General features: G+C 63.6%; 50 protein-coding genes (1 of these 50 only partly in view). 33 read left to right on the top strand and 17 right to left on the bottom strand.

Features of this window, described 5'->3' with window-relative positions:
• Both RFM68_RS03925 and RFM68_RS03920 read left to right on the top strand, forming a co-directional pair.
• Positions 1–691, top strand: partial view of a nucleotidyltransferase family protein gene (locus tag RFM68_RS03925; protein ID WP_320231346.1) — the 3' portion only. It extends 116 nt beyond the left edge of the window; the window shows 691 of its 807 coding nt (coding positions 117–807); its start codon lies off the left edge, out of view; its stop codon occupies positions 689–691.
• Positions 684–1,436 (top strand): metallophosphoesterase family protein, encoded by a 753-nt coding sequence (locus RFM68_RS03920; protein ID WP_320231345.1) that lies wholly within the window; start codon positions 684–686, stop codon positions 1,434–1,436. Before RFM68_RS03925 ends, RFM68_RS03920 begins: the two co-directional genes overlap by 8 nt.
• Before the next feature lie 27 nt (positions 1,437–1,463).
• Here the strand turns inward: RFM68_RS03920 and RFM68_RS03915 are convergent, their stop codons facing one another.
• The 4 genes from RFM68_RS03915 to RFM68_RS03905 all read right to left on the bottom strand — a co-directional run bounded on the left by RFM68_RS03915 (position 1,464) and on the right by RFM68_RS03905 (position 3,500).
• Positions 1,464–1,742 carry a hypothetical protein gene (locus RFM68_RS03915; RefSeq protein WP_320231344.1) on the bottom strand — a complete coding sequence of 93 codons (279 nt, stop codon included), beginning with the start codon at positions 1,740–1,742 and terminating at the stop codon, positions 1,464–1,466.
• A gap of 74 nt (positions 1,743–1,816) precedes the next feature.
• Entirely contained in the window at positions 1,817–2,830 is a 1,014-nt protein-coding gene (locus RFM68_RS03910; RefSeq protein WP_320231343.1) for an ATP-dependent DNA ligase, read from the bottom strand.
• Entirely contained in the window at positions 2,824–3,009 is a 186-nt protein-coding gene (locus tag RFM68_RS33800) for a GFA family protein (RefSeq protein WP_441338882.1), read from the bottom strand. Before RFM68_RS33800 ends, RFM68_RS03910 begins: the two co-directional genes overlap by 7 nt.
• A gap of 47 nt (positions 3,010–3,056) precedes the next feature.
• Positions 3,057–3,500 (bottom strand): PPC domain-containing DNA-binding protein, encoded by a 444-nt coding sequence (locus RFM68_RS03905; RefSeq protein WP_320231342.1) that lies wholly within the window; start codon positions 3,498–3,500, stop codon positions 3,057–3,059.
• A 203-nt stretch (positions 3,501–3,703) separates the two neighbouring features.
• On the opposite strand from RFM68_RS03905, the gene RFM68_RS03900 reads away from it, so the two are divergent.
• The 6 genes from RFM68_RS03900 to RFM68_RS03875 all read left to right on the top strand — a co-directional run bounded on the left by RFM68_RS03900 (position 3,704) and on the right by RFM68_RS03875 (position 10,693).
• Positions 3,704–4,318 (top strand): (2Fe-2S)-binding protein, encoded by a 615-nt coding sequence (locus tag RFM68_RS03900; RefSeq protein ID WP_320231341.1) that lies wholly within the window; start codon positions 3,704–3,706, stop codon positions 4,316–4,318.
• A 1-nt stretch (position 4,319) separates the two neighbouring features.
• On the top strand, positions 4,320–5,342 hold the full coding sequence (locus tag RFM68_RS03895; RefSeq protein ID WP_320231340.1) for an FAD binding domain-containing protein: 1,023 nt from the start codon (positions 4,320–4,322) through the stop codon (positions 5,340–5,342).
• A 2-nt stretch (positions 5,343–5,344) separates the two neighbouring features.
• The gene (locus RFM68_RS03890) at positions 5,345–7,624 is read left to right on the top strand and encodes a xanthine dehydrogenase family protein molybdopterin-binding subunit (RefSeq protein ID WP_320231339.1); all 2,280 of its coding nucleotides are present in this window, start codon (positions 5,345–5,347) and stop codon (positions 7,622–7,624) included.
• A 281-nt stretch (positions 7,625–7,905) separates the two neighbouring features.
• Positions 7,906–8,889, top strand: a complete 984-nt coding sequence (locus RFM68_RS03885; protein WP_320231338.1) for an ABC transporter substrate-binding protein — start codon at positions 7,906–7,908, stop codon at positions 8,887–8,889.
• A gap of 125 nt (positions 8,890–9,014) precedes the next feature.
• Positions 9,015–9,818 carry an ABC transporter permease gene (locus RFM68_RS03880; protein ID WP_320231337.1) on the top strand — a complete coding sequence of 268 codons (804 nt, stop codon included), beginning with the start codon at positions 9,015–9,017 and terminating at the stop codon, positions 9,816–9,818.
• Between the two features lie 116 nt (positions 9,819–9,934).
• Positions 9,935–10,693 carry an ABC transporter ATP-binding protein gene (locus tag RFM68_RS03875; protein WP_320231468.1) on the top strand — a complete coding sequence of 253 codons (759 nt, stop codon included), beginning with the start codon at positions 9,935–9,937 and terminating at the stop codon, positions 10,691–10,693.
• Positions 10,694–11,034: 341 nt separating this feature from the next.
• Here the strand turns inward: RFM68_RS03875 and RFM68_RS03870 are convergent, their stop codons facing one another.
• Positions 11,035–12,654, bottom strand: a complete 1,620-nt coding sequence (locus tag RFM68_RS03870; RefSeq protein ID WP_430694817.1) for a GMC family oxidoreductase — start codon at positions 12,652–12,654, stop codon at positions 11,035–11,037.
• A 350-nt stretch (positions 12,655–13,004) separates the two neighbouring features.
• Between RFM68_RS03870 and RFM68_RS03865 the strand changes: the two genes are divergently transcribed.
• From RFM68_RS03865 to RFM68_RS03845, 5 genes are all read left to right on the top strand, one after another.
• Positions 13,005–14,279 carry a flavin-containing monooxygenase gene (locus tag RFM68_RS03865; RefSeq protein ID WP_320231335.1) on the top strand — a complete coding sequence of 425 codons (1,275 nt, stop codon included), beginning with the start codon at positions 13,005–13,007 and terminating at the stop codon, positions 14,277–14,279.
• Positions 14,280–14,426: 147 nt separating this feature from the next.
• Complete coding sequence (locus tag RFM68_RS03860) at positions 14,427–14,843, top strand: RidA family protein (RefSeq protein WP_320231334.1); 417 nt, start codon at positions 14,427–14,429, stop codon at positions 14,841–14,843.
• Between the two features lie 5 nt (positions 14,844–14,848).
• Positions 14,849–15,523, top strand: a complete 675-nt coding sequence (locus RFM68_RS03855) for a DUF1028 domain-containing protein (protein WP_320231333.1) — start codon at positions 14,849–14,851, stop codon at positions 15,521–15,523.
• Positions 15,524–15,545: 22 nt separating this feature from the next.
• Positions 15,546–17,036 (top strand): aldehyde dehydrogenase, encoded by a 1,491-nt coding sequence (locus RFM68_RS03850; RefSeq protein WP_320231332.1) that lies wholly within the window; start codon positions 15,546–15,548, stop codon positions 17,034–17,036.
• 48 nt (positions 17,037–17,084) lie between these two features.
• Positions 17,085–18,020, top strand: a complete 936-nt coding sequence (locus tag RFM68_RS03845; protein ID WP_320231331.1) for a LysR family transcriptional regulator — start codon at positions 17,085–17,087, stop codon at positions 18,018–18,020.
• A 15-nt stretch (positions 18,021–18,035) separates the two neighbouring features.
• Here the strand turns inward: RFM68_RS03845 and argE are convergent, their stop codons facing one another.
• Positions 18,036–19,193 carry an acetylornithine deacetylase gene (gene argE / locus RFM68_RS03840; RefSeq protein WP_320231330.1) on the bottom strand — a complete coding sequence of 386 codons (1,158 nt, stop codon included), beginning with the start codon at positions 19,191–19,193 and terminating at the stop codon, positions 18,036–18,038.
• A gap of 215 nt (positions 19,194–19,408) precedes the next feature.
• Here argE and RFM68_RS03835 point away from each other — a divergent pair, with 215 nt between their 5' ends.
• Positions 19,409–21,478 carry an oxidoreductase gene (locus RFM68_RS03835; RefSeq protein ID WP_320231329.1) on the top strand — a complete coding sequence of 690 codons (2,070 nt, stop codon included), beginning with the start codon at positions 19,409–19,411 and terminating at the stop codon, positions 21,476–21,478.
• An 86-nt stretch (positions 21,479–21,564) separates the two neighbouring features.
• On the opposite strand, the gene RFM68_RS03830 is transcribed toward RFM68_RS03835, so the two are convergent.
• Complete coding sequence (locus RFM68_RS03830) at positions 21,565–22,608, bottom strand: helix-turn-helix transcriptional regulator (RefSeq protein ID WP_320231328.1); 1,044 nt, start codon at positions 22,606–22,608, stop codon at positions 21,565–21,567.
• 193 nt (positions 22,609–22,801) lie between these two features.
• Between RFM68_RS03830 and RFM68_RS03825 the strand changes: the two genes are divergently transcribed.
• The 6 genes from RFM68_RS03825 to RFM68_RS03800 all read left to right on the top strand — a co-directional run bounded on the left by RFM68_RS03825 (position 22,802) and on the right by RFM68_RS03800 (position 31,906).
• On the top strand, positions 22,802–25,168 hold the full coding sequence (locus RFM68_RS03825; protein WP_320231327.1) for a beta-glucosidase family protein: 2,367 nt from the start codon (positions 22,802–22,804) through the stop codon (positions 25,166–25,168).
• 101 nt (positions 25,169–25,269) lie between these two features.
• Positions 25,270–26,505, top strand: coding sequence for an ABC transporter substrate-binding protein (locus tag RFM68_RS03820; protein ID WP_320231326.1), 1,236 nt, complete (start codon positions 25,270–25,272; stop codon positions 26,503–26,505).
• 123 nt (positions 26,506–26,628) lie between these two features.
• Entirely contained in the window at positions 26,629–27,504 is an 876-nt protein-coding gene (locus RFM68_RS03815) for a carbohydrate ABC transporter permease (RefSeq protein ID WP_320231325.1), read from the top strand.
• The gene (locus RFM68_RS03810; protein ID WP_320231324.1) at positions 27,501–28,385 is read left to right on the top strand and encodes a carbohydrate ABC transporter permease; all 885 of its coding nucleotides are present in this window, start codon (positions 27,501–27,503) and stop codon (positions 28,383–28,385) included. The genes RFM68_RS03815 and RFM68_RS03810 overlap by 4 nt, the downstream gene beginning before the upstream one ends.
• Before the next feature lie 2 nt (positions 28,386–28,387).
• Positions 28,388–29,458, top strand: coding sequence for an ABC transporter ATP-binding protein (locus tag RFM68_RS03805; protein WP_320231323.1), 1,071 nt, complete (start codon positions 28,388–28,390; stop codon positions 29,456–29,458).
• 75 nt (positions 29,459–29,533) lie between these two features.
• Entirely contained in the window at positions 29,534–31,906 is a 2,373-nt protein-coding gene (locus RFM68_RS03800; RefSeq protein WP_320231322.1) for a beta-glucosidase family protein, read from the top strand.
• Between the two features lie 333 nt (positions 31,907–32,239).
• On the opposite strand, the gene RFM68_RS03795 is transcribed toward RFM68_RS03800, so the two are convergent.
• From RFM68_RS03795 to RFM68_RS03775, 5 genes are read right to left on the bottom strand one after another with little or no spacing between them, the layout of a single operon-like run.
• On the bottom strand, positions 32,240–33,346 hold the full coding sequence (locus tag RFM68_RS03795; RefSeq protein ID WP_320231321.1) for a class I SAM-dependent methyltransferase: 1,107 nt from the start codon (positions 33,344–33,346) through the stop codon (positions 32,240–32,242).
• 13 nt (positions 33,347–33,359) lie between these two features.
• Entirely contained in the window at positions 33,360–33,938 is a 579-nt protein-coding gene (locus RFM68_RS03790) for a DUF3726 domain-containing protein (RefSeq protein WP_320231320.1), read from the bottom strand.
• Entirely contained in the window at positions 33,935–35,590 is a 1,656-nt protein-coding gene (locus tag RFM68_RS03785) for a hypothetical protein (RefSeq protein WP_320231319.1), read from the bottom strand. Before RFM68_RS03785 ends, RFM68_RS03790 begins: the two co-directional genes overlap by 4 nt.
• Positions 35,587–36,591: an Ldh family oxidoreductase gene (locus RFM68_RS03780; RefSeq protein ID WP_320231318.1), complete on the bottom strand. Its 1,005-nt coding sequence runs from the start codon at positions 36,589–36,591 to the stop codon at positions 35,587–35,589. The genes RFM68_RS03785 and RFM68_RS03780 overlap by 4 nt, the downstream gene beginning before the upstream one ends.
• A gap of 15 nt (positions 36,592–36,606) precedes the next feature.
• Positions 36,607–37,515 (bottom strand): LysR family transcriptional regulator, encoded by a 909-nt coding sequence (locus tag RFM68_RS03775; RefSeq protein WP_320231317.1) that lies wholly within the window; start codon positions 37,513–37,515, stop codon positions 36,607–36,609.
• 69 nt (positions 37,516–37,584) lie between these two features.
• Here RFM68_RS03775 and RFM68_RS03770 point away from each other — a divergent pair, with 69 nt between their 5' ends.
• Together RFM68_RS03770 and RFM68_RS03765 are read left to right on the top strand one after the other, a co-directional pair.
• On the top strand, positions 37,585–39,063 hold the full coding sequence (locus RFM68_RS03770) for an aldehyde dehydrogenase family protein (protein WP_320231316.1): 1,479 nt from the start codon (positions 37,585–37,587) through the stop codon (positions 39,061–39,063).
• Positions 39,060–40,043 carry a membrane dipeptidase gene (locus RFM68_RS03765; RefSeq protein ID WP_320231315.1) on the top strand — a complete coding sequence of 328 codons (984 nt, stop codon included), beginning with the start codon at positions 39,060–39,062 and terminating at the stop codon, positions 40,041–40,043. The genes RFM68_RS03770 and RFM68_RS03765 overlap by 4 nt, the downstream gene beginning before the upstream one ends.
• A gap of 190 nt (positions 40,044–40,233) precedes the next feature.
• Here RFM68_RS03765 and RFM68_RS03760 read toward each other — a convergent pair whose 3' ends face one another.
• Positions 40,234–41,193 (bottom strand): dihydrodipicolinate synthase family protein, encoded by a 960-nt coding sequence (locus RFM68_RS03760; RefSeq protein WP_320231314.1) that lies wholly within the window; start codon positions 41,191–41,193, stop codon positions 40,234–40,236.
• Positions 41,194–41,287: 94 nt separating this feature from the next.
• On the opposite strand from RFM68_RS03760, the gene RFM68_RS03755 reads away from it, so the two are divergent.
• From RFM68_RS03755 to RFM68_RS03735, 5 genes are all read left to right on the top strand, one after another.
• Positions 41,288–42,328 carry a proline racemase family protein gene (locus RFM68_RS03755; protein WP_320231313.1) on the top strand — a complete coding sequence of 347 codons (1,041 nt, stop codon included), beginning with the start codon at positions 41,288–41,290 and terminating at the stop codon, positions 42,326–42,328.
• 198 nt (positions 42,329–42,526) lie between these two features.
• A complete protein-coding gene (gene ftsZ / locus RFM68_RS03750) occupies positions 42,527–43,519 on the top strand; it encodes a cell division protein FtsZ (protein ID WP_320231312.1) in 993 nt (330 codons plus the stop codon).
• 264 nt (positions 43,520–43,783) lie between these two features.
• Positions 43,784–44,071, top strand: coding sequence for a YciI family protein (locus RFM68_RS03745; protein ID WP_320231311.1), 288 nt, complete (start codon positions 43,784–43,786; stop codon positions 44,069–44,071).
• Between the two features lie 11 nt (positions 44,072–44,082).
• Positions 44,083–45,144: a maleylacetate reductase gene (locus RFM68_RS03740; RefSeq protein ID WP_320231310.1), complete on the top strand. Its 1,062-nt coding sequence runs from the start codon at positions 44,083–44,085 to the stop codon at positions 45,142–45,144.
• A 31-nt stretch (positions 45,145–45,175) separates the two neighbouring features.
• Positions 45,176–46,081, top strand: a complete 906-nt coding sequence (locus tag RFM68_RS03735; protein WP_320231309.1) for an intradiol ring-cleavage dioxygenase — start codon at positions 45,176–45,178, stop codon at positions 46,079–46,081.
• 53 nt (positions 46,082–46,134) lie between these two features.
• Here the strand turns inward: RFM68_RS03735 and RFM68_RS03730 are convergent, their stop codons facing one another.
• Together RFM68_RS03730 and RFM68_RS03725 are read right to left on the bottom strand one after the other, a co-directional pair.
• Positions 46,135–47,631, bottom strand: a complete 1,497-nt coding sequence (locus tag RFM68_RS03730; protein WP_320231308.1) for an aldehyde dehydrogenase family protein — start codon at positions 47,629–47,631, stop codon at positions 46,135–46,137.
• A 113-nt stretch (positions 47,632–47,744) separates the two neighbouring features.
• A complete protein-coding gene (locus RFM68_RS03725) occupies positions 47,745–48,293 on the bottom strand; it encodes a carboxymuconolactone decarboxylase family protein (RefSeq protein ID WP_320231307.1) in 549 nt (182 codons plus the stop codon).
• A 148-nt stretch (positions 48,294–48,441) separates the two neighbouring features.
• Here RFM68_RS03725 and RFM68_RS03720 point away from each other — a divergent pair, with 148 nt between their 5' ends.
• Both RFM68_RS03720 and fghA read left to right on the top strand, forming a co-directional pair.
• The gene (locus RFM68_RS03720) at positions 48,442–49,434 is read left to right on the top strand and encodes a GlxA family transcriptional regulator (RefSeq protein ID WP_320231306.1); all 993 of its coding nucleotides are present in this window, start codon (positions 48,442–48,444) and stop codon (positions 49,432–49,434) included.
• Between the two features lie 195 nt (positions 49,435–49,629).
• Entirely contained in the window at positions 49,630–50,463 is an 834-nt protein-coding gene (fghA, locus tag RFM68_RS03715; RefSeq protein WP_320231305.1) for an S-formylglutathione hydrolase, read from the top strand.
• On the opposite strand, the gene RFM68_RS03710 is transcribed toward fghA, so the two are convergent.
• On the bottom strand, positions 50,420–51,577 hold the full coding sequence (locus RFM68_RS03710) for an NAD(P)/FAD-dependent oxidoreductase (protein ID WP_320231304.1): 1,158 nt from the start codon (positions 51,575–51,577) through the stop codon (positions 50,420–50,422). The two genes, fghA and RFM68_RS03710, sit on opposite strands and share 44 nt — an antisense overlap.
• A 205-nt stretch (positions 51,578–51,782) precedes the next feature.
• On the opposite strand from RFM68_RS03710, the gene RFM68_RS03705 reads away from it, so the two are divergent.
• From RFM68_RS03705 to RFM68_RS03695, 3 genes are all read left to right on the top strand, one after another.
• Positions 51,783–53,159 carry an aspartate aminotransferase family protein gene (locus tag RFM68_RS03705; protein ID WP_320231467.1) on the top strand — a complete coding sequence of 459 codons (1,377 nt, stop codon included), beginning with the start codon at positions 51,783–51,785 and terminating at the stop codon, positions 53,157–53,159.
• A gap of 150 nt (positions 53,160–53,309) precedes the next feature.
• Entirely contained in the window at positions 53,310–53,762 is a 453-nt protein-coding gene (locus RFM68_RS03700) for a DUF2231 domain-containing protein (protein ID WP_320231303.1), read from the top strand.
• On the top strand, positions 53,749–55,095 hold the full coding sequence (locus RFM68_RS03695) for a PQQ-dependent sugar dehydrogenase (protein ID WP_320231302.1): 1,347 nt from the start codon (positions 53,749–53,751) through the stop codon (positions 55,093–55,095). The genes RFM68_RS03700 and RFM68_RS03695 overlap by 14 nt, the downstream gene beginning before the upstream one ends.
• A 9-nt stretch (positions 55,096–55,104) precedes the next feature.
• Here the strand turns inward: RFM68_RS03695 and RFM68_RS03690 are convergent, their stop codons facing one another.
• Entirely contained in the window at positions 55,105–55,974 is an 870-nt protein-coding gene (locus tag RFM68_RS03690; RefSeq protein ID WP_320231301.1) for a LysR substrate-binding domain-containing protein, read from the bottom strand.
• 149 nt (positions 55,975–56,123) lie between these two features.
• On the opposite strand from RFM68_RS03690, the gene RFM68_RS03685 reads away from it, so the two are divergent.
• Positions 56,124–57,326: a 2-aminoethylphosphonate--pyruvate transaminase gene (locus tag RFM68_RS03685; protein WP_320231300.1), complete on the top strand. Its 1,203-nt coding sequence runs from the start codon at positions 56,124–56,126 to the stop codon at positions 57,324–57,326.
• Positions 57,327–57,333: the final 7 nt, after the last annotated feature.

Here is a 57,333-nt window from a genome sequence, read left to right as displayed (position 1 = left end):
ACTTGCGGCCACCGACATTCCCTTTCTCGTGGCGGGAACCTATGCCGTGAGCGCTTACACGGGCGTCGTGCGCCAGACCAAAGACCTCGACATCTTCTGCAAGGCTGGCGACTGCCCGCGCATCCTCGCCCATTTCAAGGATATCGGCTACGCGGTCGAGATCGAGGACGACCGCTGGCTGGGAAAAGTCTTCGAAGGTCCGCATTTCTTCGATGTGATCTTCGCCTCAGCCAACGGTACGATGCTGGTCGAGGATCAATGGCTGGAGCATGCCCGCCAGGTCGAGTTGCTCGGCAGCCGGGTCAGGATTATCGGGCCGACCGAGCTCATCTGGTCGAAATGCTTCATCCAGGACAGGGGTCGGCACGACGGCGCCGATATCGCCCACACCATCCTCAAGGCGCACGACCAGATCGACTGGCACAGGCTGCTTTCCTATCTCGATGTGCACTGGGAAGTGCTTCTGATGCAGATGCTCAACTTTCGCTGGATCTATCCGAGCGAGCGCGATCTCGTCCCCGACTGGCTGCTCGACGATCTGCTCAGACGGCTGGCCACGCAACGGCAGCTGCCGTCCCCCAGAATGAAGATCTGCCGCGGCCGGCTGCTGTCGCAGATCGACTATGAGATCGACGTTACCGAATGGGGATTCGCTGGCGTCGGCGGTGTCGGGAAGCTCCGCGATGACTGAAAGCACCAAGACGCAAGCCGCAAAAACGAGTGCCAGCCGAAAGATCAAGGTGGCCGCCGTCGGCGATCTGCACGTTCAGGAGGATGCGCAGACCTCCTATCGCGATCTGTTCGGCGAAGTCTCGCGCGAAGCGGACGTCCTGGTTCTCGCCGGCGATCTCACCAATCTGGGCAAACCCAAAGAGGCGGCACAGCTGGCCGAGGATTTGCGCGCATGTTCCATCCCGGTGGTGGGTGTGCTCGGCAATCACGACCACGAGTCCGGAGCGGTCGACGAGATCTCGGCGACGCTGCGCCAGGCGGGCATGCATCTGCTCGACGGACAGGCGATCGAACTGAGGGATGTCGGCTTTGTCGGGGTGAAAGGCTTCGTCGGCGGATTCGGGCCGAGGATGCTCGGCTCGTTCGGCGAGCCGGCGATCAAGGCGATGGTCGCCGAAAGCGTGGGCGAGGCGATGCGGCTGGAAAACGCCATGCGGCAGGTGCGCGCCAAGCGCACGCTCGTCATTTTGCATTATGCGCCGATCCTTGAAACCGTCATCGGCGAGCCGCTGGAAATCTATCCGTTTCTAGGATCGTCGCGGCTGGCCGAAACGATCGATCGTTTCAAGGTCAGCGCCGTCGTGCATGGCCACGCGCATCGCGGCTCCTTCGAGGGTCGCACGCCGGGTGGCGCCCAGGTCTACAATGTCGCCATGCATATCGAAAAACCGGGCGGCCGCCCCTACGCGCTGCTCGAAATCTGACGGGCACGATCACTTCGCTGTTGTCGGCTACACTTCGTCGAAGCGGCTGCTTTCCTTGGAAGGGTCGCGCGACAGCACGCGTTCCTCCTCATCGTCGGGCAGAGCCTCGTCGCTCTCCTGATCGGGATTGTCGTCGTCCTCCTCGGGCAGGGTCCCCTCGGTCTCGCGCAGGTCAGGGCCGTTCTCCGTGACGACGCTGTCGGGGAGCACTTTGTTGCCCTCGAAGGAATCCCAGTCCTGTTGCTCGATGGTCGGCGCTTCGGCTTCATCCTGCTTTTCGGATCGCTGCTTGTTGCGGGGGTCCATGTCGTTCTCCAATACGCGAATGACTGCTCCTTTCTGGAACCGCCCTGGCGCTCGATTGTTCCGGCAAGGCGCCGCTAAGCGATCTGCTCGAATGTGCACTGGCGCGGCGCCTTGTCGGGGCGCCAGCGCAAGAGCCTGGTGCCGTGTCGGAAACGCCCGCCGGTGACGTGGTCGAAACGGACTTCGACGACCAGTTCCGGCCGCACCGGCTCCCATTCTCCGCTCCGCTCGGTGCTCCATCGGCTCGGCCCGCCCGGAGCCTTGCCGGTGAATCCCAGCCCGCCTCGCAATCTTTCGAGCCTCTCGGTAAGCGCGGCGCGTTCGTCATTGGCGATGGTCGAGGTGAAGCCGACATGATCGAGCTGCCCGTTGTCATTGTAGAGGCCCAGCAGCAGCGATCCGACCTGCCGCCCGGCGTTCAGATAGCGGAAACCGCCGACCACGCAGTCGGCCGTGCGGAGCCGCTTGACCTTGATCATGGCGCGCTCGCCGGGCCGATACGGTTCGTCCAGTGCTTTGGCGACGACACCGTCGGTCGAACCGTGGCCGGCGCCTCGCAGCCATTGCTCGGCAGTCACAAGCCTTGTGGTGGAGGGCGAGAGGCGCAGCGCAGCATTGGCGGAGCCAGACACTAGCTTCTCCAATTCCGCGCGCCGGTCGGCCAAGGGCATTTCGAGCATGGTCTTGCCGCCCGGCGCGACAAGCATGTCGAAAAGGATCAGCCGTGCCGGCGTTTCCATGCTCAGCTTGCGGATACGGCTTTCTGCAGGGTGGAGCCGCATCTGCAGCACGTCGAAGGAGGCGCGGCCGTCGATCTCAATCACGATCTCGCCGTCGACGACGAAGTCCTTGGCGTTGAGGCTTTGCAACATGGCGATCAGCTCGGGAAAGTAACGGCCAAGCGGCTTGCCGGATTTCGCCCTGAGCTCGATGGCTTTTCTGCCCATGAAGGCAAGGCAGCGAAAACCATCCCATTTCGGTTCATATTGCCAAGGACCATTTGCCTCCGGCAAGATTTCCGCAGTTCGGGCTTCCATCGGCGGCGTATCCAATGGCAACGGGAAGTCGTCGCTTCGCGCCGTCACCATCGTTCTTCCGCGTCGCGGTGCGGCAGCTCGAAAGCACTGCCGGTTGCGCGTCGGCACATATCGCAATGACAGTAATGCACGCGCGGTTCGACGGTCAGGCGATAACGGATGCTGCCGCACAGGCAGCCGCCATATCGCTCAAAATCCGCGTCTTGCGTGGAAGCTTCCGGTTCTCCCATCAAGCTTGAACGCTCGATCACAGATACGGTTTCGGCAGCGCCGGATATCAGGCGTCAAGATCGATAAGGGCGATGCCAAGGCCCGATCGTTTCGTGCGGCGCAAGTGGACAGGCGACTCGGCCACCGTGACTTCAAGTGTTGGCTGGACGATGCCTTCGAGCAGATGGCCGCCGCGTGTCGACCCATTGCGTAGGCCGAGTACGGCGTGAAGGTGCAGGCTTGGCTTGCCGCTGTCGTCGACAGCAATGTCGCCGATCGCGCTCAGCACCTCGCATTGCTCTTCCACGGGAATCTTCCGGTAAGATTTTGAACCAGAATCGAACCAGCCGACCGTCGCCCTCTCGAAGGCGCCGATGGCCGTCAGCGAGGCGCCGGTAATTCCCTTCTGACCGGCGAAAGCGGTAAGGGACGCGAAGGCTTCCTCGCCCGGATCAAGCACGACCACGAATATTCTTTGCCCAGAGGTTTCGGCGACCAGTTTCGATTTCATGATGCCCTGCGGATGTGTCGATAGTTCTCGGGCCGAACTCATGGCCGGCATGCATGTTCCAGCCTGTTGCGAGATCCAGGCGCGATTCGGTCATGAATGGCGGCCTCACGGTTGAGTGAGGCGCCGCGGCTGGGCGTGAAGAATTTGGAACATTGGCTCGGTTGAGAGGTTAGCGCAGGGACCTAGCCAGCCAGGAGCGAGCCATGTCCCAGCCTCCACCCAACAATGCTCTCAGCCGAAGAAAGTTCATGGCAGGCACCGTGTCGGCAGCCGCAGCCGCGCCGCTGCTGGCTTCGCGTGCAAAGGCCGAAACGCCGATCGGAGCTCAGCCAAAACTGAGGCAGCCGGTCGTCACGTCGTTGCGGATCAACAAGCAGGCCTATGAGCTTTCTCTCGACACCAGAACCAGCCTGCTCGACGCCTTGCGGGATCACATCGGGCTCACCGGCACGAAGAAGGGCTGTGACCACGGCCAGTGCGGCGCGTGCACGGTACTGGTCGATGGCAAGCGCGTGCTGTCTTGCCTGAGCTTCGCCGTGATGAACGATGGCAAGGAGGTGACGACGATCGAAGGTTTGTCATCGCCCGACGGCAAGCTGCACCCGATGCAGCAGGCCTTTATCGATCACGATGGCTTCCAGTGCGGCTACTGCACGCCGGGCCAGATCATGTCGGCGATCGGCTGCGTCAATGAAGGTCACGCCGGGTCCGAGGACGACATCCGCGAATATATGAGCGGCAATATCTGCCGCTGCGCAGCCTATCCCAACATTGTTGCCGCCGTTCTGCAGGCGCGCGGCGAGACGAGGGGGGCATGAGATGCGGCCCTTCGTCTACGAACAGCCGACCGCAATTTCCGCGGCGGTCGCGATAGCGTCCCGCTTTACAACCCATGACGACCAGCCGACGCGGGCCAATGCGCAGTTCATCGCCGGCGGCACCAATCTCGCCGACTATATGAAGCTCGGGGTTGCTGAGCCGAACCGTCTGCTCGACCTCAACCAGCTCAAGGAGCAGGAGCTCAGGCAGATCCGGGTCACGGAAGATGGCATCCGGTTCGGTGCCCTGGTGCGGATGGGAGAAGCTGCGGATCATCGCGAGGTCAAGCAGCGCTATCCGGTCATCGCCGATAGCCTGCGCCTGGCGGCAAGCGGCCAGATCCGCAACATGGCAAGCCTTGCCGGCAATGTGCTGCAACGCACGCGCTGCGAATATTTTCGCGAGACATCCTGGCACTGCAACAAACGCGTGCCGGGATCCGGCTGCGCCGCGATGGAGGGTTTCAACCGGCAGCATGCGGTGCTGGGCGCCAGCGACGCGTGTATCGCCACCTATCACGGCGACTTCGCCCAGGCGCTGATCGCGCTCGATGCCGTCATTCACGCCGAGGGCTCGCGCGGCGCGCGCAAAATCCCGTTCGCCAAGCTGCATCGGCAGCCCGGCGATACGCCGCATATCGAGACCGATCTCGCTGCCGACGAGATCATCACCGCCATCGAAGTGCCCGCCATCCCGTGGGCCCGGCGCTCGCTTTACCTGAAGATCCGCGACCGCGAATCCTACGCCTTTGCGCTGGCCTCGGCGGCCGTTGCGCTCGATCTGGAAGGCGACAGCGTTCGCGAGGCGCGGATCGCCCTCGGCGGGGTGGCGACGGTGCCTTGGCGCGCCAAAGAGGGCGAAGAGGCCTTGCGCGGCAAACGGCTGGACGAAGCTTCGGCCTCGGCGGCCGCGGACGCCGCTTTTGCCGGCGCCGAACCGCGCCGGCACAACGCATTCAAGATCGACCTCGGCAAGCGAACGCTGGTGCGGGCGCTGCTCGAAACACGAGACATGAAGGTGTGACCATGGACCCAGCCGCTCCGAAACCCAAGGAAAACATGGGTGAACCGCTGCCGCGCGTCGATGCGCAGCTGAAAGTCACCGGACAGGCGCATTATCCGGCCGACCTGCCGACGGCCAACATCGCCTATGGCGCGCTGGCCACCAGCAGCATCGCCAGGGGTAAGGTGACGAAGCTTCATCTCGACGAAGCCCGCGCGGTGCCTGGGCTGCTCGACATCGTCACCTATGGCGCCATGGATCAGGTCGAGAAGCCGAAATTCGGCAATTCCGGCGCCACATCGATCGGTCCGCTGCACGACCGGACGATCTTCCATGACGGGCAGATCATCGCTCTCGCCGTTGCCGAGACTTTCGAGGCGGCCGAGGAGGCGGCGCAGTTGATCCGCGCTGAATATGAGGAAGACAAGCCGACCGCCGGCTTCGACAGTCCAGGCACGAAGACGGTTCCGGCGGCCGGCAAGAGCCCGTTGTTCAAGGAGGACGTGAAAGCCGGCGACTTCGACGCCGCCTATGCCGCGGCGGCGGTCAAGATCGACCAGCGCTATTCCACGCCGACCCAACATCACAACCCGATCGAGCTGTTTTCCACGACCGCGTTCTGGCAGGGCGACCAGCTCGTCGTGAATGAGCCTTCGCAGAACGTGACCGGCTGGAAGGTGGAGCTTGCCAGGCAATTGAAGATCGATCCTGCCAAGGTCCGCATCGTCAGCCCGTTCATCGGCGGCGCCTTCGGCTCGAAGGGACCGATGACGCCCCGCACAGCGATCGTGGCGGTGGCCGCAAAGCGCCTCGGGCGTCCGGTGCGTTGCGTTACAAGCCGCATGCAGGCTTTCGGCACCCAGACCTATCGGGCCGAAACCCGGCACCGCATCAGGATCGGCGCCGGCAAGGACGGCCGCATCACCGCCTTCGCGCATGAAGGCTGGGAGGTGACCTCGCGCCCGGACCTCTATGTCGTCGGTGGCACTTCGGCGACCGGCCGCATGTACGACTACGGCTCGGTGCTGACCCATGTCTCGCTGGTGCAGGCGGACCGCAACACGCCGGGCTACATGCGCTCCCCGCCGGAGACGCCTTACGTCTACGCATTGGAAAATGCCATGGATGAGATGGCGGTGGCGCTCGGCATGGATCCGGTCGAGTTCCGTCGGATCAACGAACCCAAGACGGAACCGATCGGCAAAAGGCCGTTTTCCAGCCGCTCGCTGATCCAGTGTTATGACCAGGCTGCAGAGGCTTTTGGGTGGGCCAAGCGGGATGCCAAGGTCGGTGCGATGCGCGACGGCGACTGGCTGGTCGGCATGGGCTGCGCCACGGCCATCTATCCGACAGCCGTGGCGCCCTGCGCGGCGCGCGTGCGCCTGACCGCCGACGGCGATGTGCGGGTCCAATGCGGTTCGCATGAAATCGGCACGGGCGTCCGCACCGTGGCCGGTCAGATGGCTTCCGAGCGGCTTGGCGTCAGCATCGAAAAGATCAGCGTCGAAATGGGCGACAGCAGCCTGCCTCCGGCTCCGGTCTCCGGCGGCTCGATCTCCACGGCAAGCGTCTGTTCGGCGGTGCTGAAGGCCTGCGATGCAATCCGAACCAAGCTCTACGCCGCAGCCACGGGTGAGGGCGGTCCGCTTCCCGGCTCACGCAACGAGGAACTCGACCTTGCCGACGGGAAGATCGTGGCGAAAGGCGGCGCCTCGGCGAAGGTCGAGGGTCTCTTCAAGGCCATGCAAGTCGGCGCGATCGAGGAATATGTCGAGTTCGCGCCCAAGGGCGCCACGCCTCAGGCGCTGAAGAAGCTCTATGCCGGCACGCCGGAATTCCACGGCGGCGAGCAGGACGAGGACTCGGTGAAATACGCCTTCGGCGCCGAGTTCGTCGAAGTCCGCATCAACCGCTACACCAGGGAAATCCGGGTGCCGCGCATCGTCGGCGCATTCGCGGCCGGCCGCATCATGAACACGCGCACCGCGCGCAGTCAGCTGATGGGCGGCATGATCTGGGGCATCGGCCAGGCGCTGCATGAGGCGACCGAGGTCGACAGGCGCTATGCCCGCTACGTGAACCGCGATCTGCAGGACTACCTTGTGCCGGTCAATGCCGACATCAAGGACTTGCAGGTGATCCTGGTTCCGGAGGTCGACCACGCGGTCAACCCTGCCGGCGTGAAAGGCCTCGGCGAACTCGGCAATGTCGGCACTGCCGCCGCCGTGGCCAGCGCGGTCTATCACGCAACAGGCAAGCGCATCCGCGATCTGCCGATCAGGATCGAGCAGCTTCTCGCCTGATAAACCTGTTACTCCCTTAGACCGGCGACGCGTTTGAGACGGGCGCCGTCAATTCAAGCTCGTCAACGAAGGAGGGCCTGCCGCTTCGGTTTCGGCGAAGCAAAGGACAGAAAAAGACTTCTTTTGGCGATCTGGCCCGGATGCTCTGGTGCGGGGCCTGGAACACGCAAGGCCCGCCTGGGAGGCGACGCATACCAAGAGAGCGGCTGCCCAAACACAGCTTGGCATACGTCGCTTGAATAAGGCCGATGCCGGCATCAGCCATAAGGGGAACCACGACAATGAAGACATTCCGAAATTGCCTGATCACCGCGGTCAGCGCAGGCCTTCTGGGCTTGGGGCTTGCCGCTCCCGCCAACGCCGGCGCCATTCGCCTCGGCATGACAACCTGGGTGGGCTATGGGCCGCTGTTTCTTGCCCGCGACCTCGGTTATTTCAAAGAGGCCGGCGTCGATGTCGACCTGAAGGTCATCGAGGAATCAGCGCTTTACATGGCGGCGGTCGCAGGCGGCGATCTCGATGGCGCGGCCTCCACCGTCGATGAGCTGATGAAGTACCGCTCGGACGAGCTCTGCTTCAAATATGTGCTGGCGCTCGACGACAGCCACGGCGGCGACGGCGTGGTCACGCAGGCCGACGTCACGTCTCTCAAGGATTTGAAGGGTCAGCAAGTGGCTCTGAACGAGGGTTCCATATCCGAATTCTGGTTCAACGTGCTCCTGAAAAAGGAAGGCATGACCGAGGATGACGTCACCATCACCAACATGACCGCCGATGATGCGGCGACCGCGTTCATCGCCGGCCAGGTTCCGGCCGCCGTGACCTGGGAGCCGCATCTCACCGAAGTCCGCAAGGGGGGAAAGGGCAAGGTGCTGATCGATTCCACCATCACGCCTGGCCTGATCGTCGATGTGATCGCCCTCAAATGCGATCTGATCGAGAAGCATCCCGAGGATGTGAAGGCGCTCGTCAAGGGCTATTACAAGGCGGTCGAATACATCAAGACCAACCCGGACAAGGCCTATGAGATCATGGCCAAGGGGATTGGCGGCTATCTCGAAAAGCCCGAGGATTTCGCCGCCGGCGCCAAGGGCGTGCGCTATTACGACCGCGATCGCAACCTGGATTTCTTCGGCACGCCGCAGAAGAGCGAGGCGTCCGACCTGGTGAACTTCGCGCAGGACATCTGGGGCAAGGCCGGCAAGCTCAAGATGACGATCGACGCCAAAACCATCCTCGACACCGATTTCATCAAGGAACAGTGAGCCTTCGGGAATCGTCGGGGCCGGCCTCTCGGGGCCGGCACCGTTTTCCGAAAGTCAGAGTTGGTCGGCCCCTCGGGGCCGACCCCGTTTCCAGCGTTTCGCGCTTAAATCAACGGAGCTATCTTATGGCACAGAGGCGGACGGCGTGGACACGCCTGACGACCCCATTCGCCAACATTCCCGCCGGCACGGCAACCACGCTCGCGCTGGCGATGTGGGTTGTCGTGATCGGCGGTTGGGCCTTGTTGTCCTATGGCCGTGTCGTGCCGAACATGTTCCTGCCGACACCTGGAACGGTGCTGCAGACGACCTATCGCATGTCTGTGGACGGCAGCCTTTTCTACCACACTTTGACCAGCGCCAAGGTGGTTCTCCTCGGCTTCATCGTATCCTCGCTGATCTCGGTGCCGCTGGGGCTGTGGATGGGGACCTACCGGGTGGTGCAGGCGCCGCTGGAGCCCTTGGTCAACTTCATCCGCTACCTGCCTGTGACCTCCTTCGTGCCCCTGTTCATCCTTTGGATCGGCATCGGTATCGAACAACGCATAGCAGTCATCTTCTTCGGCACCTTCTTCCAGCAGCTCGTGATGATTTCCGACTGTGCGCGCAGCGTATCCAGGGATCTGGTCAACGCCTCCTACACTTTGGGCACCAAGCGCAGCGAGGCGGTGTGGCACGTCATTTTCCCTGCCGCGCTTCCCGCGATCCTCGACACGCTTCGCGTCACCATGGGCTGGGCCTGGACATATCTGGTCGTAGCGGAACTCGTCGCGGCGTCGAGCGGCCTTGGCTACATCAGCCTCAAGGCGATGCGCGGCTTCCAGGTCGATGTGATCTTCATGGCGATCGCCGCGATCGGACTTCTCGGCCTCATCACCGACACCGCATTCCGCATCATCCGGGCGAGGGTCGCGCCATGGGCTCCCTGATTTTGAACGCATCCTCGCAAACCGCAGTCGGATCAAGGATAGCAATGACCGAATCCATCGAGGCGAACGATCCGGCCGGCCATGCGGCCGGCGATCAGCGCTTGGCCGGCACCACGATGGCCATCGAAGATGTGACGCTGCGCTACGGCGACGTCAATGGCGTGCTGGCGCTGGACCATGTGTCGCTGAAGGTGACCAAAAACGAATTCTGCGTCATCGTCGGCCCTTCGGGATGCGGTAAATCCAGCCTGCTCTATCTCGCCGCCGGCCTCAATGACGCGACCTCGGGCAGCATCAAGGTCGATGGCACGGAAGTGATCGAACCCGGCGCAGACAGAGGCATGGTGTTCCAGAGCTACACCTTGTTTCCCTGGCTCACGGTGCGCGCCAACATCGAATATGGACCCAAGCGCAAGGGCCTGCCCGCCGGGCAGCGCAAGCAGATCGTCGATCAGTATCTCAACGAGGTCGGCCTCGCGCCTTTTGCGGACCATTACCCCGCCCAACTCTCAGGCGGCATGAAGCAGCGCGTGGCGATCGCGCGCGCCCTTGCCAACGATCCGGCCGTCCTCTTGATGGACGAACCTTTCGGCGCTCTCGACAGCCAGACCCGCGGCACCATGCAGAAGCTGCTCTTGCGCGTCTGGGAGCGGCAGCAGAAGACGGTGCTCTTCGTCACGCACGATATCGACGAGGCGCTGGTGCTCGGCGATCGCGTTCTGGTGATGACGGCCCGACCCGGCAAGATCAAGGCCGAGATCAAGGTCGATATCCCCCGGCCGCGCTCGATGGATGTGATCCTCGAACCCGACTTCATCGCGCTCAAGCGCCGCATCCTCGGTCTTTTGCACGACGAGATCGACGAGGATCACTAAACTAGTCTCTCGACACAGGTTTCTGAAAAGGCTGCAGGCTTGTCGGTGGCAAGATTTTCATTTCCGTGAAATCAGCGCTGACGCTGGGGATTGGTCGAAGCCTCTCAGCTTCGTCATCCACGGGCGAAGCGGACGCGGAGACTCGAGGATCCATTCCGTGACCTTGGCCGAGGGATGCAGCGGTGCAGAATTCTTCACCGCGGCGACGCCTCGGCGTCAGGGCATGGATTCTAGGGTCTGCGCGCGTCGCTGCGCTCCTTGCTCCGCCCTAGAATGACGACTTTGGAGAGGTTTCAGTCAATTCCGGGACGTTCGCGATGACTCGCCGAAACAGCGGCGACCTATTTGCCGCCGCGATGCGCCGAGTCAAGGATCATCTCCGAAGCCTTCTGGCCGATCATCATGCTTGGCGCGTTCGTGTTACCGCCGATCAGCTTCGGCATGACCGAGGCATCCGCGACCCGAAGCCCATCCACGCCCCGAACTTTCAGCGTTGCCGGGTCAACCACCGCCATGTCGTCCGTTCCCATCTTGCAGGTTCCAACCGGGTGATAGACGGTCAGCGCTTCGGCACGCAGATAGGCGAGAATCTCGCCATCTGTTCCGATATCCTTGCCCGGAAGCATCTCCTTGCCCCGCACCTCATCGAACTCGGATGCGGCAAGGATCTTGCGTGCGATCTTGATGCCTTCGACCAGCACCATCGCGTCCTCTTCATTGGCGAAGAAGCGGTGGTCGATGAGGACGTCGCGGCGAGAACTGTCGCGCGACAGCCTGATCTCGCCCACGCTTTTCGGTCTGAGCACGCAGGTATGAATGGCGTAGCCATGGCCGTATTCGATCAGCCTGCCGCGATGGCTGCGATAGCCCGGCACGAAGTGGAACTGAATGTCGGGAGGCCCGTTCGCATGCCTGGTTTTGGCAAAGCCGCCGGCCTCGACATAGTTGGTGGTGAGCATGCCCTTGCGGCGCGCGAAATATTGCAAGGGCGCGGCCGCGATACGAGGCAGGTTGGCAATCGACAGGCCGAGCGTCCTGGTGCTCCTGGAGCGCACGGTGATCATGCCGTCGACATGGTCCTGCAGGTTCTTGCCGACGCCCGGCAGGTCGAGAACCGGTGTGATGCCGATTTGCTGCAGCTCGTTTGCAGGTCCGATGCCGGACGCCATCAGGATCTCGGGCGAGTTGATGGCGCCGGCCGACAGCACGATTTCGCGGCTGGCCGAAAGCAGCTTCTGCTGGCCCTCATGCCGCACGCGCATTCCAGTCGCGCGCCCCTCTGCAATGACAAGGTCGATCACCTCGCATTCGCTGAGCAGCGTCAGGTTCTTGCGATCGAGCACCGGACGCATGAAGGCGCTGAAGCTGCTGAAGCGCTGACCCCGGTCCTGCGTGACGTTGTAGATCCCGAGGCCGAACTGGCTTTCGGCATTGAAATCCTTGTTGGCGGGCAGGCCGGCATTTTTCCCGGCCTTGACGAACATGCCGGAAAGCACGTTCGGATCGCGCGGATTGTCGACAAGCAGCTCGCCGTCGGTGCCGTGATAGCGCGGGTCCTGGGCGATCAGGTTGCGCTCCAGCTTCCTGAACACCGGCAGCACATCGTAATATGCCCAGCCGGCGCAGCCGAGCCCGGCCCACTCGTCATAGTCTTCGGCGGCGCCGCGAATATAGACCATCGAGTTGATCGAGCTCGATCCGCCCAGCGCCTTGCCGCGGTTGACCGGAATCCTTCGGTTGTTGAGCTTGGGCTGCGGCACGCCGACGAAACAATAGTCGTAGTCCGGGTTGCCGTAGAGCGACAGGATGCCTGCTGGCACTTTGATCCGCAGGCTGTTGTCGCTGCCGCCTGCCTCGATCAGGCATACCCTGACGGATGGATCGGTGCTCAACCGATTGGCGACCACGCAACCTGCCGAACCCGCGCCGACGACGATGTAGTCAAAGCTTTCAGTCTTCATGCGCAGCCCCTCGATAATGCCGGCGCTCGAGGCATGGCGGAACGGGTCGCCTCCCTGTTCCGGAACCAGTTTCCGTGCCGACACGGTTCGGCTTCGCCTGCCGCCTCATGCGGCGGTGCCGATCCGACCGCTGGAACTCTAGGTGCGTCCATAGGCGCGAGAAATTCGGAAATGGTTACGCGTGACTTCGGAGATTCGTTATGGGCGCCCGCCGGCACCTGCTGCTACTTGTGAGCGCCGGTGGAGAAGCGGTCGGACGGCGCAGCCTTGGCTCCCATCCACCAACTGTCCGAGATCGGTTTTCATCCCGCGCAGCGGAAGCTGCCCGGATGGTCAGAAAAGGACTGAGCATGTCGGTTGAGACGATAGACACGCTTGTCGTTGGCGGCGGCCAGGCGGGGGTGGCTATGAGCGAGCACCTGAGCAAATGCGGGGTGCCTCATCTGGTCCTCGAACGCGGCCGGATTGCCGAGCGCTGGCGCTCGCAGCGATGGGACTCCTTGGTTGCCAACGGTCCGGCCTGGCATGACCGGTTCCCGGGCATGGAGTTTTCGCGGACGGGCCCCGATGGCTTTCCCTCCAAGGAGGAGGTCGCCGACTATTTCGTCGCCTATGCAAAGCAGATCAATGCGCCGCTCCGCTGCGGCGTGGAGGTCAGGCTTGTGCAAAGAAACATCGGTCGGCCCGGATTTCGCGTCGAGACGTCGAATGGCGTGATCGAAGCCAACAGCGTCGTCGCCGCGACCGGACCTTTCCAGGTCCCCGTCATCCCGCCTGTCGTTCCCGCGGATGCCGAGGTCCTGCAAATCCATTCCAGCGCGTATCGCAACCCGGCGCAGCTGCCAAAAGGCGCGGTGCTGGTGGTCGGCGCGGGATCCTCGGGCGTGCAGATTGCCGACGAGCTCCAGCGCGCCGGCAAGCGCGTCTATCTTTCGGTCGGCCCACATGATCGGCCGCCGCGTGCCTATCGCGGCCGCGACTTCTGCTGGTGGCTGGGCGTTCTCGGCAAATGGGACCTCGAAACTCCCGGACCCGGCACAGAACATGTGACGATCGCGGTCAGCGGCGCGCGCGGCGGCGAAACGATCGATTTCCGTCGGCTGGCTGCGCAGGGACTTACGCTCGTCGGCATGACAAAGACGTACCAGGACGGTGTCATGACCTTCGCGCCTGATCTTGCGAAAAACATTGCCCGCGGCGACGCCAACCTGATGTCGCTGCTGGACGAAGCCGACGCCTACGTCGCGCGCAACGGTCTCGACCTTCCGGAAGAGCCGGTGGCCCGCCGGATCGATCCGGATCCGGAATGCGTGACCAATCCGATCCGCGAGCTCAACATGGCCGAGGCCGAAGTGGCGGCGATCATCTGGGCGACGGGCTTTGCCGTCGATTACAGCTGGCTGAAGGTCGATGCTTTCGACGGGAAGGGCCGGCCAAGGCACCATCGCGGCGTCTCGACCGAGCCCGGGATCTATTTCCTGGGGCTGCCCTGGCAGTCGCGCAGGGGGTCGAGTTTCATCTGGGGCGTCTGGCATGATGCCAAGCATGTGGCCGACCGTATTTCGACGCAGCGCAAATATCTCGCCTATCACGCAGCCGCGAAGCGCGAGCCCGTGGACGCCTGACCAGAGCGAAGTATGTCACCCAAAAGTGCGCAGCGGTTTTGGGAGAACGACATGAATCAAAACAAAGACTTAAAGCGTGTCGCCTGAATCCCTTTCTGCGCGACACGCTTTAGGGACAGCTGCGAGCCCGACCTGATGGAGACCAAGATGGCGCATACGCGAATTCGCACCTTCAACACCAAGGATACCTATCCCGAGCAGAAGCTCGACAACGATCTCTGCCAGGCGGTCGTCACGCGCGGCGGCCGGACCGTCTATCTGCGCGGCCAGTGCCCGCAGGATCTCGACACCGCCAAGACCATCGACAGCCACGATCCTGTCGAGCAGACCCACAAGGTCATGCAGAACATCAAGCAGCTCATCGATGAATGCGGCGGCACGATGGAGCATCTGGTGAAGGTGGTGGTCTACATCACCGATGTCCGCCATCGGGAGGCCGTCTACCGGACGATGGGCGAATATATCAAAGGCATGCACCCGGTTTCGACCGGCCTTGTCGTGTCGGCCTTGGCGCGGCCAGAATGGCTGGTCGAGATCGACGGTACAGCCGTCATCCCGGACTGAACGCCATGACCTTCTCCATTGTCGCGCGTTGCCGGCGCACGGGCATGTTCGGGGTGGCGGTGTCCTCGTCGTCTCCAGCGGTCGCGGCCCGCTGCGCCTATGCGCAGGCAGGTGTCGGTGCGGTCGCCAGCCAGAACGTCACCGACCCGACGCTCGGGCCGCGCGCATTGGAGCTGATGGCGCGCGGCGCCTCCGCCAATGAGGCCGTCGCGATCCTGAAGCGCACGGCCGCCTTCAGCGAATACCGGCAGGTCCTGGCGGTCGACGCGGCAGGCGGCAGCGCAATCCACTCGGGACCGAAAGCGCTCGGCATCTGGGCCGAGGCGCGCGGCGAGGACGTCGCCTGCGGCGGCAACCTGCTTGCCAACGACAAAGTTCCGCAAGCCATGGTCGACGCCTTTCTTGCCTCCGAAGGCGACCTTGGTGACCGGCTAATCGCCACCATGCGCGCCGCGCTCAAAGCCGGCGGCGAGGCCGGGTCTGTCCGCTCCGCCGGCATGAAGCTGGTGCGCGACGTGTCTTGGCCGGTGGCCGATCTGCGTTGCGACTGGACCGAGGAGTGTCCGATCGAGCAGTTGGCAACGCTGTGGGACATCTACAAGCCTCAGCTCGATGCCTATGTCACCCGCGCCCTCAACCCGTCCGATGCGCCGAGCTATGGCGTCCCCGGTGACGAATAGGCCCGACAAGTCTGGAGCCAGCATGAGCGAACTCAGCCATCAGGACTGGATCGACAAGGCGTCCGCGATCCGCTTTCGCGACAAGGCCTTCATCGACGGCAAGGCGATGCCCGCGCGCTCCGGCCGGACTTTCGCCAGCGTCAATCCGGCCACCGGAGCGACGCTCGCCGAGGTGGCCTCCTGCGGCGAAGAGGACATCGACCTTGCTATTGCCGCGGCGCGCCGCAGCTTCGAAGCCGGCGTCTGGTCGCGAACCAGCCCTCAGCACCGCAAAGAGGTCCTGCTGCGGCTGGCGGAATTGCTGCGCCAGAATCTCCAGGAGCTCGCGCTGCTGGAATCGCTGGATATGGGCAAACTGGTCAGGGATGCAGCCACCATCGATGTGCCCGGCTCGGCGGCGATCTTCCAGTGGTACGCCGAAGCGATAGACAAGGTCTATGACGAAGTGGCGCCGACGGGCCAAGGTGACCTCGCACTGGTGCGGCGGGAGCCGCTTGGGGTCGTGGGCGCCGTCGTGCCGTGGAATTTCCCGCTCGACATGGCGACCTGGAAATGCGCGCCCGCGCTGGCGGCGGGCAATTCGGTGGTGCTGAAGCCGGCCGAGCAGTCGCCTTTTTCCGCGCTCAGGCTGGCGGAGCTGGCCATGGAAGCGGGCTTGCCCGCCGGCGTGCTCAATGTCGTGCCGGGCCTGGGCGAGACGGCCGGCCAGGCGCTTGGCCGGCATATGGATGTGGATTGCCTCGCCTTCACCGGGTCGACCGCGGTCGGCAAACTGTTCCTGCAATATTCCGGCCAGTCGAATATGAAGCAGGTCTGGCTGGAGACGGGCGGCAAGAGCCCCAATCTGGTGTTCGCGGATTGCGAGGATCTCGATGCCGCGGCCGACATGGCTGCCATCGGCATCTTCTTCAATCAGGGACAAGTGTGCTCGGCCAATTCCCGGCTTCTGGTGGAGCGCGGCATCAAGGATGCGCTGGTGGAGAGACTGGCGGAGCGCGCGTCAGCGACGCAACCCGGCGACCCGCTCGACCCGGCATCGAGGATGGGCGCGATGGTGGATGCGCGACACGCCGCGACGGTGATGCGTTTCATCGATAGCGGCAAGAAGTCGGCCCGGTTGGTGACCGGCGGTGGCCGGGTCGCGGTCGACGGGCGCGGCAGCTTCGTGCAGCCTACGATCTTCGACAACGTCTCGCCCGACGATCCGCTTGCCCGCGACGAGATATTCGGTCCGGTGCTGTCGGTCATCGGCTTCGACACCGAAGACGAGGCGCTCCGGATTGCCAATGACAGCGTCTACGGCCTGGCCGCATCGCTGTGGACCGACAGCCTGTCGCGCGCCCATCGTGTCGCCGAGCGACTGCGCGTGGGCACGGTTTCCGTGAACACCGTCGATGCGCTGAGCCCTATGACGCCCTTCGGCGGCTTCAAGCAGTCCGGTTTCGGGCGCGACCTGTCGCTGCACGCGCTCGACAAATACACCGCGCTGAAGACCACCTGGATCAAGTACTGAGGAGCGGCCGCGACTTGATCACAGGCTGCAAACCGGCAACATAGGACCATGCCGCTCCGCTTTACGCTCAGACAGCTCGAGTACTTCGTCGCCGTTGGCGAAGCGGGTTCGATCGCCAAGGCGGCCGAGCAGGTGAATGTCTCGCCGCCGTCGATCTCGGCGTCGATCGCTCAGCTCGAAGCGGAGTTCGGCGTCCAACTCTTCGTGCGCAAGCATTCGCATGCCTTGGCGCTGACCGCGGGCGGCCGCCTGTTCCTCAAGGAAGCCGCGCGCCTGCTCAACGATGCCGACGCGCTGCACGATATTGCCGGCGATATCGCCGAAAAGGTGCGCGGACCGCTGGCGATCGGCTGCCTGCTCACTTTCGCGCAGATCGTGCTGCCGGCGCTGCGCAAGAAATTCGAGGATGCCTATCCCGATGTGCGCGTCAGGCAATTCGAGCGCAACCAGGGACAATTGTTCGAGATGCTGCAGCGTGGCGAAATAGACGCAGCACTCACCTACGATCTCGAATTGTCGCAGGACATGACGTTCGAGCCGTTGATGCAGTTGCCGGCCTACGTGATGCTGCCTGCCGCGCATCATCTGGCAACAAAGGCAGGCATCACGCCCGAGGAGCTGGTCGACGAGCCGATGGTGCTGCTCGATCTGCCTTACAGCCGCGAATATTTCCTGTCGGCTTTCCAGCCCAGGGGCCTGCGGCCGAAGATCGCCGAGCGCACCGGCGACATCGCCGTGATGCGTTCGATGGTGGCCAATGGCTTCGGCTACGGCATCGCCAATATGCGGCCGCTCAACACCATGTCGCCGGACGGCAAATTGTTGGTCTTCGTGCCTTTGCTGGGTGACCTCAGGCCGCTGACCATGGGAATTGCCTTGCCCAACGCCGAGCATCGCACGCTGACGGTGCAGGCCTTCATCGACCATTGCCGCCGCTTCGTCGTCGAGCAAGGCGTCTTCGGCACCGAGCGGATCGTGAAGTGAGGGCTGCCGTGCGGATCACGGCCAGCCGTCGGTGAGCCGTTCCAGCAATCTGTTCAGCATCTCGTCGCAACGCCGCAGCTGTTCGACGCTGACAAATTCGTCCGGCTTGTGTCCCTGCACCATGGAACCCGGACCGCAGACGACAGCCGGCGTGCCGAGATCGCGGCTGAACAATCCGCCTTCCGTGCCATAGGCGACTTTCACAGTGTCGTTGGCTCCGGTCAGCGATTTGACGAAGGCGACCGCTTCCGAAGCTGCTGGCGTGTCGAGGCCCGGATAGGTGTTGGTGATGTCGATATCGATCGCGGCCTCGGCCGCGATCGAAGCGGCATCCTCGGCAATGCGCGCAGCATCGCCGCGCAGCCTGTCGAGAATGCCCGCGGCGTCGTCGGCGGCAATGTTGCGGATCTCGAAATCGACATAGCAGAGGTTGGGCACGATGTTGAGCGCGACGCCGGCATTGATCTTGCCCACATGCACGGTCGTGTAGGGAATGTCGTAGTCGCCGTCGCGGGCGCCGTCGCGGGCCAGCCGTTCCTGTTCGTCACGAAGCGCGCGCACGAAATCGCAACCGAGATGGATGGCGTTGAGCGCCAGCGGGGCGAGAGCGGAATGGCCCTGGCGTCCCCTGCAGACGGCGCGAGCCGCGAGCTTGCCCTTGTGCCCGGTCGCCACCTGCATGCTGGTCGGTTCGCCGACGATGCATAGCAGCGGGCGTTGCGGCGCTGCGCTCAGCATCTCGATCAGGTCGCGCACGCCCAGGCAGCCGACCTCCTCGTCGTAAGAGAGCGCCAGATGCAGGGGCGTGCGGAGCGCCATCTTCGATGCCTTGAGGCACGCAGCAAGAGCGCAGGCCACAAAACCCTTCATGTCCGCCGCGCCGCGTCCGTAAAGCTTGCCGTCGCGCTCGGTCATTTCGAACGGAGGCAGCGTCCAGTTCTGGCCGTCAACGGGCACCACGTCGGTATGGCCGGACAGCATGATGCCGGGCCTGTCGGCCGGTCCGATGGTGACAAAGAGATTGGCCTTATGGCCATCCGCGCTGTGGATGATCCGGCAGGCGATGCCGCTCGCTCCGAGCAGGTCCGCCGCATAGCTGATCAGGTCGAGGTTCGAGTCGCGGCTCACCGTCGGGAATGCGATCAGCCGTTCGAGAATCCTGATGCTGCCCATGTCTCTTGTCCCGTTGCTGCAACCGGCTGTCTACATCGTGCGCTCGCAGCCCTGAAGTCGCATTTGGCTCTGCGCCGGTTTATCGCAGACTAATCCACCCAATGTGCGATTAGGCGCGTCCTAATCCGCACAGAAGAAATCCGTAGTTGTCCCGCGCCGGCGCCAACTTATGAGTAGTTTCGGCGGCAGCGCCAAGCCGACGGGAAGGAAGCTATATGCGCGACCCACGCTACGACATCCTGTTCGAGCCGATGAGGATAGGTCCGGCGACGGCCAAGAACCGCTTCTATCAGGTTCCCCATTGCAATGGCGGCGGCTATCGCGATCCGTCGGCCGCGGCCGAGATGCGCCGCATCAAGTCGGAAGGCGGATGGGGCGTGATCTTCACCGAGCAGACGGAAATGCATCACACCTCCGAGATCACGCCGTTCATCGAGCTCAGGCTATGGGACGATGCCGATATCCCGGCCCTGGCCAAGATGGCGAGAGCCATGCACGAGCACGGGGCGCTCGCCGGCATCCAGCTTGCCTATTCCGGCATCAACGGTCCCAATCTCTACACCAAGGAGGTGCCGCGCGGACCGTCGGCTCTGCCGATCCGCACCTTCACCAACGATCCGGTGCAGGCGCGCGCCATGGACAAGCAGGATATCCGCGACCTGCGCCGCTGGCACCGCAATGCCTTCAAGCGCGCCAGGCAGGCGGGTTTCGACCTGGTGTGCCTCTACGGCGCGCATGGCTTCGGCATCATCCAGCATTTCCTGTCGACGGCCACAAACCAGCGCAGCGACGAATATGGGGGCTCGCTGGAGAACCGCTCGCGGCTGATGCGCGAGCTGATCGAGGAAGGGCGCGACGCGATCGGCGACACATGCGGCCTGACGCTCAGGCTGTCGCTGGACGAGATGATCGGCGACCTCGGCTTCGCCAACTCAGAGGTCCGCGACATGATCGAGATGCATGCCGAACTGCCGGATCTGTGGGATCTCGCCCACGGCGCCTGGGAGGATTGCTCGGGGCCGTCGCGCTTCAAGGAAGAAGCGGCGCAGGAGAGCCTGGTCTCCGGCATCAAGAAGCTGACCTCGAAGCCGGTCGTCGGCGTCGGCCGCTTCACTTCGCCCGACGTGATGGTCAGGATGATCAAATCGGGCACGCTCGACTTCATCGGCTGCGCCCGGCCGTCGATCGCTGATCCCTTCCTGCCCAGGAAGGTCGAGGAAGGCCGCATCGAGGACATCCGCGAGTGCATCGGCTGCAATATCTGCATCACCGGCGACATGACGATGTCGATCTCGCGCTGCACGCAGAATCCGACCTTCATGGAGGAATGGCGCAAGGGCTGGCATCCTGAGCGCATGCAGGCCAAGGGCGACAGCGACAGCGTGCTGATCGTCGGCGCCGGACCCGCCGGACTGGAGGCAGCGCGCGCGCTCGGCCTGCGCGGCTATCAGGTGGCCATCGCGGAAGCGGGCACCGAGCTCGGCGGGCGCGTGGCGCGCGAGAGCCTGCTTCCTGGCCTCTCGGCCTGGGGCCGTGTGCGCGACTATCGCCAGTACCAGCTCGGACAGATGCCGAACGTCGACATCTATTTCGAAAGCCGGCTGTCGGCGGACGACATCCTGTCGTTCGGCTTCCAGAATGTCGCCGTCGCCACTGGATCGACCTGGCGGCGGGACGGCGTGGCCCGTGCCCATGTCGTGCCGATGCCGATCGAGGCCGCCATGCCGCTCTACACGCCCGACGATCTGATGGACGGCAAGGTTCCGTCCGGCAACGTCGTGCTGTTCGACGACGATCACTATTACATGGGTGGCGTTCTCGCCGAGCTGATGGCGCGTCAGGGAGCCAAGGTGACCTTGGTGACCCCGTCAGCCTACGTTTCCGACTGGACCCGCAACACGCTGGAGCAGGGCGCCATCCACCGCCGCCTGGTGGAGCTGGGTGTCGATATCGTCCTCAACAGGACCGTCACGAATATCGCTTCGGGCGGCGTCGTCACGGCATGCGTCTATACCGGCGCGCGCCACGAGCTGGCGGCCGATGCCGTGGTTCTGGTCACGTCGCGCAATCAGGACGACGCCGTTTGGCGCGAGCTGAAAGCACGGGAACACGAGTGGGCCGACAATGGCATCCGCTCGATCAAGGTCGTCGGCGATGCCGAAGCGCCGGGGCCGATCGCCTGGGCAACCTATGCCGGTCACCGCTTCGCCCGCGAGCTGGACGAACCCGGCATCGGCGATGCCTTGCCCTTTCGGCGGGAAGTGACCGCGCTGGCGGCGGACTAGCCGTGTTCGTTCAACCGCTGTGGCGGAATGGTCGTCGAATCCCGACCCGGACGGACATGCTGGCAGCACGCATTGTGCGAAGGGTTTCAGCGCGAACTTGCATTATAGGGAGCACGCAGGGTGACCTGCCGGCGCCCGATCGCGTTGATCCCGAGGGAAACTTCCGCGGCCTTGCCAATCTCCGCGGCATGGCGCGTGAGTAGCCTCAATGTCTCGGCCGCGTCCTCCTCGGTCAATTTGCTTTTGGCGCCGCGCAGCCCCTGTCCGCGCCGATATTCCGCAGGGCTGCAGCCGAAGCGGGCTCTGAATTTGTTGTAGAAGACCGCCGGGTTGCCGAAGCTGTTGCGCTCCATGATCACGCTGATCGTATGATCGGTGATCCGAAGCTCATGCGCGGCGGCGTCCAGCCGCTGGTTCAGGCAATAATCGCGATAGCCTATTCCCAAGTGACGTTTGAACAGGCGCGACAGGTGGCTGAGGGTCAGGCCCTCGGCATCCGCGATCTCGCTCAGGGTTTGGTTGTCTTGCTGTCCTTGGACAGCGTCCATGATCTTGAGTATGCGATTGCGGCTGGCGGAGCGGAGCTGGGCCGCCGCCCCATCGGACTCGTCATAGGGGATCGCGCGGTAGACGAAGCAGGCCAGCAGATTGGCAACGGTATCTCGAACCATCATCTCCTCGGGATGCCCCGCCTGGTCGAGGATCAGCCGCGCCATCAGCGCCTTCATAGGAGCGATCCTGTTCATGAAAGAACGACCGTGAAGGAAGGTGCGGCACAGATAATGCCGGGACGAAAAACCGGGCAACCCGAGCCGCTCGAAGTATGCGGCGTCGAGATGTACGCCGCAGATGAGGGCATCGGGTGAGACCGACGCGGAATTGTGCGGCACGTCCGAATTGATGACGATCACGTCGTTCGGGTTCATCTCGCAAACCTGTCCATCAACCACCAGTCGAAACCTGCCGCGCAGCACAAGAAGTATCTCCATGTCACGATGCCAGTGATAGGGAACCTCAATGGCGCCGTGGACGAAGGCCCAAAAGTGTTGCGTCACAGCGGGGGCATGGTCTTCAAAGCCGGCATCCTGTTTGCCGCGCAGCTGGCCAGGCATCAAATAGGCGATGTTCATATCTCGTCCTCCGTGACGGCATCGCGGAGTAAGCATCAAAAACTGTCGTACTTCCAGAACAAGTTTCGCGGCTAGATTTGCGACCTTCCGGGTGTCATCAAAGTGTCGTCCCGGAGGAGATCGGACGCCCAGGCGCTGCCCGCGAATTGGCGGGCAGCGAGCTGACGGCGCGTGGCAAAACGGATGAATGTGCATGAGCTGGAATGTTTCGGACAGGCAGTTGGCCGCGCTCGTCGCGGAAATGACCGTCGAGGAGAAGGCTGCCGCGGTCAGCGGTCACGGTTTGTGGCGCACCGCCGCCAACTATCGCCTCAACATTCCGGAATTGCTGATGACGGACGGCACCTACGGGGTCCGTTACTCGATCGATCAGATCGACGGCATGCAGGATGACGATGGCCAGCTGGCGGCCTTCCTCGGCGTCGTCAACACGGATCTTTCGACGGGCGTCGAGAGCGCCTTCGGTTCGACCCGTCCCGCAACCTGTTTCCCGAACGGCTCCTCGCTGGCCTGTTCGTGGGATGTCGGCCTCGCCCATGAGCTCGGCGAGGCGCTGGCCGCCGAATGCCAGGCTTTCGGCGTCAACATTCTGCTCGGCCCCGGCATCAATATCCGCCGCACGCCGCTCGCCGGCCGAAGCTACGAATATTATTCCGAGGATCCGATGCTTAGCGGGGAGGTTGCCGCAGCCGTTATCAACGGTCTGCAGCAAAATGGCGTCGGTGCCTCGCTGAAGCATTTCGCCTGCAACAATTCCGAAGTCCAGCGCACGACGATGAGCTCCGTCGTCGAAGAGCGCGCCTTGCGCGAGGTCTATCTCGCGGGCTTCGAGCGGGCCATCCGCAAGGGCAATCCCTGGACGGTGATGAGTTCCTACAACCGGCTGAATGACGTCCAGGCGGCGGAGAGCCATTGGCTGCTGACCGAGGTGTTGCGGCACGAGTGGAGCTACGACGGCGTCGTCGTTTCCGATTGGCATGGGATCAAGGACCGTCCCGCGTCGGTCAATGCCGGCAACGATCTCGACATGCCGGAAAGCGGCGCGCGCAAGCAGGAATTGATCGATGCGGTCAAGGACGGCCGGGTGCCGGCGGAGGCGCTCGACCGGTCCTGCCTACGCATCCTCAAGCTAGTCCGCACCGCGCGCAACGCCATCAGGCCGAATGCCGAGGTCGACTTCAAGAAGCATCATGCGCTGTCGCGACGCATGGCGGCGGAATCGATCGTGCTTCTTAAAAACGAGACGGCGGTCCTGCCCGTCGATGCGGCGAAGGTCGGGAAGATCGCCGTGGTCGGCGCGGCCGCCGTCGAGCCGGTCATCCAGGGTTCCGGCTGCGCGACGACGCGTCCGACAGAAGTCGATATTCCGCTGGACGAAATCCGCAGGCTTGCTCCCAACGCAGCGATCAGCTTCCATGGCGCGACGGATTTCGAAGCCGGCAGCCCGTCCGAACAATCGGCTCTCGCAGCGGTCGAGGCGGCCGATGTGGTGCTGTTCTTCGGCAATACCGAGGTCGGCTATGACGGCGAAGGCTCCGACCGCACGCATCTTAGCCTTCACGCCGGCCAGGATGAGCTGATCGGGCGTCTCGGCAGGCACAGCGGAAAGATCGTCGTCATCCTATTTGCTCCGGATGCCGTCGCCATGCCGTGGATCGATGGTGTCCAGGCCGTTATAGCCGCTTTCTTCGGCGGGCAGGGCGTGGGCAAGGCCATCGCCGATGTCCTGTTCGGCAAGCAGAACCCCTGCGGCAAGCTGACGGTGACATTCCCGGTTCAGAAGGAAGACATTCCGGGCTATCTCACCTATCCGGGCGAGAACGGCCGTCACGTCTACAGCGAGGGCATCCATGTCGGCTATCGCCACTATGACAAACGCAAGCTCGCTCCGCTGTTCCCATTCGGCTTCGGGCTCAGCTATTCAACCTTCGAGTACTCCAACATTTCCACCAGTGCCGACCGTATCGATGCTTCGAGCACGCTCCGCATAGCGTTCGACGTCACCAACACGGGCGGCGTTGCCGGCAAGGAGATCGCCCAGGTCTATGCGCGGCCGCACAATTCCCGCCTGATCCGGCCGATCCGCGAGCTCAAGGGTTTTGCGAAGGTCGAGCTGCGGCCCGGCGAAACCAAGCGCGTCGAGGTGACGATCGACAGCCGGGACTTGCGCTACTACGACCCTGCCTACCGGCAATGGCTGCTGGACGCCGGCCGGATCACCTTCGAAGCCGGAGCGTCCTCGCGGGACATCCGCCTCGAGAAGACGGTCGAGGTGGCGGCACCGGCGTTGCCGTCCACGATCCTCGACTTGGAGAGCCAACCCTACCTGGTGCTGGAGCAGGACTTCGCCCGTCGCCGCTTCCACGACTTCCTCAAAGCACAGCTCGATCTCGATGACGAGGAGGCTGGCAGAATGATGGAGTACTGCGCCAGCTCCTTCCTGGGGATCTACAAAACCGTGTCCTGGGTGGCCGGCGAAAAGATCTCCAAAGCCGCGATGGCCTCATTTCTCGACAATCTCAACAAGGAGATCGGCGAGACAGTCAGCAAGGCAGCATGACGTGACGACGGCGCCGTTCGACGCTGACCGAACAGCGCGCCCCAACCGCCGCTCCGGACGTACCGGGGGCTGAGATCAACCGAAACAACAGGGGAACTGAGATGAATTTGCGACGCTTTACTTCAACGATATCCGTCCTCGGCCTTCTCGCCGGTTCCAGTGCCGCGCTCGCGCAGACCGTCGATGTGCAGCACTACTGGACGAGCTCCAGCGAATCCAAGGCGATGAACACCGTGGCCAACGCCTTCAAGGCGAAGGGAGGCAAGTGGATCGACAGCCCCTCCGCGGACTTCGACGCCGCGCTTGCGGCCGCCACCAGCCGCATCGCCGGCGGCGAACCGCCTTCCGCCATCCTGATGACGCCGAACTCCGCCTTCCGCGACCTTGCCGGTTCCGGCCAACTGCGTGATTTCGATGACCTCGCCAGCAAGGGCGGCTGGCAAAAGGTGATGTCGCCGCTTGTGTGGAGCAAGCTCAATGTCGGCGACCACCTTGTGGCTCTGCCTGTCGGCATCCACGCGCAGAACTGGGTCTGGTATTCCAAGCCTCTCCTGGACGAACTGAAGATCGAGCAGCCCAAGACGTTCGACGAGCTCTTCGCCGCCGCGGACAAGATCAAGGCGTCCGGCCGCATCGCCATCGCCACGGGCGGCGAGCCGTGGCAGGAAGTGGGCATCCTCTTCAGCTCGATCCTGGCGCTCGGCGGTCCGGACTACTGGAACGAACTGATTGTGAAGCGTTCCCCCGAGGCGCTAAAATCGCCGGTGCTGGCAAAGGCCTTCGACACCTTCCGCAGGGTATCGACCTATGCCGACCCCGCCAGCCCTGGCCGTTCCTGGAACGACACCACGAACCTCGTCGTCACCGGCAAGGCCGGCTTCCAGTTCATGGGCGACTGGGCGCGCGGCGAATTCCTTGCCGCCGGCAAGGTTGCCGGCAAGGATTTCGGATGTTTCCTCACGCCCGGCGACAAGCCGAGCTATGCGATCCTGATCGACGTCTTCGCCTTCCCCGTCAACAAGGACGAGGACCGCATCAATGGCCAGACGATGCTTGCGGAATCGGTCATGGATCCCGCCGTGCAGGAGCAGATCGCCGAGGTCAAAGGCTCGGTGCCGTCCCGCACCGATGTCGATACCACCAAGCTCGACGTCTGCGCGCAGCTCGGCGCCAAGACGCTCGCGACACAGGGCGCCGCGGTGCAGGCGGCCTATGATGCGCTGGCGGGCGACTTGAATGGACAGGTGACCGATCTTGCCACCCAGTTCTGGACCGACAAGTCCATGACGACGGAAGCCGCGGTCGAGAGTTTCTCGAAAATACTGCAGAGCGAATGACAAGCTATGCCGGGTCGCAGTCTCGCGGCCCGGCATGCTGCTGTTGTCAAGGGCCACTAATGCGCGGAAGCCAGGATGGCTAACGTGGACGCCACCTCGCCATCGACGCGGCTTGGAGGGAGAATGAAGACCTGGCTGCACAAGCAGACCTTCAAGCCGGATATCACGGTTGCCGTGTTCTTCGGCGTCGTCGCCATATTCTTCTACGGGTCGATCCTGTGGACCTTCTATATGTCGCTGACGCGCTCGACGTTGATGCCCAGCTACGAGGTGATCGGCTTGGATCAGTACGTCAAGCTGTTCACCAACTACCGCTGGCTCGTGTCATGCATGAACATGGTGATCTTCGGCGTGCTGGTCATCGCCGGGACGCTCAGCTTCGGCACGATACTGGCAATCTTTGCAGACCGCCGCATCCAGGCTGAATCGCTGTTCCGAACCATTTTCCTCTATCCGCTCGCCGTCTCGCTGATCGTGACCGGACTGTCCTGGCGATGGGTACTGGACCCGGTCAACGGCCTGCAGGGTCTGATGCGAAACGCGGGGTGGGAAAGCTTCACCTTCGATTGGCTGACCAATCCCGACCGCGCCATCTACACGCTCGTCATCGCCAGCATCTGGCATTCCTCGGGCTTGGTGATGGTCATCGTCCTGGCCGGTTTGCGCGGCGTCGACAACGACCTCTGGAAGGCCATCCGGATGGAGGGCGTTCCGCTCTGGCGCGCCTATCTGCAGGTGATTTTTCCCGGCATGCGGCCGGTGATTGCTTCCTGCGTTGTGCTGCTGATGTCCGAGGTGATCCGGGGCTACGACCTGGTCATCGCCATGACCAAGGGCGGGCCAGGCATCGCCACCGAAATGCCGGCCAAGTTCGCCGTCGACTTCTACTTCGCCCGCGTCAATTTGGGCCTCGCCTCGGCGGCGTCGATCGTCATGCTGCTGCTCTCGCTGCTGATGCTTTTGCCCTATTTCTACAGCGAATTCAGGAGGCGAACGTGACCCGCGCCATCAAAGTCGAGAGACCGGTGTTCGGGCCGCGCGTCGCGCGCTTCGGTCTCTATGTATTTCTCGTCGTGTCGGCGGCGTTCTTCCTGCTGCCCTTGCTTTTGATCGTCAGCAATTCGCTCAAACCGCTGGAGGAGATCCGGCAGGGCAATCTGCTCGCTTTGCCTGTCAGGCCGACTTTCGACGCCTGGATCACGGCCTGGAAGAGTGCCTGCACCGGGCTCGAGTGCGGCGGGGTTCGTCCCGGGCTGTGGAATTCGATAAAGATCGCGGTACCGAGCGTAGCGATCTCCACGCTGGTGGGCGCGCTCAACGGTTACGCCTTGGCGCAATGGAAATCGCGCCGCGCCAACCTGATCATGCTGCTGGTCACCGTAGGCCTGTTCATTCCCTATCAGGCCATGCTCTACCCGACGGTTAAGATCCTGAGCAGCATGGGGCTGTTCCGCACCTATGCGGGCATCGTCCTGGTGCATGTGATCTACGGCCTGCCCTACACGACGCTGCTCTTCCGCAACTTCTACGTCGGGGTGCCCGACGAGATCAGCCGGGCCGCCCGCATGGAGGGCGCCAGCTTCCTCAGGACATTCTGGTCGGTCATCCTGCCGATTTCGACCAACATTCTCGTCGTCGTGGCGATCCTGCAATTCACCGGCATATGGAACGACTACCTGCTGGGCCTGATCTTTGCCGGCAACGACAATCTGCCGATGACGGTGCAACTGACGAACATCGTCAACAACGCGCGCGGCTCCGTCTCGCCCAACGTCAACATGGCCGCGGCCGTCATCACGGCCATTCCGACGCTTGTGGTCTACTTTCTTTCAGGTCGCTATTTCGTGCGCGGCATCGCCGCCGGCGCGGTCAAGGGATAGAAATGTCAAGAGTGTCCATCCGCCAGATCAGGAAATCCTTCGCCGGCCTTACAGTGCTGGACTGCGTCGACATGGAGATTGCGCCCGGCGAGTTTGTCGTCATTCTCGGCTCCTCGGGATGCGGCAAGTCCACCTTGCTCAACGTGATCGCGGGCCTGGACGATTGCGATTCCGGCCAGATACTCATCGACAATGTCGATGTCAGCGGCCTGGAACCCAGCCAGCGCGGGCTTGCGATGGTTTTCCAGTCCTATGCGCTGTTCCCGGCCATGACGGTGCGGCGCAACCTCTCCTTCGGCATGGAAATCGCCGGCACGCCCAAGACGGCGATCGCCGAGAAGGTCGCATGGGCAGCCAGGCTGCTGCAGATCGAGGCTCTGCTCGACCGCAAGCCAAGCCAGCTTTCAGGCGGCCAGCGGCAGCGCGTGGCGATCGGGCGGGCGCTGGTCCGCTCCTCCAGCATCTGCCTGTTCGACGAGCCGCTCTCCAATCTCGATGCCAAGTTGCGCGCCGAGACGCGGGTGGAGCTCAAGCTGCTCCATGAGACGCTGCAGTCGACAATGATCTATGTGACGCATGACCAGATCGAGGCCATGACCATGGCCGACCGCGTGGCGGTCATGCACAAGGGCGGGGTGGAGCAGTTCGCGGAGCCGCAGACGGTTTACGAAAAACCTGCCAGCCTGTTCGTGGCCGGCTTCATCGGTTCTCCGTCGATGAACTTCCTGAGGGGGCATCTGGAGGGGACGCGACGCTTCAAGGCGCATGAGGTTTGCCTCGACGCGTCGCCTTACGGTTTCGCGACCGAGCCGACGGCCGCGGAGGCGATATTGGGTATACGCTGCGAAGATGTCGATGTCGTCGAGCACGGCACGCCCGACAGCATTCCAGCGACGCTCGCCTTCACCGAGCTTCTGGGCGCCGATGCGCTCGGCTGGTTCGACTGCCTCGGTCAGCGGTTCAGTGTGAAGCTGACCGTCGATGCGGCCAGGGCGATGCAAAAGGACGTTGGTTTTCGCTTCAACATGTCCAAGGCCTCGTTCTTCTCGGCGGCGACGGAACGGCGGCTATGACGGCGTCGCCGCGACGCGCCGGAGCAATGCTGGACCCTGCCGATCTTGTTCCACGGTCATTTTCGGAGACTTCAAATGACGAATGAAAAGTTCATCGCCGGCGACTTCGCGGCCTTGGTGGCTGAGATGACGGACGAGGAGAAGGTCTCGCTGCTCGCCGGCCACCATATGTGGAAGACACAGGAGATCGACCGGCTGGGCATTCCGCACATCGTCATGACCGATGGCACCTATGGTGTGCGGTACTCCATCCCGCAGATTGACGGTGACGAGGCCGGCGGCGTGGATTTCGCGGCGTTCCTGTCGGTGGTGAACCAGCGGGCGGACCATGTGCAGACCGCCTGGGGGCAGATGAAACCCGCCACCTGCTTTCCTAACGGGACCAGCCTGGCCTGTTCCTGGGACGTCGATCTGGCGCACCAGCTGGGCGAAGCGCTGGCTCGGGAGTGCCAGGAATTCGGCGTGCATCTGTTGCTGGGTCCAGGGATCAATATCCGGCGCACACCGCTTGGCGGACGCTCCTATGAGTATTACTCGGAAGATCCGGTGCTGACTGGGGATTTTGCCGCCGGTGTCATCAAGGGCCTGCAGGAGAACGGCGTCGGCGCTTCCCTGAAGCATCTCGCCTGCAACAATTCCGAGATCGAGCGCACCACGATGGACTCTGTCGTGGAGGAAAGGGCGCTTCGCGAGATCTACCTCAAGGGCTTCGAGCGGGCGATCCGCCAGAGCGAGCCGTGGACCGTCATGAGCTCCTACAACCGGCTCAACGGCGTTCAAGCCGCGCAGAACGCCTGGCTGCTCACCAAGGTGCTGCGCGATGAATGGGGTTACGGCGGGCTGGTCGTCTCCGACTGGCACGGCGTCAAGGACAGGCCGGCCTCGCTGATTGCCGGCAATGATCTGGACATGCCGGAAAGCGAAACCCGCAAGGCCGATCTTCTGGCGGCGATCGAAGCGGACAACGTTGACCGGGCACTGGTCGATCGCGCCTGTGAACGCGTTCTCGATCTGGTCAGCAAGGCCAAGCGAGGCGAGGATCGAACAATGACGTTCGATCGGGCGGAGCATCACGCGCTTGCTCGCCGCCTGGCTGCGGAATCGATGGTCCTGCTGAAGAACGATGTTGGCCTCCTGCCGATTTCGAAGGCCAGCGTTAGGCGGATCGCGATTGTGGGAGAGGGCGCCGCGGCTCCCGTCATCCAGGGCTCGGGCTGCGCGACGACGATACCGACATCCAAGGACGTTCCGGTCGAAGAAATCCGCAAGCTCGCCGGAAGCGAGATCAAGATCGATGTGTTTCAGGCAACGAGCGAGATCGCTTCGGAGCGCGAAGCACTGATCATCGAGGCGGAACAGGGCGTAGCCGGCGCCGATATCGTCCTGGTCTTCGTGAACACGGAAAATGGTTATGACGGCGAAGGTTCCGATCGCCGCTCGCTCGGCCTCGCGCCGGGCCATGACGCGCTGGTGGAGCGGCTTGCCTGCGCCAATTCCAACATTGTCGCCGTCATATCGAGCCCCGATGCGGTGGTTATGCCCTGGATCGGAGACGTGCCGGCGGTCATTGAGATGTTCTTCTCCGGTCAGGCGACCGGAGGTGCCGTCGCCGACCTCCTGTTCGGCCGCGTGAACCCGTCGGGCAAGCTCACAACTACCTTCCCGAAGCGCATGGAGGACATGCCGACCCATCTCACCTATCCCGGCGAAAACGGGCGGCACGTCTACAGCGAGGGAATTTTCGCGGGCTATCGTTGGTACGACGCGCGCGGCATCGAGCCCCTTTTCCCTTTCGGCTTCGGGCTGAGCTACACCGAGTTCGCCTATTCCAACCTGGCGCTTGACCGCACCATCCTGCGCTCCGGCGAGAAGGTCGCTGTCAGCTTTGCCGTGACGAACATCGGAAAGGTCGCTGGCAAGGAAATCTGCCAGGTCTACGCCCGGTATGGGCAGCCAAGGTTGAAGCGCCCGGTGCGCGAGCTGAAGGGATTTGCCAAGCTCGAGCTGAATCCGGGTGAGAGCAGGGTCGTGACACTGCAAATCGCGGCGGAAGACCTTTGCGTCTACGATACCGCGCTTCAAGCCTGGACGCTCGACAATGACGGGATCACCATCGAGGTGGCATCGTCGTCACGCGACATCCATCTAAAGGCGGAATTGCATACTGTCTCCGACGCGGTGCACCGGCGCATCGAATGGGACACGCAACCGGTCTTCGTGCTCGAAAACCCGGTTGCCCGCAGCAAGTTCAACCGCTTCCTCCAGAAGCAACTCGACATTTCTTCGGAAGATGCCGAACGCATGCTGGAACACTGCGCCAACTCGTTCGTCGGCATCTTCACGACCTTCGATCGCCGCTTCCGCCACACCTTTCCGAAAGCCGATGTCGAAGCCCTTCTTGCCGAGATCAACCAGGAATCAGTCAGGCAGGAGCGTCGCGCCGCTTAGAGCAGTTCAGCGTTTCACAGAATCGCCGAACCGTTCTAAGTCTTTGTTTCCTCGCAATTCCGGACGGAAGGCTACGGCGAAGTCGCCGAGCCCAACCGCTGCGCACTTTTCCTGGAATTGCTCTAGCAGGCTGTTGAAAAACTGTTTTGTTCACGGAACGTATCAGAGTCAGACCGAGCACAAATCAGAGTCAAAACGGGTATCTCTGAGACTTCTTCAACAACCTGCTAGATGCACGCGGCGGTGAGCGTACGTTTCCGAAGCGGGCAGCCGGCGCGGCTGGGCGTTCCCTACCTGAGAGGTTAGAAGGGGCGCATAGGGCTTCCTGTCCCGTCACAGTTTGACGATCTGTGTTACACAATGGACGTAGTCCATGCGGTGCTCGTCGGGCGCTCGCGCGACGTCAGCTTCGTAAGCGTTGTAAAAATCGTCGATGATTGCGGAGCGTTCGTTTGCGGGGCGCGAGGAGTCGAGCGCGTTTGCAAAAACGGTCTCGGACCAGGAGCGCAGCGTCGGCACATAGGCCCTGGCGAAATCTTGCGCATTGCGATGGGTCCGGAACGCCTCGGCATAGGGGCAGGGCGTCACCATGGTGAACATCTTCTCCAGTCTTAGTCCCGCTTGAGACACCGACGAAGCGGGATCGCGGAACGGCGCCGCGAACTCCTGCGGCGTCTTGTAGAATTGCTGGAACGTCGCGTTGACGTATTCGGTCTCGCTGATACGCCCGGCTCGAAGCAGATCGCGCCAATGGCGCGCGAAGCAATCGAACATGTCGACTGCCGTCGTATGTCCGAGATAGTGCCCTTCTTCGTCGATACAGAAATTGGCCAGCGCAAGCCGCCCACCCGAGCGAAGTTCGCGCGCCCGGGCAAGCAGGATCGTCTCCCAGTCGCGAAGGGCCTGGGTACGGAACTGCTCGCGTTCGGCATTACTCGCGCCGACCGCCTGGACATGGTCGGCGATCATGCAAGGTCGTTTGCTGATCCAATGCATCGCCGTGGCGGAAAAGCCGAACGACAGGGAATTGTCGGGCAGGACCTGGCGGTAGAAGCTGGTACCGCTGCCGAAGATGTAGAGGGCAGGGGTGTCCGCCAGCGGCATGTCGGTGGAAGGCCCAAGAAGGCCCTGGCTGAGCCGGAACAGGGTCGAGAAATCGTTATGGGGTAGGTCGGTGTAGGTGATCGATATCGCCCGGTGCGGTTCCGTCTCCCGAACGGCGCCAACCAGCCGCCGCATCATGTCCATCGAGGTGCCGCCGTCCGCCGCGCCGAAATCGGCGATCGCGAATGGGTGGCCGTTGGCCAGTCGGGGCATCCTGGCGACAGCGTCGACGACCAGATCGGCGACCTTGTCGATGACGTATTTGGCGCCCACGGTGTTCGCCGAATAATAGCCGGCTCCGCGCATGGCGATCTTCTGGCCGTCGGTTGCGCTCATTGCCTTCTCCCCTTTATTCATCGTCCACCCGGCCTCCACCGGCACCGCGGACACGCGATCTTTCGCTCTCCGGCACATAGGTTTTGGCCGCAAACGAATTCAGCGCGGCAAGCGTCTGTTGGTCGACCGTCCCACGCTGTCCTGCAGCCGGCTGTTCGATCTCGGTGCGGCGTTCGATGACGACATCGGCCCGCGTCAGCAGCGCCGCCGGTTGAGCCATGCGCATGGTCGAGCGGCGCAGCATGGCGTCGAGCCAGATCGGCAGGCCGACATCGAGGATCGTCAGCGGCATCGCGTCCGCCGGAGGCGGATCGTCGAGTAGCAGGGCGGCGGTTCGGATGGGACAGAGCGGCCTTTCGGCAGGCTTGTCAGCCTCGCCTTTTCGCCAGCCCGCCGCGCGGGCAGGATCAGGTCCCGCGAAGGATTGCGCGTTTTCGGCGAGGCTAAGCATGGCCACGCCCCAGCTTTGATCTTCGACCGCGATCCGGCGAGCCGCGCGGCCGATATCCTCGGCTAGGCCCCATGAAAATCCGGCACCCCGCGCCGCCTTGGTGCTCAGCGTTTCCACCTCGTTGAGCGACAGGTCGATCACGCGGCTTCTCCTGTCGAAGCCGCCGCCGCGACATCCTCGATCAGGGGCTCGCCACTGAAGAGCGCGATCCGCAGCCAGCGATCGGAGCGAGGATCGAAACTGCGTGCGCCGAAAAACGCCAGCTTGGCGCGCAATATGTCGACCGGCCGCAATTCGGCGCCGATCAGATTGTCGCGGATCTCGGAATAGGGGAACCGGGCGACAATCTGGGCGCGCCGCGCCGCGTGGCGCCATTCCGGCCGGCGAAGCAGGAATTCCGCGACACGGCTCGAAGCCGGTTCCTGCGCCAGCGCGGCGGCCAGGTTGAGCGCATCGCGCGCGGTGGCCAAAGGCTGTTCAAGCTCGGCGCCGTCCTCCTCGAAGCGTTCGCCAAGCCGCGGCTCGAGCTTTTCCGCCGAGACGTACCAGAAACGCGCATTGGCGGCCGGTTCGGCGAAGTCGACGCTTTCCGCCCAGGAATAGCTGTCGAGAAGCGCCTGGCGCAGCGAACCGCAGGTCACGCTGCCATCGATGCCATGGCCGGGCGTCTCGTCGGCCTTCATCGTGTCGCCGAGATCATCGACCAGGTCGCCGTGCGGCTCGAGGATCAGGGAGACGCAGGCTTCCTGCCCCTCGAGCGAAAAGCGGTCTTCCGCCAGGCGATAGAGCGCATCCCACGGACGTGGTTTCGCCAGAAGCCGATCGAGATTTCCCGCCAGCGTAGCGAGATCGTCGGCCAATAGCCGGGTTGCGGCAGCCTGGCGGCTGTCGTCGCTGTACCAGCGGGCGACGCGTCGGCGCAGGTCGGTGAGGGCCTGCAAAAACGCTTTTCGTTCCGCTTCGCCGGCATACGGTTCAACGCGAACCCGCGCCAGCGCGGTTTCGCGGGCCAGGAACCAGCTATGCGTCAAGAGCGGATGGCGAACGAGGAAGGGAGCCATGCCCAGGCCGGTCGCATTGCCCACGCCGAGCGCCCGGCGCAAATCCGGCGCCAGCCTTGCCGCGCCGGTCGGATTGCGGCGATAGGCGATGTGATCGACCAGGTCGAGGATGAAGGACCGGATCAGCCAGACGGTGAGCATTTCCGCCTGAAAGGATCCCGAAAGCTCCGGCCGCGAGGCGATCTCGTCGCGATCGGCGATGCCGAACTTGCCGTTGCCGTAGACCGCCGTGGTGCGCATCAGATAGCCGACACCGAGCAGTTGCTCCTCGTCCGGCTGCCGTCCATGCGCCAGCGCTGAAGCGACTTCCTCGAACAGCCGCACACTCTTGTTCGCGCGGGCCAGGACGAGCTCGCGACCGGTGAAGCGGCCTGCCTCCTGCAAGGGCGCATTTGCCTCCAGCCGCGCGATCTCGGCAGCATCCGGCAATCCATCGTAGAGCACGTAGCTCGTGTCCCAGGCCTGCGCGATGACACGATCGGACCGCTTTTCGTCGTCGAGCGGCGTCGAGAACGCGACCAGGCTGTAGGTTCTTGCCGGTGTCTCGACCGCATAGACCGCTCGCCCAAACCCATTGTCGTCCAGTTCGAACCGGTCCTTTCGTGCGTGCCACTGCTCCCTGGTGGCGCGGCGGATCAGTTGGCGCAGGAAGCTGAGCCGTGTTGGATGCGCCGCGCCAAGCCGTTGAAGGCGCATGACGACTTCGGGCGGTCGCAGCGCGATTGCCGTCATGCGGCGTTCCCGGCGAGCGTCTCGAGATTGACAAGCGTTTCAGTCGCCACTTCGATGCCTTCGCTTGTGTTGCGCTCGCGTGCGGCAAAGCGCCTGGTTCCCGGAAGCCTCGTGTCGCCGACGAAGCAGCCGGCGACGGTGTCCAGCGTTCCCGCAAATGCGCCGCCCGAGGTAGCACCGGGTGCGATTGCCAGGAAGAACTGGCCGGTTCCCGGAGGACCTCCGGCGGTCCCGGAGAAGGGGCTGGCGACGAGCCCTGGGTTTGCTCCCGTCAGGCATGCTGCGAAGATTTCCACCAGCAGGGCAGACCCGACACCCTTGTAGCCGCCGGCCGGCGCCATCGTGCCCTTCAACGCTTCGCTGGCGTCGGTGGTCGTTTCGCCGCTTTGATCGAAGGCCCAACCGGGAGGGATCGGCTCGCCGGCGCGGGCACGCTTGATGATTTCGCTCTTGGCGACGACGCTCGCGCTCTGGTCGATGACGAACCGCGCGCCGCCGTGTCCGTCCGGGACCGCCAGCGACCAGGGATTTGTGCCGACGGCCGCCTTGCGGCCACCCCAGGGCGCGATCGAGGCCGGCGCGTTGGTGAATCCCAATCCGACCAAGCCGGCCCGCGCGATCCGTTCGGTATGATAGCCCAGCGCGCCGCAATTGTAGGAGTTGCGGATGGCTAAAGCCGCCACGCCTTGCGAACGCGCCGCTTCGATCAGCGGCGGCAGGCCGGTGGCAATTGCCGAGTGCGCAAAGCCGTTGCCGGCATCGACGGCGACAACCGCCGGCGCCGGCTGCGTCAGGCGCGGCTCGGCCAGTCCCAGAACCTTGCCGCAGGCCAGATGCTCGCAATAGGTCGGCAGGTACATCAGGCCGTGCGACTTCAGGCCGTCGCGTTCGGCCGCCGCGATGCCGGCAGCCAGGGCCCGGGCCTGCTGCTGGCTGGCGCCGTGCCGCATCAGCGCCGTGCAGGCGAGCGTCTCGATCCGGGCTTGCGTCAGGCGCATCATCTGGTCATCCACCGATCAGGCAGCCGCATAGCCGAACTCTCCTTCGCTCACCCGCATCTGCAGGCGAATGCATTCGATGAACCGCAGCGATGCAGGCTGCAGGTTCCGGCCTTCCTTGGCGATCCAGCCGACCGTCCGGCTCGAGCGTGGATCGGCAAGCGGGACGAAGCGCACGTCGTGGCCGCATTTCCAGCGGCAAAGCCGGGGCAGGATGGTGACGCCGAGCCCGGCCTCCACCATCGCCAGGTTGGAGCTCACATTGGTCGCGGTGAGTTTGGAGCCGGCGGCAAGCGCCTCGGTCTCGGCAACGCCAAGCGCCGCGGCGGCGCCGTTTTGGATGAAGCTCTCACCGTCGAGTTGCGCCCATTTCAACGGACGTTTCGATTCTGCCAAAGGATGATCGACCGGGCAGACGAAATCGAGCGGCTCGTGGAACAAAGGCTCGAAACTGAGCTGCGGCCGCTTAGTCGCTAGCACGCACAGGCCGACCTCCACCATGCCGTTTTCGACTGCCTCGACGATGGCGTTGGAATCGCTGTCGCGAACATGGATGTCGAACCTGCAGCCCTCGGCGCGGAGCTGGGCGATCGCGCGGGGCAGCAAGGTCACGGCAACCGAAGGCACGCTTGCCACGTCGCAGCGGCCCTGCAGGTCCGCCGCGTAGCTCGTCATTGCCAGGCATGCGCGATCGTAGTGGGCGATCATGGCGCGCGCCTCGTCGAGCACGATGCGGCCGACCGGCGAAAGCGCACCCTTGCGTTCGCTTTCGAAGAGCGGCACGCCGATATCGTCTTCCAGCTGTTTCAAGGTCATCGACACGGCCGACGGAGTGCGGCCGATCTGATCGGCGGCGGCACGCACGCCGCCGGTCTCGCAGACCGCGACGAAGCTTCGCATGCCGGTCAGGCTGATGGTTTTGCTCACTGTTAAGCTTACCTGAACATTTATACCAAAAATTGAGCTTGATTGAAGTTCACAGCATTGGTTAGGTCGTTGTCAACCGAATTGATGCAGGTCAACGCGATGCTGAACGGTCAGAACTTCGTTGCAGGCGAATGGCGCGACGGCGCCGACTGGATCGAGGATATCAATCCATCCGACGTGACCGACATTGTCGGGCGTTTTGCCCAGGCGCAGCCATCCGATATCCACGATGCGGTGGCGGCTGCTCAGGGCGCGCAGCGGGAGTGGGCGGCGGCCGGCCTGGAATCCAGAGCCGCCGTTCTCGACACCATCGGACGCGAGCTAATGGCGCGCTCGAAGGAGCTTGGCGAACTGCTTTCCCGCGAGGAGGGCAAGATCCTGGCCGAGGGCGTCGGCGAGGTCTATCGGGCCGGGCAGTTCTTCACCTATTTCGCCGCGGAGGCGTTGCGCAATCTTGGCTCCTCGGCTGAGTCCGTCCGGGCCGGCGTCGATGTCCTGATCGAGCGTGAGCCGCTCGGCGTCGTCGCGATCATATCGCCCTGGAATTTCCCGATCGCTACCGCGTCCTGGAAGATCGCGCCGGCGCTGGCTTTCGGCAACGCGGTGGTCTGGAAACCGGCCAGCGTCACGCCTGCCAGCGCCTGGGCGCTGACCGAGATCATCAGCCGGCAGGCGATCCCGAAAGGCTTGTTCAACCTGGTGATGGGATCGGGGTCGACGATCGGCCGCGAGCTCGCCGCGAATGCCGACATACAAGGGCTGAGCTTCACCGGCTCCGGCGCCGTCGGCTCCGGCATCGCGGCGTTGGCTGCCACACGGTTCGTGAAGCTGCAGCTCGAAATGGGGTCGAAGAATCCGTTCGTCGTCATGGATGACGCCGACCTCGACCGGGCGGTCGACCTTGCTGTGAACGGCGCCTTTGGCGGTTCGGGCCAGAAATGCACGGCGGCCTCCCGCATGATCGTCCATCGGCCGGTGCATGACGCCTTCGTCGAGAAGCTGTTGGCCAAGACTAAAGCGCTGAAGGTCGGCCATGCCCTGGAGGCCGGCGTGCAGATGGGGCCGGTGGTTAGCGCCGGGCAGCTCTCCGCCAATCTCGACTATGTGACGCTCGGTAAAAGCGAAGGCGCCGAGCTTGCGACGGGCGGCGAGGCGCTCGACCTGGCGCATCGGGGCCACTACATGGCGCCCGCCGTTTTTCTCAACGGCCGCTCGCTCATGCGCATCAACCAGGAGGAAATGTTCGCGCCGATCACCTGCGTCCTTACCGCCGGGGATCTCGACGAGGCGATTTTCCTCGCCAACGATACGCCATACGGGTTGACGGCGGGCATCGCCACCCGGTCGCTCGCGCGCGCCACGAAGTTCCGCCGTGCGTCGCGCTCGGGCTGCGTCATGGTCAACCTTGCGACCGCCGGCACCGATTATCATGTGCCATTCGGCGGCGTCCGCGCCTCGAGCTACGGTCCGCGCGAGCAAGGACGCGCGGCGGTGGAATTCTACACTCAGGCCAAGACGTCCTACATCCATGCGGGCGCGGCCGAATGACCACCGCTGCCGACACGCCACCAGTGCTCATCGACGGGCTGCAATATTGCAACTGGTCGCGTGAGATTTTTCTGGAGATGCGCAAGGGCGGGCTGACGGCGATCCACGCCACGGTCGGCTATCATGAAGGTTTCCGCGAGACGGTGCGCCATCTCGTCGATTGGCGCACGCGCTTCCGCGACAATGAGGACCTGATTCTTTTGGCGCGCGACAGCGGCGACATCGAGCGCGCCCGCGCCACAAACCGCACGGCGATCTTTCTCGGGCTGCAGAACCCGATGCCGATCGAGGACGACATCGGTTTGATCGAAATGCTGTTCGATCTCGGCATCCGCTTCATGCAGCTCACCTACAACAACCAGTCGCTGCTCGGCTGCGGCTGGATGGAGGAGGAGGACAGCGGCGTAACGCGGATGGGGCGCGAGGCGATTGCCGAAATGAACCGCCTCGGCATGATCATCGACCTGTCGCATGCCGGCCAGCGGACCGCGCTGGAAACGATCGCGCTCTCGCAACGGCCGGTGGTCATCAGCCACGCCAATCCGCGCTGGCTCCGCGACAGCAATCGCAATGTGCCCAAGGCCGTCCTCCGGGCGCTGCGCGAAAGACAGGGAATGCTCGGCCTTTCCCTTTACCCGCTGCATCTTCCGAACGGTTCGGACACGACGCTGAATCAATTTGGGAACATGGCCGCGGAAGCGTCTGAAATCATGGGAGCGGAGCATCTCGGCATCGGCTCGGATCTTTGCCAGAACCAGCCCGACAGCGTCGTGCGCTGGATGCGGGAGGGCCGCTGGACCCGCGAGATGCAGGCGGCGGCAAGCTTCCCGCCCCGGCCGTCATGGTTCGGATCGAACCTCGATTTTTCCAGGCTTTCGGAAGGCCTTCTCTCGGCAGGCTTCGGCAAGGCTGAAACCTCGCTTGTGCTCGGCGGCGCCTGGCATCGCTTCATCAAAGCCAGCCTGCCTTTCGGTAGCTGACCTAGAGTGTTTCGCCGTTTCACGGAAACGGCGAACCGCTCTATCTCTTTGTTTTGACGCAATTCCGGACGGAAGGCTACGGCGAAGTCGCCGAGCCTAAACCGCTCACACTTTCCCGGAATTGCTCTAGGGCAAAGGCCGCCGCCAATCGCCAGGTTTCGATCGGGCTGGCGGCCTCAGGTCGATGGACTCAGGCCGCGTATCTTGCCATCACGGGCTGCGTTGACCACTGGGCGTACCAGGTGTCGAACAGCTTGAGCTGCTGCTCGGCGTAGCCGCGCTGGCTGTCGCTCAGCGAGTCGGTGTCGTTGAAGTGCAGCCTGTATTCCGGGTCACCCTTGAGCACCATCATGTGCTTGAAATAGAGCACCAGGTCCGGGCCCTCGTCGAAGGAGGACAGCACGGCGAACGCGGCGTCCAGCTCGAGCGCCAGCCGGCGCGCTTCGGCGTCGCCCTTCGCCGCCGCCTGGCTGAGGCCAACCAGATGCAGCACTTCCTTGGGCAGCACGTTGCCGATGCCGGTGATGGCGCCGGAGGCGCCGCAATTGACGAAACCGTGGAAGACGGCGGTGTCGACGCCGATCATCAGCGCAACCTCATCGTCGCGGCTAGTGATGTTTTCCGCTGCGTAGCGCAGGTCCGACGGGCCACCGAACTCCTTGAAGCCGACCAGGTTCGGATGTTCGGCGCGCAGCGCGAAGAAAAGGTCGGCGCGCGTGGCGAAGCCGTAATAGGGGCTGTTGTAGATGACGGCCGGCAGATCGGGGGCGGCGGCAAGGATTGCCTTGAAGTGATGGCGCTGCGCCGTGACCGACGGCCCGCGCGACAGCACGCGCGGGATCACCATCAGGCCCCGTGCGCCGACCTTCTGGGCATGCGCGGCGTGGGTCACGGCACTGGGGGTGTTGACTGCGCCGGTTCCCACGATCACCGGCACGCCGGCCTTCACTAGGCGCTCGACGCCTTCCATGCGCTGCGCGTCGCTCAGCAGCGGCCAGTCGCCCATCGAACCGCAATAGACGACAGCCGACATGCCGGCGGCGATCAGCTCGCGACCCTTGCGCACCAGCGCGTCGAAGTCGGGAAGCCGGTCATTGGTGCAAGGCGTCATCAGCGCCGGCATGCAGCCGGAAAAAACATTGGCGGTCATTTCGGATTCTCCTTGAGGCTGGCACCCAGATTGGCCAGTTTGTCCCGCAAAGAACCGCTTGCCAAGCGCATAGTCGCGGTCACAGGGAGTAACCATGCGTACCAAAGCCAGCATTCGCGTCGTCGGCTGTCATGCCGAAGGTGAGATCGGCGACGTCATCGTGGGCGGCGTGCTGCCGCCGGCGGGCCGCACGATGATGGAAAAGATGATCGCGATGGAACGCGACCACGACCATATAAGACGCATGCTGATCTGCGAGCCGCGCGGCAGCGTCGCGCGGCACGTCAATCTCCTGGTGCCGTCGACGCGCGAGGATTGCGCCGCGGGAGCGATCATCATGGAGCCGACGGAATACCCGCCAATGTCCGGCTCCAACACGATATGCGTCGCCACCGTGCTGCTCGAGACCGGCATGGTGCCGATGCAGGAGCCCGAGACGCGCTTCAAGCTCGACATGCCGGGCGGTGTCATCGAGGTCAACGCCGAATGTCGCGACGGCAAATGCCTGTCGATAAGCTTCCGCAACGCGCCGGCCTTTGCCGAACGCCTCGACGCCAATATCGAGGTGGAAGGGGTCGGAACGCTGAAGGTCGATATCGCCTATGGCGGCATGTTCTACGCGATCGTCGATGCCAAGGCGCTCGGCTTCTCGGTCGTTCCCGACGAGGCGCGCGAGCTGGCTGTGGTGGGCGAGAAGGTTCGCCGCGCTGCGCGCGAGCAATTCGATATCGTCCATCCGCAGTTCGACAATGTGCGCGGCGTGTCGATCGTGCAGTTCGCCATGCCGTTCCAGGGGCCGGGCAATGTCACGCGCAACACCTGCATCGTCTCGCCCGGACGCTCGGACCGCAGCCCGACGGGAACCGGCACCTCGGCCCGCATGGCCGTGCTGCAGGCCCGCGGCTTGATGAAGGCCGGCGAGGTGCTGATCCATGAATCGATCATCGGCTCGCGCTTCACCGGCAAGATACTCGAACTCGCCGAAGTCGCCGGGCGCAAGGCGATCATTCCGCAGATCACCGGCAGGGCGTGGATCACGGGCGAGCACAATTACTATCTCGATCCCACGGATCCCTATCCGCAAGGCTATGTGCTGTCGGACACCTGGGGCACCTCGACCTCGGTGACGCAGTAGCGCGATCCGCGACATGGGAGGACCGGACAACCGAACTGTTAGGCATCGCGCTTGCATATGCTCGGCGGACCTTGCAGGGAAGCGCCGGCTCTGATTCCCTGTACTTGGTGGGGATCGCCTGATTCGTGTGCTCGTTGCTCCGGTTCCGCATGATCGTGCGGCGGGGCAGCCGGGCGCTTTCGTAGAAAGATGTGAAAAATGACCGCCAAGCCGGAAATCCTGGAGATGAGACCCAAGATCACCGTTGTCGGGGTCGGCGGCGCGGGCGGAAACGCCGTCAACAACATGATCGCCGAAGGCTTGCAGGGCGTCGAGTTCGTCGTCGCCAACACTGACGCCCAGGCGCTCACCATGTCGAAGTCGTCGCGGCTGATCCAGCTGGGCGCGCATGTCACCGAGGGCCTGGGCGCCGGATCCTTACCCCAGGTCGGAAGTGCTGCCGCCGAGGAATCCCTCGACGAGATCATGGATCATCTGGCGGGAACGCATATGTGCTTCATCACCGCCGGCATGGGCGGCGGCACGGGGACGGGTGCAGCGCCCGTGATTGCGCGTGCCGCGCGCGACGCCGGCATTTTGACGGTGGCCGTCGTCACCAAGCCTTTCGTCTTCGAAGGCAAGCGCAGGACCCAGGCCGCCGAGGAAGGCATCGAGCGCCTTCGCGAGAGCGCCGACACCGTGATCGTCATCCCGAACCAGAACCTCTTCAGGGTCGCCGACGCCAGGACCACGTTCGCCGACGCCTTCGCCATGGCGGACCGCGTTCTCTACGCCGGTGTCGGCTGCATCACGGATCTCATCGTCAAGGAAGGCCTGATCAATCTCGATTTCGCCGACGTGAAGTCGGTGATGCGGGACATGGGCCGGGCGATGATGGGGACCGGCGAGGCTTCCGGAGAGGGGCGCGCAAGAACGGCGGCCGAGGCGGCGATCGCCAATCCGCTCCTCGACGAGGCCTCGATGTCGGGCGCCAGGGGCCTGCTCGTGTCGATCTGCGGCGGCATGGACATGACACTGTTCGAGGTCGACGAAGCTGCGACACGGATACGGGAAGAAGTCGACGCCGATGCCGACATCATCGTCGGCGCCATCTTCGACCAGGCCTTGGCGGGCAAGTTCCGCGTGTCGGTCGTAGCGACCGGTCTGCGAAAAAGCGCGGACATCGCACAGTTCGAGCAGAGGATCGCCTGAGACCACGGCGATCTCGCGGCTCGCTTGTCCCCGACCGCACGACGCAACCGGTCGATATCCGCCTTCCGGTGGCGAACAATCCCGACCGCGCACGCTGTCGGTCAGTGCATTTGCGCGCCTCTTCGTCGCAAAGCCTTCACGACGGCATCTGTCCATTTTGGACCAATTCACCGACTTTGTTCGACAGGAGTCGATTTAAGTTCCGGCAGGGAGGAGTAGAACTTAGCGAACGCTGAAGCGTCGCGCTAGCTCGGGAGGACCATCTTGCTCTTTGCCGTCCACTGTCTCGACCATGCCGATGCGCTTCCGCGGCGGCTCGCCAATTATGATGCCCACAAGATCTATCTTGCGGCTGGTTCGGTCGCGACCGTAATCTCCGGGCCGCTGGTCGCGGCGGACGGCGCAACCATGATCGGCTCGCTCTTCGTCTTTTCGGCGGACAGCCTCGAGGAGGTGAAGGCGTTCAACGCCGCCGACCCGTTCAATGCCGCCAATGTCTGGCAAAGCGTCAGCATCAATCCCTTCCTGCTGCGCGTCGACAATCGCGGCTGACGGGGGCTCAAATGAAAAGCTTCGTCTACAACAGCCAGCCGGCACGCGTCGTCTTCGGATCGGGCACGATCGCAAGGCTGCCGGGGGAGATCGACCGACTGGGGCTGAAACGCGTGCTTGTGCTTGCAACGCCGCCGCAAGAGACCAATGCCCGGCGTCTTGCCGGATCGCTCGGCAGCATAGCGGCCGGCGTCTATGCCGGGGCGACGATGCATACGCCCGTCTCCGTCACCGAGGACGCGCTGCGAGTCGTGGCGGAACTCCAGGCCGATGGGCTGGTTGCGGTCGGCGGAGGCTCCACGACGGGCCTCGCCAAGGCAATCGCATTGCGCACCGACCTGCCGCAGATCGTGATGCCGACAACGTATGCCGGCTCGGAAATGACGTCGATCCTCGGCGAGACGAAGGATGGCGTGAAGGTTACTCAATCGAGCCCGATGGTGCTGCCGGAAGTGGTCATCTACGACGTCGATCTGACGATGACGCTTCCTGTGCTATTGTCCGGCGCAAGCGGCATGAACGCCATCGCCCATGCGGTCGAGGCGCTCTATGCCAGGGAAAGCAACCCAGTGATCAACCTCATGGCGGCCGAGGCCATGGGCGCACTGGTGGGTGCCTTACCGGTCATCGCGCAGAACCCGCATGACCGCGATGCGCGCTGCGACGCGCTCTATGGCGCCTGGCTCTGCGGCATCTGCCTTGGGTCGGTCGGCATGGCGTTGCACCATAAGCTTTGCCACACACTCGGCGGCAGTTTCGATCTGCCGCATGCGGAGACCCATACGGTCGTGCTGCCGCACGCGCTGGCCTATAACGCCCCCGCCGTTCCGGCGGTCATTGAAACGCTGCGGGCCGTGCTGAAGACAAACGACCCCGCGACGGCTCTCTATGATCTGGCGGGCCGGATAGGCGCCAGGCGCGCCCTGTCGGAGATAGGCATGCCGCCCGACGGGATAGACATCGCGACGGACCGCGCGCTGGCCAATCCCTACTGGAACCCGCGGGCGCTGGAGCGGGAACCGATCCGGGCTCTTATTGCCCGCGCCTATGCCGGCCACCCGCCGCAGGCCTGAGAACCCGAACGTCTCTGGAGGAGCTATCGCCATGACAGGCACCGCGGACGCCCGACCGAAATATCCCTATTTCGAGGAAGAGACCTCGGTCGACGTGGTCAACGCGCGCATGGGACCGGATGTCGATCCGCGCCTGCGACAGGTCATGGGCGTGCTGGTCAAACACCTGCGTGCCGCCGTCAAGGAGATCGAGCCGACGCATGAGGAGTGGCTGCAAGGCATTCGGTTCCTCACCGAGGTCGGCAAGATGTGCTCCGACTGGCGGCAGGAGTTCATCCTTCTTTCCGATACGCTAGGGGTTTCGATGCTCGTCGACGCCATCAATCACCGGCGCCCGAACGGCGCCACCGAAAACACCATCCTTGGCCCGTTCTATGTGCCGGAAGCCCCACGTTACGAGCACGGCGCGAACATCTGCCTTGACGGCAAGGGCGAGCCGATGGTGGTGCGCGGGCGTGTGCTCGACACGGCCGGCAAGCCGATCCCAGGCGCGCTGATCGACGTCTGGCAGACCAATGACGACGGCTTCTACGACGTCCAGCAGAGGGACGTTCAGCCCGACTGGAATCTGCGTGGGGTTTTCACCACCGACGAGAAGGGCGAATACTGGTACCGTTCGGTCAAGCCGCGCTACTACCCGATCCCCGACGACGGGCCGGTCGGAAAGATGCTCGCCGCGCTGGGGCGTCATCCCAACCGCGCGGCCCATGTGCACTACATTGTCAGCGCGCCGGGCTACGATCCCGTCATCACCCACATCTTCGCGCCGGATTGCCGCTATCTAGCCGAGGACGCCGTCTTCGGCGTGAAGGATTCGCTGATCGCCGATTTCACGAAAGTCACCGATCGGGAAAAGGCGAGCGAGCTCGGTTTCGAAGCTCCGTTCTGGTCCGTCGAGTGGGATTTCGTCCTGGCTCCCAAGATCGCTGGAACTTGAACCTCCGTAGTTTCGTCCATTGGACAAAAGATGGCGTTTCCAGCGCGGTTGCCTCAGTCGGTCTGGATCCAGACCGCCTTCGTCTCGAGATATTCGTGCAGATGCTCGACGCCGCCTTCGCGGCCATAGCCGGACATCTTCATGCCGCCGAACGGTACCGCCGGGTCGATGGCGTGGTACATGTTGACCCAGACCGAGCCGGCCTTGACGCGCCGCGCGAGCTTGTGCGCGGTGCCGAGATTGGTGGTGAAGATGCCGGCCGCCAGGCCGTAAGGCGTTGTGTTGGCCCGCACGACGGCCTCGTCCAGCGTGTCGAAGGGCATCGCCGAAATGACCGGCCCGAATATCTCCTCCCGCGCGATGGTCATCTTGTCCGACACCGCGCCGAAGACGGTCGGCGCGATGAAGTTGCCGCCGTCGTAAAGCTCGCCCGTCAGCCTTGAGCCGCCGGCAACCAGCCGGGCGCCTTCGTCGCTGCCCGCCTTGATGAAACCTTCCACCTTGCCGGCCTGCCTTGCATTGATCAGCGGCCCGATTTCCGTGTCCGCCTCGATGCCGTGGCCGATGCGCAGCTTGCCGGCAAATTCGGCGACCCGGCGCACGAACTCGTCGTGGATTTCGCGCGCCACGAACAGGCGCGAGCCGGCGATGCAGATCTGGCCGGAATGCACGAACACCGCCATCGCCGCGACCGGAACAGCCTTGTCGATATCGGCGTCGCGGCAGACGATGATCGGCGACTTCCCGCCGAGCTCGAGCGAAACGCGCTTGAGGTTGGTGACCCCGGCGCGCGCGATCGCTTGCCCTGTCAGCGTCGAGCCGGTGAAGACGATCTTGTTGACGTCGGGATGCTCGGCGAGCCGCGCGCCAGCCTCGGCGCCGATTCCGGTGACGATGTTGACGACGCCGTCGGGGAGGCCCGCTTCCTGCATCAGCCGCGCGATCAGCAATGGCGTCAGCGACGCATCCTCCGACGGCTTCAGCACGATGGTGCAGCCGGTGGCCAAAGCCGGCGCGATTTTCCAGACCGAGGCAGCGGTCGGTGCATTCCAGGGAATGATCGCTCCGACGACGCCGACCGGCTCGCGCCGGGTGAAGGTGACGATCTCGCCGGGGATGGAATTGTCGATCGCCTCGCCATGCAGCGCGGTCGCCATTCCGCCGTAAAAGCGCAGCATGCCGATGACCCGGCGCCGGTTGGCCAGCGTGCGCGCGATCGGCAGCCCCATGTCGAGCGTGTCGGAGACGCTGAGCTCCTCCCAATGCTTCTCGAACAGGTCGGCGATCCGCAGCAGCACGCATTGCCGCTCATAAGGCGAGAATTTCGACCAGGGGCCTTCGAAGGCCGCGCGCGCTGCCGCCACCGCTGCATCCACATCGGCGGCTCCGCCACGCGGCACCGTGGCCAGCACTTCGCCCGTCGCCGGGTTCAGCGCCTGCATCTCCTCGCCGGACTGCGCTGCAACCCACTTGCCGCCGATGAGCATCGGCCGGAATTCGCCATGGTAGAGCGTGGCGGCCTTCGCCCTCGGGTCGAAGTTCAGCGTCATCGTCTCCTCCTCGCAATTCCGAACCGACTATTACTCCCGGCGCGGGCCACCTCAAACAAGGAAAGCTAAAAGGCGTTCCTTGTACCGGTCGCTCCTCCTTCCTCGGCGTTGTCTCAGCCTTGCCAGGCGTGCAGCTGGAACGGAGCCTCCAGGGCGGGCTTCGTGATGCTGCCGGTGTAGTTGGTGATCGTGGACGCGGCGACCGCGGCGATCACTTCAAGCAGGTGATCCTCGCCGAAGCCGGCGTTAAGGAAGCGATCAACGTCCTCGTCGCTCAGCCGGCCGCGCTTTTCGATCATAGTCTTTGCCAGATCCGACAGCGCGGCGGCCTTTGCGTCCGCCGGCAGACGGCCCGCACGAATGGCCTCGACATCCGCCGGATCGATGCCTTCCTTGAGCGCCAGGGCCGTGTGGAAGGCGACCGCCCATGTGCAGGCGTTGGTCACGGCGTCGGTGAGCAGAATGATCTGGACCTGCGCTTCGGTGAAGCTGCCGCCATGCACATTCCCGAACAAAGCGACCAGGCTGTTGATCAGAACGGGCGAGGTCGACATGGCGCCGGCGATATTCGGAATCATACCGAAAGCCGACTGCAATTGGCGCAGCGCCGGCTTCGACCCCTCGGGGGCGGTTTCAATGGTGTGAACGGGAAATTTTGCCATGGACGAAGTGCCTTTTGCTGATGTTTGCGTGTGATTGCCATGACTTATCTAGGAACGGACCTGTTGGCGGGAGCGCCAATAAACCCTCGGTTCTCGCCAAAGCGGTGCGGTGGACAAGGCGAACCCGGCCGGGCATAATCTGGCGGAAATGCCAAAGCTCCCTCATTCCTCGCCAAACCCGATCCGGGTGATCGAAGTGCTCACCTTCCCGGCGGTGCAGTTGCTCGATGTCACCGGACCGGTTCAGGTATTCGCCTCCGCCAACGATTTCGTCGCCAGTGCCGGCGGCGTTCCGCCATACCGGCTCAAGCTCGTGACGCAGGGCGACCAAGGCGTCATGTCCTCGGCCGGCGTGGTGCTGGCGGCGGCGGCGCTCGGCAAAGGCAGGGGCGCGCTGGATACTCTGCTGGTCGCTGGAGGGCAGGGTGTGGAGGCGGCCGCCGCGAACCCTGCACTCGTCGATTGGCTGCGGCGGCGGGCGAAGCGGGCGCGTCGTGTCGCTTCCGTCTGTACCGGTGCCTTCCTGCTTGCCGCCGCGGGCTTATTGGACGGGCGTCGCGCGGTGACCCATTGGAAGGATTGCGCCAGGCTGGCGGCGCGCTTTCCCGCCGTGCTTGTCGAGCCCGATCCGATCTTCATATGCGACGGTCCGGTCTGGACCTCTGCCGGGGTGACGGCGGGCATCGACCTCGCGCTGGCGATGGTGGAGGAAGACCTCGGCTGCTCGATGGCGCTCGCCGTGGCCCGCTACATGGTTGTTTTCCTCAAACGCTCCGGCGGACAGGCGCAGTTCAGCGCCGCCCTGGCCCTGCAAGCCGCCGACGACAGGTTCGGCGCGCTTCATGATTGGATCAACGATCATCTCGGCGACGATCTTTCGCTGCCGGCCCTGGCAGACAAGGCAGGCATGAGCGAGCGTAGTTTCAGCCGCCACTACGCGGAGGCGACGGGGCAAACTCCGGTCCGCGCCATCGAGCGGCTGCGGGTGGAGGCGGCACGGCGTCAACTGTCGGAGACGCGCCTGCCGATCAAGCGTATCGCGCAGCGTTGCGGCTTCGGCTCCGAGGAAACAATGCGTCGTGCCTTCATGCGCCTGCTCGCCGTCAAGCCGCAAGACTACCGTTCCCGATTCACGGTCTGAAATTCGCATCCGGGTCGATGCGCTAAAGCGCGTCGCGATGAAACGGATTCAGTCGACGCGCTTTAAGTCTTTGTTTTGATGCATGTCGTTATCCCAAAACCGCTGCGCACTTTTGGGCGACATGCATTAGGTTGCGGGCGCAAGCGTCGGCGGCTATGCCGGGCTCAGCATTTTCCTGACGAGAGACAAGAGCCGATGAAGGTCGTTTCCATCTCCAAATCGCATGGCGGTATCCAGGGCATCTATTCGCACGCCTCCGAGGTTTGTGCCTGCGATATGAACTTTGCCGTCTTCGTCCCGCCCCAGGCCATCGATGGTCGGCTTCCGGTTCTCTGGTACTTGTCGGGCCTTACCTGCACGCACGCGAACGTCATGGACAAGGGCGAGTACCGGCGCCTGTCATCAGAGCTCGGGCTCGTCATCGTGTGTCCCGACACCAGCCCGCGCGGGCCCGACGTTCCCGATGAAAAGGACAATTGGCAGTTCGGCTGCGGCGCCGGTTTTTACCTCGACGCGACCGAGCAGCCATATGCGATGAACTATCGCATGTACTCCTATGTCACGGAGGAATTGCCGGCGCTCGTCGCCGCGAACTTCCCGGTCGACATGTCACGCCAGGCCATCTTCGGCCATTCGATGGGCGGACATGGCGCGCTGACGATCGCGCTGAAGAATCCGCAGCGGTACCGAAGCTGCTCGGCTTTCGCGCCGATCGTGCAGCCGAGCACTGCAGGCTGGTCGCGGCCGGCCTTCGAGAAGTATCTCGGATCGGACGAGAAAAGCTGGCGCGCCTACGACACGACGCTTCTGATCGAGGATGGCAAGCGCTTCCCGCAATTGCTCGTCGACCAAGGCACCGAGGACGGCTTCCTGCAGGACGGTCTTCGGCCATGGCTGCTCGAAGAGGCCTGCAAGAAGGCGGGCATCGATCTGACCTTGCGCATGCAGGAAGGCTACGACCATTCCTACAACTTCATCTCGACCTTCATGGACGATCATCTGAAGTGGCATGCCCGCCGCCTCGGGTGATTTTAGAGGTGAGGATACGCGCCACATGGTCGGCTATCGCCAGGCTTGAGGTCAGGCCCGGGCTTTCAATGCCGAACAGGTTGACCAGGCTGTCGACGCCGTGCGTTGCGGCATCCTGGATCACGAAGTCGCTGTTGGCGTCGCCCGGACCGGACAGCTTCGGCCGGATGCCGCTATAGGCCGCCAGCAGGCTGTCGTCGGCCAGATCAGGCCAGTATTTGCGGATCGCGGCGTAGAAGCGGTCGCCGCGCGCCGGATCGACGCGATAGTCGATTGTATCCGTCCACTCCACGTCCGGTCCGAAGCGGGCGGTGCCGCCAAGGTCGAGGGTCAGATGGACGCCGAGCCCGCCAGGCTCGGGCACGGGATAGACGAGACGTGAAAAGGGCGCGCGCCCGGCAACCGAGAAGTAATTGCCCTTGGCATAGCGAAGCGTCGGCAGGAATGGCCGGCCAAACCCTTCCAGCGAGCCTGCCAAGGCGACGGCGCCGAGACCGGCCGCGTTGATGAGGCGCGATGTTGCGATCTCGAACTGCTGGCCGCTCTCCGTGTCGATCGTCTGCAGCACGATCCGGGCGGTCTCGACGCGGCCCGCGACGATGCGGGTGTTGAGCGAGAGCATTGCGCCGTTCGCCTCCGCATCGCCGAGCAGGGCAATCATCAGCCCGTGGCTGTCGACAATGCCGGTCGAGGGCGAGAGCAGTGCCGCGGTGCAATGCAGCGCCGGTTCCAACACTTGTGCCGCCGTGGCGGAGAGGGAGCGCAGATCGTCGACGCCGCAGGCGGCGGCGTTGGCGCGGATGGTGGCCAGCACAGGTTCCTGCGCCTCATCGGTCGCGACGATCAGCTTGCCGCAGCGGCGGTGCGGGATCGAGCGGTCGGTGCAATAGCGGTAGAGCATGTCGCGTCCCGCCACACTCAGCCGGGCTTTCAGCGAGCCTTGCGGATAATAGATGCCGGCGTGGATGACTTCGGAATTGCGCGAACTCGTTTCGGTGCCGATGGCGTCCGCCGCTTCGAGGATCAGCGTTTCGAGACCCCTGGCTGCCAATGCGCGCGCAATCGCCAGACCGATCACGCCTGCGCCCGCAACGATGCAATCAACCTGTTCCATGCTCAGACCCTGCCGCACGCGTTGCACATCATAGCCCGACCGCCTTGGGCTTGGTGGCGCTATCGATCCTGGCATCGCGGCTCTTGCGATCAGCCTGCGCGATGAGGCATCAACCGCCGCGATGCAAGGCGGAATTTTTGAACTCCTCAACAGGGGAGGCAGTCCTATTTTCCGCTTTGGACGCCCGCAGACAGGAGCCACCATGATGGACGCCGGACCGAATTCCCCCGAAGCTCGCGACATCCGCTATCACATGCATGGCTATACGAACGCCCGCAAGCATCAGGAGACGGGCCCACTGGTCATCGAAAAGGGCGAGGGCGTCTATGTCGAGGACATCGCCGGCAACCGCTACATCGAGGCGATGGCCGGCCTGTGGAGCGTTGCCGTCGGCTTCTCGGAAAAGCGACTGGTCGACGCGGCGACGAAACAGATGTCGAAGCTGCCCTTCTATCACGACTTCGGCTCGAAGGCGCATTCGCCGCTGATCGACCTGGCCGAGAAGCTGGTGCAGATGGCGCCGGTGCCGATGAGCAAGGCCCATTTCACCAATTCCGGTTCCGAGGCCAACGATACCGCGATCAAGATGATCTGGTACCGCGCGAACGCGCTCGGCCAGCCTGCGCGCAAGAAGATCATCAGCCGCAAGCGCGGCTATCATGGCGTCACCATCGCCTCGGCGAGCCTGACCGGCCTGCCCAACAACCATCTCTCCTTCGACCTGCCGATCGCCAACATCCTGCACACGTCGACGCCGCATCACTGGCGCGACGCCCAGCCCGGTGAAAGCGAGGAGCAGTTCTCCGCGCGTCTCGCCGACGATCTGGAAAAGCTCATCCTTGCCGAGGGGCCCGAAACGATCTCGGCCTTTATCGGCGAACCGATCATGGGCGCGGGTGGCGTCATTGTTCCGCCCGCCGGCTATTGGGAAAAGATCCAGGCGGTGCTGTCGAAATACGACATCCTGCTTGTGGCGGACGAGGTGATCTGCGGCTTTGGCAGGACCGGCGAGATGTTCGGCTCGCAGATATTCGCCATGAAGCCCGACATCATGGTGCTGTCGAAGCAGATTTCCTCCTCGTACCTGCCGATCTCGGCGCTCTTGATCAACGACAGAGTGTTCGAGCCGATCGCCGACGAGAGCAACCGCATCGGCACCTTCGGACATGGCTTCACCGGCGGCGGCCATCCGGTCGCCGCCGCAGTCGCCCTGGAAAATGTCAAGCTGATCGAGGAGCGCGACCTCGTCGGCAATGCGCGCAAGGTCGGCGCGCATCTGCAGGCACGGCTGCGCAAGCTCGTCTCGCATCCGCTGGTGGGCGAGGTGCGTGGCGTCGGCCTCATCGCCGCCGTCGAGCTGGTCGCCGACAAGGCAACCAAGGCGCCCTGGGGCAAGCCGGCAGCGCTCGGCGCGCTGGTCAACGGCTTGCTGCAGCAGAACGGCGTGATCTCGCGCAACATGGGCGACGCGATCGCCTTTTGCCCGCCGCTGATCATCACCGAGGCGCAGGTTGACGCCCTGGTCGATGCGTTCGAGCGCTCGCTCGACGCCGCCCTGCCGCAGGTTCACCCACAGGGCTGAACGAGGTTCTGTCCTGTTGTCGGCGCCTTGGGCTGACCAAGCGGCGCGTTCACCTTCCGGTGACCGCGGGGATTTCCGGCGGAACATTCGACTTTTCGCGCTGTTACACCCTTGTCAATCCCGGGCAGCAGCGCGGAAAGGAGCCTCCGCATGGACAATCCGCGATCCATGGCAAGAATAGCCGGCCATCCCATTCATCCCATGCTTGTCACCATCCCGATCGCCTGTTTCGTCGGGACTTTGCTCACCGATATCGCCTATTGGCGGACCGCCGAAATGACCTGGGCCAATTTCTCGGCCTGGCTCCTGACCGTTGGTGTCATCGTCGGTATTCTGGCCGCTATTGCGGGGCTTACCGACTTCCTTGGCGGGCGCAGGATACGCGAGCAGCCGACTGCATGGCTGCATATGGCCGGCAACCTCGTCGTGCTTGTGTTGTCCTTCTTCAACATGCTCGTCCACACGCGCGACGCATGGACATCGGTGGTGCCGACCGGGCTGATCCTGTCGACGCTGGTGGTGATCATCCTGATCTTCACGGGCTGGCTCGGCTGGGCGCTGGTCTATCGCCATCACGTAGGAGTGGCCGATGAGACGACTTGACGGCGCAATCAGATCGACGACCGCGGTGCTTTGCTGCGCTCTGGCGCTGGGCATTGCCGGCTGCAGCGACGACAACACCGACCCGAAAGCGCAGATCGGCCCGAACCCAAAGCTGCCAGAGATAAATCAGTACCTGTTACCGCCGATGCATCTGGCCTCCGTGGTCGGCTGGAAGAACGACGAAAAGCCGACCGTCGCGCAAGGTCTGCAGATCGAGGCGCTGGCCAAGGGGCTTCAGCATCCGCGCTCGCTTTACGTGCTGCCCAATGGCGACATCCTGGTGGTGGAATCGACGGCGCCGACCGAAGCATCGGTGAAGCGGCCTAAGGACATCGTCATGGGCTGGGTCGAAAGCTGGGTCACCTCCGGCGGCGACACCGGGCCGAGCAACCGCATCACGCTGCTGCGCGACACCAATGGCGACCGAAAGCTGGATTACCAAGGGGTGTTTCTCGACCATCTCAATTCACCCTTCGGCGTGGCGCTGGTCGGCAACGACCTTTATGTCGCCAATACGGACGCGATCGTGCGCTATCCCTACCAGCCGGGCGACACCAAGATCACAGCGCCCGGCAAGGTGCTGACGGAACTGCCGGGTGGGCCGATCGATCACCACTGGACGAAGAGCCTGGTCGCGAGCCCCGACGGCTCATTGCTCTATGTCGGCGTCGGCTCGAACAGCAACATCACCGAGAACGGCATCCAGGCCGAGAAGGACCGCGCCGCGATCTGGGAGGTCGACCGCGCCACCGGCCGCTCGCGCATCTTCGCCAGCGGGCTGCGCAATCCCAACGGCCTCTCATTCGAACCGGAGAGCAAGGCGCTTTGGACGGTGGTCAACGAGCGCGACGAGCTGGGGCCGAACCTCGTGCCGGATTACATGACGTCGGTGAAGGACGGCGCCTTCTATGGCTGGCCCTACAGCTACTACGGCCAGCATGTCGATCCGCGTGTCATGCCGCAGCGGCCGGACATGGTGGCCAAGGCGATTCCGCCGGACTATGCGCTGAGCTCACATGTCGCGCCGCTCGGGCTTGCTTTCTACACCGCGAACAACCTGCCGCAATCCTATCGCGGCGGTGCCTTCGTCGGCGAGCACGGCAGCTGGAACCGCTCCCGCTTCAACGGCTACAAGGTGGTCTTCGTGCCTTTCAGCGGTGGGCATCCGAACGGCATGGCGCAGGACGTCGTCACCGGCTTCCTCAACGACAAGGGCGAGGCGAGGGGCCGTCCGGTCGGCGTTGCCGTCGACAAGTCGGGCGCGTTGCTGATCGCTGACGATGTCGGCAACACGGTGTGGCGGGTAACCGCGGCGGCGCCGGGGTCCACGTGAAGAACAGGCTCAATCTCCCGACATAAACCGGGCCATGTCGAGGAAGGCGCGCACCAGCTTGCCGCCGCTGCGTTCGCGCAGGCAGATCAGCGCTTCGTCCATAAGCGTTTCGGGTGCATCGATCGCAATCTGCGCCAACCGCGAATCGTGACCGAACTCGGCCGCCGAGACGAAACCGACGCCGGCTCCGGAGGCGACGATCTCGCGTACCGCCTCGCGGCCTTCGGCTTCGATCGCGGGCCGGAGCTCGATGCCTGAAGCCGCAGCGAGATCCTCCAGCTTCTTGCGTGTCTTCGAGCCGCGCTCGCGCATGACCAGCGGCTCCTGCGCCAGCTCTTTCAGTGTCAGCGATTTCTTCGCCGACAGCGGGTGGTCGGCGGACACGAAGGCGATGATCGGGGTCGAGTTGAGCTTCAGCATCTCGAAATCGCGGCCCGTCGGCACTTCGGGAAGCACGCCGATGTCGGCCTCGTAGCTATAGAGGCTGCCGATGACCGTGTCGGTGTTGCCGGAACGCAGCGAAACCCGGACACCGGGATATCGGGCGCGAAAGGCGCCTAGGATGTGGAGAAGATGGTGCGCCGCGTCGGCGACGATGCGCAGCGTGCCTGCGCGCAGCGCGCGCGATTCCGTCAACAGTTCCAGCGCCTGCTGCTCGGTTTCGAACATACGGTGTGTGATATCGAGCAGCCTTTGGCCTTGCGTGGTCAGCGTCACCTGCTTCTTGTTCCGATTGAACAGCAGCACATCATACTCTTCCTCGAGCTTGCGCACCTGGTCCGAGATTGCGGGCTGGGTGAGAAACAACGCTTCGGCCGCGCGCGAGAAGCCGCCGGAAATGGCGACCTGGTGAAATGCCCTGAGCTGCACGTAACGCATGCGCGTGGCTCTCCGTAGCGTGTTTATGCACCAAGCCCTAGCATCGATCAGATCGATACATCAATACAAAATAACGATTTTACAAATATATCCGGACCGCCGAGAATGACTGTCATATTCCAATGACAGGATCGAAGTGGGAGGGCGGCATGCTCGCTGAGATGAAACTTGCGGCAACAAAGCCGTTGGATGCGCCGGCGCTGGGCGAACCCTATCTGCTGACGCCCGGCCCGCTCACCACATCCTATGCCGTCAAGCAGGCGATGCTGCGCGACTGGGGCTCCTGGGACGGCGATTTCCGAGGGATGACGGCCGAACTGCGCCGCCGCCTGCTGGCGCTCACCGGCGACAGCAACGACGAATTCGACTGCGTGCCGATGCAGGGCAGCGGCTCATTCTGCGTCGAGGCCATGCTCGGCTCGTTCGTGCCCAGGGACGGCAAGGTGCTGGTGCTGGCCAACGGCGCTTACGGGCTGCGCGCCGCGCAGACCATGCAGTATATCGGCCGCGCCTACACGCTGATCGACAAGGGCGATTACCTGCCGCCGCGCGGCGAAGAGGTGGCGGCGGCGCTGAAGGCCGACCCGGCAATCACGCATGTCATCGCCATCCATTGCGAGACCAGTTCCGGCATCCTCAACCCGGTCGCCGAGATATCGGAGGCGGTCTCCGCCAATGGCCGCAAGCTGCTGGTCGATTCCATGAGCGCCTTCGGCGCCATCCCGCTCGACGTCAACGAAATAAGCTACGAGGCGATGGTTTCGTCGGCCAACAAATGCATCGAGGGCGTGCCCGGTTTCGGCTTCGTCATCGCCCGCAAGAGCGAGCTGGAGGCCGCGAAGGGGCGCAGCCATTCGCTGTCGCTCGACGTCCATGCGCAATGGGCCAACATGAACAAGACCGGACAGTGGCGTTATACGCCGCCGACGCATGTCGTCGCGGCCTTCCTCGAAGCGCTGCGCCTGCATGAGGCCGAAGGCGGTGTTGCGGCGCGCGGCGCGCGCTATACGCTGAACCGCGACGTCGTGGTGGCCGGGATGCGCGAGCTCGGTTTCGAGACCTTGCTCAAGGACCGCTGGCTGTCGCCGATCATCGTCACCTTCTTCAACCCGGCGCATCCGAACTTCGCCTTCGACAGGTTTTACGAACTGATGAAGGATAAGGGCTTCATCATCTATCCGGGCAAGCTCACGGTCGTGGACAGTTTCCGCATCGGCTGCATCGGCCAGATGGATGAGCATGTCATGCGCCGTGTCGTCGAAGCAGCCGCGCAGTCGCTGAATGAAATGGGCGTCGACACCGCCGCCCCGTCCCCTGCCGCCATCGCCGAGCGCGCCAAGCTCGCCGCCTAAAGGTCTT

It is taken from the genome of Mesorhizobium montanum (assembly GCF_033977145.1).
Classification (GTDB): Bacteria; Pseudomonadota; Alphaproteobacteria; order Rhizobiales; family Rhizobiaceae; genus Mesorhizobium; species Mesorhizobium montanum.
This window is presented reverse-complemented; position numbering and strand designations above follow the sequence as displayed.

Bases quoted from the DNA above. Each gene is read 5' to 3' on its own strand.
- RFM68_RS03920 (WP_320231345.1), top strand. From the start codon at position 684: ATGACTGAAAGCACCAAGACGCAAGCCGCAAAAACGAGTGCCAGCCGA.
- RFM68_RS03915 (WP_320231344.1), bottom strand. From the start codon at position 1,742: ATGGACCCCCGCAACAAGCAGCGATCCGAAAAGCAGGATGAAGCCGAA.
- RFM68_RS03910 (WP_320231343.1), bottom strand. From the start codon at position 2,830: ATGGTGACGGCGCGAAGCGACGACTTCCCGTTGCCATTGGATACGCCG.
- RFM68_RS33800 (WP_441338882.1), bottom strand. From the start codon at position 3,009: ATGGGAGAACCGGAAGCTTCCACGCAAGACGCGGATTTTGAGCGATAT.
- RFM68_RS03905 (WP_320231342.1), bottom strand. From the start codon at position 3,500: ATGAAATCGAAACTGGTCGCCGAAACCTCTGGGCAAAGAATATTCGTG.
- RFM68_RS03900 (WP_320231341.1), top strand. From the start codon at position 3,704: ATGTCCCAGCCTCCACCCAACAATGCTCTCAGCCGAAGAAAGTTCATG.
- RFM68_RS03895 (WP_320231340.1), top strand. From the start codon at position 4,320: ATGCGGCCCTTCGTCTACGAACAGCCGACCGCAATTTCCGCGGCGGTC.
- RFM68_RS03890 (WP_320231339.1), top strand. From the start codon at position 5,345: ATGGACCCAGCCGCTCCGAAACCCAAGGAAAACATGGGTGAACCGCTG.
- RFM68_RS03885 (WP_320231338.1), top strand. From the start codon at position 7,906: ATGAAGACATTCCGAAATTGCCTGATCACCGCGGTCAGCGCAGGCCTT.
- RFM68_RS03880 (WP_320231337.1), top strand. From the start codon at position 9,015: ATGGCACAGAGGCGGACGGCGTGGACACGCCTGACGACCCCATTCGCC.
- RFM68_RS03875 (WP_320231468.1), top strand. From the start codon at position 9,935: ATGGCCATCGAAGATGTGACGCTGCGCTACGGCGACGTCAATGGCGTG.
- RFM68_RS03870 (WP_430694817.1), bottom strand. From the start codon at position 12,654: ATGAAGACTGAAAGCTTTGACTACATCGTCGTCGGCGCGGGTTCGGCA.
- RFM68_RS03865 (WP_320231335.1), top strand. From the start codon at position 13,005: ATGTCGGTTGAGACGATAGACACGCTTGTCGTTGGCGGCGGCCAGGCG.
- RFM68_RS03860 (WP_320231334.1), top strand. From the start codon at position 14,427: ATGGCGCATACGCGAATTCGCACCTTCAACACCAAGGATACCTATCCC.
- RFM68_RS03855 (WP_320231333.1), top strand. From the start codon at position 14,849: ATGACCTTCTCCATTGTCGCGCGTTGCCGGCGCACGGGCATGTTCGGG.
- RFM68_RS03850 (WP_320231332.1), top strand. From the start codon at position 15,546: ATGAGCGAACTCAGCCATCAGGACTGGATCGACAAGGCGTCCGCGATC.
- RFM68_RS03845 (WP_320231331.1), top strand. From the start codon at position 17,085: ATGCCGCTCCGCTTTACGCTCAGACAGCTCGAGTACTTCGTCGCCGTT.
- argE (WP_320231330.1), bottom strand. From the start codon at position 19,193: ATGGGCAGCATCAGGATTCTCGAACGGCTGATCGCATTCCCGACGGTG.
- RFM68_RS03835 (WP_320231329.1), top strand. From the start codon at position 19,409: ATGCGCGACCCACGCTACGACATCCTGTTCGAGCCGATGAGGATAGGT.
- RFM68_RS03830 (WP_320231328.1), bottom strand. From the start codon at position 22,608: ATGAACATCGCCTATTTGATGCCTGGCCAGCTGCGCGGCAAACAGGAT.
- RFM68_RS03825 (WP_320231327.1), top strand. From the start codon at position 22,802: ATGAGCTGGAATGTTTCGGACAGGCAGTTGGCCGCGCTCGTCGCGGAA.
- RFM68_RS03820 (WP_320231326.1), top strand. From the start codon at position 25,270: ATGAATTTGCGACGCTTTACTTCAACGATATCCGTCCTCGGCCTTCTC.
- RFM68_RS03815 (WP_320231325.1), top strand. From the start codon at position 26,629: ATGAAGACCTGGCTGCACAAGCAGACCTTCAAGCCGGATATCACGGTT.
- RFM68_RS03805 (WP_320231323.1), top strand. From the start codon at position 28,388: ATGTCAAGAGTGTCCATCCGCCAGATCAGGAAATCCTTCGCCGGCCTT.
- RFM68_RS03800 (WP_320231322.1), top strand. From the start codon at position 29,534: ATGACGAATGAAAAGTTCATCGCCGGCGACTTCGCGGCCTTGGTGGCT.
- RFM68_RS03795 (WP_320231321.1), bottom strand. From the start codon at position 33,346: ATGAGCGCAACCGACGGCCAGAAGATCGCCATGCGCGGAGCCGGCTAT.
- RFM68_RS03785 (WP_320231319.1), bottom strand. From the start codon at position 35,590: ATGACGGCAATCGCGCTGCGACCGCCCGAAGTCGTCATGCGCCTTCAA.
- RFM68_RS03780 (WP_320231318.1), bottom strand. From the start codon at position 36,591: ATGATGCGCCTGACGCAAGCCCGGATCGAGACGCTCGCCTGCACGGCG.
- RFM68_RS03765 (WP_320231315.1), top strand. From the start codon at position 39,060: ATGACCACCGCTGCCGACACGCCACCAGTGCTCATCGACGGGCTGCAA.
- RFM68_RS03760 (WP_320231314.1), bottom strand. From the start codon at position 41,193: ATGACCGCCAATGTTTTTTCCGGCTGCATGCCGGCGCTGATGACGCCT.
- RFM68_RS03755 (WP_320231313.1), top strand. From the start codon at position 41,288: ATGCGTACCAAAGCCAGCATTCGCGTCGTCGGCTGTCATGCCGAAGGT.
- ftsZ (WP_320231312.1), top strand. From the start codon at position 42,527: ATGACCGCCAAGCCGGAAATCCTGGAGATGAGACCCAAGATCACCGTT.
- RFM68_RS03740 (WP_320231310.1), top strand. From the start codon at position 44,083: ATGAAAAGCTTCGTCTACAACAGCCAGCCGGCACGCGTCGTCTTCGGA.
- RFM68_RS03735 (WP_320231309.1), top strand. From the start codon at position 45,176: ATGACAGGCACCGCGGACGCCCGACCGAAATATCCCTATTTCGAGGAA.
- RFM68_RS03730 (WP_320231308.1), bottom strand. From the start codon at position 47,631: ATGACGCTGAACTTCGACCCGAGGGCGAAGGCCGCCACGCTCTACCAT.
- RFM68_RS03725 (WP_320231307.1), bottom strand. From the start codon at position 48,293: ATGGCAAAATTTCCCGTTCACACCATTGAAACCGCCCCCGAGGGGTCG.
- RFM68_RS03720 (WP_320231306.1), top strand. From the start codon at position 48,442: ATGCCAAAGCTCCCTCATTCCTCGCCAAACCCGATCCGGGTGATCGAA.
- fghA (WP_320231305.1), top strand. From the start codon at position 49,630: ATGAAGGTCGTTTCCATCTCCAAATCGCATGGCGGTATCCAGGGCATC.
- RFM68_RS03710 (WP_320231304.1), bottom strand. From the start codon at position 51,577: ATGGAACAGGTTGATTGCATCGTTGCGGGCGCAGGCGTGATCGGTCTG.
- RFM68_RS03705 (WP_320231467.1), top strand. From the start codon at position 51,783: ATGGACGCCGGACCGAATTCCCCCGAAGCTCGCGACATCCGCTATCAC.
- RFM68_RS03700 (WP_320231303.1), top strand. From the start codon at position 53,310: ATGGACAATCCGCGATCCATGGCAAGAATAGCCGGCCATCCCATTCAT.
- RFM68_RS03695 (WP_320231302.1), top strand. From the start codon at position 53,749: ATGAGACGACTTGACGGCGCAATCAGATCGACGACCGCGGTGCTTTGC.
- RFM68_RS03690 (WP_320231301.1), bottom strand. From the start codon at position 55,974: ATGCGTTACGTGCAGCTCAGGGCATTTCACCAGGTCGCCATTTCCGGC.
- RFM68_RS03685 (WP_320231300.1), top strand. From the start codon at position 56,124: ATGCTCGCTGAGATGAAACTTGCGGCAACAAAGCCGTTGGATGCGCCG.